The organism is Rahnella sp. CG8 (assembly GCF_023701875.1).
In the GTDB taxonomy this organism is placed as follows: Bacteria; Pseudomonadota; Gammaproteobacteria; order Enterobacterales; family Enterobacteriaceae; genus Rahnella; species Rahnella aceris.
In genome coordinates, this window is the sequence record NZ_JABAED010000001.1 from 356,591 (window position 1) to 414,261 (window position 57,671).

45 protein-coding genes (2 of these 45 running past the window's edge) are annotated in these 57,671 nt (G+C 52.8%); 36 read left to right on the forward strand and 9 right to left on the reverse strand.

What is annotated here, in order from left to right:
* The 4 genes from HGO41_RS01760 to HGO41_RS01775 form a co-directional block, all read left to right on the forward strand.
* Positions 1-199, forward strand: the 3' portion of a protein-coding gene (locus HGO41_RS01760) for a PTS sugar transporter subunit IIB (protein ID WP_013574575.1). It extends 83 nt beyond the left edge of the window; the window shows 199 of its 282 coding nt (coding positions 84-282); its start codon lies off the left edge, out of view; the stop codon is at positions 197-199.
* 50 nt (positions 200-249) lie between these two features.
* Complete coding sequence (locus tag HGO41_RS01765; protein ID WP_013574576.1) at positions 250-1,626, forward strand: PTS ascorbate transporter subunit IIC; 1,377 nt, start codon at positions 250-252, stop codon at positions 1,624-1,626.
* 104 nt (positions 1,627-1,730) lie between these two features.
* The gene (locus HGO41_RS01770; RefSeq protein WP_013574577.1) at positions 1,731-2,564 is read left to right on the forward strand and encodes a transketolase; all 834 of its coding nucleotides are present in this window, start codon (positions 1,731-1,733) and stop codon (positions 2,562-2,564) included.
* Complete coding sequence (locus tag HGO41_RS01775) at positions 2,557-3,510, forward strand: transketolase family protein (protein WP_134705602.1); 954 nt, start codon at positions 2,557-2,559, stop codon at positions 3,508-3,510. The genes HGO41_RS01770 and HGO41_RS01775 overlap by 8 nt, the downstream gene beginning before the upstream one ends.
* A 93-nt stretch (positions 3,511-3,603) precedes the next feature.
* Here the strand turns inward: HGO41_RS01775 and pta are convergent, their stop codons facing one another.
* Complete coding sequence (pta, locus tag HGO41_RS01780) at positions 3,604-5,748, reverse strand: phosphate acetyltransferase (RefSeq protein ID WP_153374992.1); 2,145 nt, start codon at positions 5,746-5,748, stop codon at positions 3,604-3,606.
* A 181-nt stretch (positions 5,749-5,929) separates the two neighbouring features.
* A complete protein-coding gene (ackA, locus tag HGO41_RS01785) occupies positions 5,930-7,132 on the reverse strand; it encodes an acetate kinase (RefSeq protein ID WP_013574580.1) in 1,203 nt (400 codons plus the stop codon).
* A 103-nt stretch (positions 7,133-7,235) separates the two neighbouring features.
* Here ackA and HGO41_RS01790 point away from each other — a divergent pair, with 103 nt between their 5' ends.
* The 5 genes from HGO41_RS01790 to HGO41_RS01810 all read left to right on the forward strand — a co-directional run bounded on the left by HGO41_RS01790 (position 7,236) and on the right by HGO41_RS01810 (position 11,627).
* The gene (locus HGO41_RS01790) at positions 7,236-7,424 is read left to right on the forward strand and encodes a hypothetical protein (RefSeq protein WP_112151348.1); all 189 of its coding nucleotides are present in this window, start codon (positions 7,236-7,238) and stop codon (positions 7,422-7,424) included.
* A 228-nt stretch (positions 7,425-7,652) separates the two neighbouring features.
* Positions 7,653-8,108, forward strand: a complete 456-nt coding sequence (gene yfbV, locus HGO41_RS01795; protein WP_013574582.1) for a terminus macrodomain insulation protein YfbV — start codon at positions 7,653-7,655, stop codon at positions 8,106-8,108.
* 195 nt (positions 8,109-8,303) lie between these two features.
* Positions 8,304-8,798: a YfbU family protein gene (locus tag HGO41_RS01800; protein ID WP_013574583.1), complete on the forward strand. Its 495-nt coding sequence runs from the start codon at positions 8,304-8,306 to the stop codon at positions 8,796-8,798.
* Positions 8,799-8,822: 24 nt separating this feature from the next.
* Positions 8,823-9,476, forward strand: coding sequence for a sugar phosphatase (locus tag HGO41_RS01805; RefSeq protein WP_013574584.1), 654 nt, complete (start codon positions 8,823-8,825; stop codon positions 9,474-9,476).
* A 318-nt stretch (positions 9,477-9,794) separates the two neighbouring features.
* Positions 9,795-11,627 (forward strand): SLC13 family permease, encoded by a 1,833-nt coding sequence (locus HGO41_RS01810; protein WP_013574585.1) that lies wholly within the window; start codon positions 9,795-9,797, stop codon positions 11,625-11,627.
* 8 nt (positions 11,628-11,635) lie between these two features.
* On the opposite strand, the gene yfbR is transcribed toward HGO41_RS01810, so the two are convergent.
* Together yfbR and HGO41_RS01820 are read right to left on the reverse strand one after the other, a co-directional pair.
* Positions 11,636-12,235, reverse strand: coding sequence for a 5'-deoxynucleotidase (gene yfbR, locus HGO41_RS01815; RefSeq protein ID WP_013574586.1), 600 nt, complete (start codon positions 12,233-12,235; stop codon positions 11,636-11,638).
* A gap of 117 nt (positions 12,236-12,352) precedes the next feature.
* Positions 12,353-13,567: a pyridoxal phosphate-dependent aminotransferase gene (locus HGO41_RS01820; RefSeq protein WP_013574587.1), complete on the reverse strand. Its 1,215-nt coding sequence runs from the start codon at positions 13,565-13,567 to the stop codon at positions 12,353-12,355.
* A gap of 987 nt (positions 13,568-14,554) precedes the next feature.
* Between HGO41_RS01820 and lrhA the strand changes: the two genes are divergently transcribed.
* From lrhA to menE, 22 genes are all read left to right on the forward strand, one after another.
* A complete protein-coding gene (lrhA, locus tag HGO41_RS01825; protein WP_013574588.1) occupies positions 14,555-15,499 on the forward strand; it encodes a transcriptional regulator LrhA in 945 nt (314 codons plus the stop codon).
* Positions 15,500-16,203: 704 nt separating this feature from the next.
* Entirely contained in the window at positions 16,204-16,647 is a 444-nt protein-coding gene (locus HGO41_RS01830) for an NADH-quinone oxidoreductase subunit A (RefSeq protein WP_013574589.1), read from the forward strand.
* A gap of 22 nt (positions 16,648-16,669) precedes the next feature.
* On the forward strand, positions 16,670-17,344 hold the full coding sequence (locus HGO41_RS01835) for a NuoB/complex I 20 kDa subunit family protein (protein ID WP_013574590.1): 675 nt from the start codon (positions 16,670-16,672) through the stop codon (positions 17,342-17,344).
* Positions 17,345-17,433: 89 nt separating this feature from the next.
* A complete protein-coding gene (gene nuoC, locus HGO41_RS01840; protein WP_013574591.1) occupies positions 17,434-19,233 on the forward strand; it encodes an NADH-quinone oxidoreductase subunit C/D in 1,800 nt (599 codons plus the stop codon).
* A 2-nt stretch (positions 19,234-19,235) separates the two neighbouring features.
* Positions 19,236-19,772, forward strand: a complete 537-nt coding sequence (gene nuoE, locus HGO41_RS01845) for an NADH-quinone oxidoreductase subunit NuoE (RefSeq protein WP_013574592.1) — start codon at positions 19,236-19,238, stop codon at positions 19,770-19,772.
* A complete protein-coding gene (nuoF, locus tag HGO41_RS01850; RefSeq protein WP_250980710.1) occupies positions 19,769-21,130 on the forward strand; it encodes an NADH-quinone oxidoreductase subunit NuoF in 1,362 nt (453 codons plus the stop codon). Before nuoE ends, nuoF begins: the two co-directional genes overlap by 4 nt.
* Positions 21,131-21,273: 143 nt before the next feature.
* Positions 21,274-24,000 (forward strand): NADH-quinone oxidoreductase subunit NuoG, encoded by a 2,727-nt coding sequence (gene nuoG, locus HGO41_RS01855; protein ID WP_250980711.1) that lies wholly within the window; start codon positions 21,274-21,276, stop codon positions 23,998-24,000.
* Entirely contained in the window at positions 23,997-24,974 is a 978-nt protein-coding gene (gene nuoH, locus HGO41_RS01860; RefSeq protein ID WP_013574595.1) for an NADH-quinone oxidoreductase subunit NuoH, read from the forward strand. Before nuoG ends, nuoH begins: the two co-directional genes overlap by 4 nt.
* A 14-nt stretch (positions 24,975-24,988) precedes the next feature.
* Positions 24,989-25,531 carry an NADH-quinone oxidoreductase subunit NuoI gene (nuoI, locus tag HGO41_RS01865; RefSeq protein ID WP_250980712.1) on the forward strand — a complete coding sequence of 181 codons (543 nt, stop codon included), beginning with the start codon at positions 24,989-24,991 and terminating at the stop codon, positions 25,529-25,531.
* A gap of 12 nt (positions 25,532-25,543) precedes the next feature.
* The gene (gene nuoJ, locus HGO41_RS01870; protein ID WP_013574597.1) at positions 25,544-26,104 is read left to right on the forward strand and encodes an NADH-quinone oxidoreductase subunit J; all 561 of its coding nucleotides are present in this window, start codon (positions 25,544-25,546) and stop codon (positions 26,102-26,104) included.
* Positions 26,101-26,403 (forward strand): NADH-quinone oxidoreductase subunit NuoK, encoded by a 303-nt coding sequence (gene nuoK, locus HGO41_RS01875; RefSeq protein WP_004936014.1) that lies wholly within the window; start codon positions 26,101-26,103, stop codon positions 26,401-26,403. Before nuoJ ends, nuoK begins: the two co-directional genes overlap by 4 nt.
* The gene (nuoL, locus tag HGO41_RS01880; RefSeq protein ID WP_013574598.1) at positions 26,400-28,247 is read left to right on the forward strand and encodes an NADH-quinone oxidoreductase subunit L; all 1,848 of its coding nucleotides are present in this window, start codon (positions 26,400-26,402) and stop codon (positions 28,245-28,247) included. The genes nuoK and nuoL overlap by 4 nt, the downstream gene beginning before the upstream one ends.
* Before the next feature lie 97 nt (positions 28,248-28,344).
* Positions 28,345-29,874: an NADH-quinone oxidoreductase subunit M gene (nuoM, locus tag HGO41_RS01885; RefSeq protein ID WP_013574599.1), complete on the forward strand. Its 1,530-nt coding sequence runs from the start codon at positions 28,345-28,347 to the stop codon at positions 29,872-29,874.
* A gap of 6 nt (positions 29,875-29,880) precedes the next feature.
* Complete coding sequence (gene nuoN, locus HGO41_RS01890) at positions 29,881-31,341, forward strand: NADH-quinone oxidoreductase subunit NuoN (RefSeq protein WP_013574600.1); 1,461 nt, start codon at positions 29,881-29,883, stop codon at positions 31,339-31,341.
* A 204-nt stretch (positions 31,342-31,545) separates the two neighbouring features.
* Complete coding sequence (locus HGO41_RS01895; protein ID WP_013574601.1) at positions 31,546-32,061, forward strand: DUF1097 domain-containing protein; 516 nt, start codon at positions 31,546-31,548, stop codon at positions 32,059-32,061.
* Between the two features lie 112 nt (positions 32,062-32,173).
* Positions 32,174-32,482, forward strand: a complete 309-nt coding sequence (gene elaB / locus HGO41_RS01900) for a stress response protein ElaB (protein ID WP_013574602.1) — start codon at positions 32,174-32,176, stop codon at positions 32,480-32,482.
* A 235-nt stretch (positions 32,483-32,717) separates the two neighbouring features.
* Positions 32,718-34,055, forward strand: coding sequence for an isochorismate synthase MenF (gene menF / locus HGO41_RS01905; protein ID WP_037036193.1), 1,338 nt, complete (start codon positions 32,718-32,720; stop codon positions 34,053-34,055).
* A gap of 23 nt (positions 34,056-34,078) precedes the next feature.
* Positions 34,079-35,752, forward strand: coding sequence for a 2-succinyl-5-enolpyruvyl-6-hydroxy-3-cyclohexene-1-carboxylic-acid synthase (menD, locus tag HGO41_RS01910; RefSeq protein WP_131638734.1), 1,674 nt, complete (start codon positions 34,079-34,081; stop codon positions 35,750-35,752).
* Positions 35,749-36,546 carry a 2-succinyl-6-hydroxy-2,4-cyclohexadiene-1-carboxylate synthase gene (menH, locus tag HGO41_RS01915; RefSeq protein WP_250980718.1) on the forward strand — a complete coding sequence of 266 codons (798 nt, stop codon included), beginning with the start codon at positions 35,749-35,751 and terminating at the stop codon, positions 36,544-36,546. Before menD ends, menH begins: the two co-directional genes overlap by 4 nt.
* Complete coding sequence (gene menB, locus HGO41_RS01920) at positions 36,533-37,390, forward strand: 1,4-dihydroxy-2-naphthoyl-CoA synthase (RefSeq protein WP_013574606.1); 858 nt, start codon at positions 36,533-36,535, stop codon at positions 37,388-37,390. The genes menH and menB overlap by 14 nt, the downstream gene beginning before the upstream one ends.
* Positions 37,390-38,391, forward strand: a complete 1,002-nt coding sequence (menC, locus tag HGO41_RS01925) for an o-succinylbenzoate synthase (RefSeq protein ID WP_013574607.1) — start codon at positions 37,390-37,392, stop codon at positions 38,389-38,391. Before menB ends, menC begins: the two co-directional genes overlap by 1 nt.
* A complete protein-coding gene (gene menE / locus HGO41_RS01930) occupies positions 38,376-39,749 on the forward strand; it encodes an o-succinylbenzoate--CoA ligase (protein ID WP_112151205.1) in 1,374 nt (457 codons plus the stop codon). The genes menC and menE overlap by 16 nt, the downstream gene beginning before the upstream one ends.
* Positions 39,750-39,816: 67 nt before the next feature.
* Here menE and HGO41_RS01935 read toward each other — a convergent pair whose 3' ends face one another.
* Positions 39,817-41,250, reverse strand: coding sequence for a catalase (locus HGO41_RS01935; protein ID WP_013574609.1), 1,434 nt, complete (start codon positions 41,248-41,250; stop codon positions 39,817-39,819).
* A gap of 302 nt (positions 41,251-41,552) precedes the next feature.
* On the opposite strand from HGO41_RS01935, the gene HGO41_RS01940 reads away from it, so the two are divergent.
* Positions 41,553-42,098, forward strand: coding sequence for a YfaZ family outer membrane protein (locus tag HGO41_RS01940; RefSeq protein ID WP_013574610.1), 546 nt, complete (start codon positions 41,553-41,555; stop codon positions 42,096-42,098).
* Between the two features lie 127 nt (positions 42,099-42,225).
* The gene (locus tag HGO41_RS01945; RefSeq protein WP_112151204.1) at positions 42,226-43,431 is read left to right on the forward strand and encodes a nicotinamide mononucleotide deamidase-related protein YfaY; all 1,206 of its coding nucleotides are present in this window, start codon (positions 42,226-42,228) and stop codon (positions 43,429-43,431) included.
* A 139-nt stretch (positions 43,432-43,570) separates the two neighbouring features.
* On the opposite strand, the gene yfaE is transcribed toward HGO41_RS01945, so the two are convergent.
* From yfaE to nrdA, 3 genes are all read right to left on the reverse strand, one after another.
* Entirely contained in the window at positions 43,571-43,831 is a 261-nt protein-coding gene (gene yfaE / locus HGO41_RS01950; protein WP_013574612.1) for a class I ribonucleotide reductase maintenance protein YfaE, read from the reverse strand.
* Positions 43,832-44,962 (reverse strand): class Ia ribonucleoside-diphosphate reductase subunit beta, encoded by a 1,131-nt coding sequence (gene nrdB, locus HGO41_RS01955; protein ID WP_013574613.1) that lies wholly within the window; start codon positions 44,960-44,962, stop codon positions 43,832-43,834.
* Positions 44,963-45,034: 72 nt separating this feature from the next.
* Positions 45,035-47,317: a class 1a ribonucleoside-diphosphate reductase subunit alpha gene (nrdA, locus tag HGO41_RS01960; protein ID WP_013574614.1), complete on the reverse strand. Its 2,283-nt coding sequence runs from the start codon at positions 47,315-47,317 to the stop codon at positions 45,035-45,037.
* A gap of 710 nt (positions 47,318-48,027) precedes the next feature.
* Between nrdA and yfaL the strand changes: the two genes are divergently transcribed.
* Positions 48,028-51,816, forward strand: coding sequence for an AIDA-I family autotransporter adhesin YfaL/EhaC (gene yfaL, locus HGO41_RS01965; protein ID WP_285427117.1), 3,789 nt, complete (start codon positions 48,028-48,030; stop codon positions 51,814-51,816).
* A gap of 67 nt (positions 51,817-51,883) precedes the next feature.
* Here yfaL and ubiG read toward each other — a convergent pair whose 3' ends face one another.
* Complete coding sequence (gene ubiG / locus HGO41_RS01970) at positions 51,884-52,606, reverse strand: bifunctional 2-polyprenyl-6-hydroxyphenol methylase/3-demethylubiquinol 3-O-methyltransferase UbiG (RefSeq protein ID WP_013574617.1); 723 nt, start codon at positions 52,604-52,606, stop codon at positions 51,884-51,886.
* A gap of 259 nt (positions 52,607-52,865) precedes the next feature.
* Here ubiG and gyrA point away from each other — a divergent pair, with 259 nt between their 5' ends.
* Positions 52,866-55,517 carry a DNA topoisomerase (ATP-hydrolyzing) subunit A gene (gene gyrA / locus HGO41_RS01975; protein WP_013574618.1) on the forward strand — a complete coding sequence of 884 codons (2,652 nt, stop codon included), beginning with the start codon at positions 52,866-52,868 and terminating at the stop codon, positions 55,515-55,517.
* A gap of 176 nt (positions 55,518-55,693) precedes the next feature.
* Positions 55,694-57,671 carry the 5' portion of a two-component system sensor histidine kinase RcsC gene (gene rcsC / locus HGO41_RS01980; protein WP_250980714.1) on the forward strand. It continues 884 nt past the right edge of the window, so 1,978 of the gene's 2,862 nt are visible here — the first part of the coding sequence; the start codon lies at positions 55,694-55,696; its stop codon lies beyond the right edge, outside the window.

The following is a 57,671-nucleotide window of genomic DNA, read 5'->3' on the forward strand; positions in this document are numbered from 1 at the left end:
CAATATTCAGGCAGATGTTCAGCACTCCGATTTGTCCTCAGCCATTCCGGGTGAAGCCGACCTGTTCGTGATGGCAAAGGACATCGCTGCCAGTGCCAGCATTCCTGAAAACCAGTTAGTGGTGATTACCAACATCATTGATATTAATGAACTTGAAACAAAACTGATTGCTCACTTTGAAAAACATCCAGTGTCCTGACCGGCACTGAATAACCCTACAAATAAAACAAATAGACAAACGAGGTGGATATGTTTATCCAGGAAACGCTCAAGTTTGTGGTCGATATATTAAAAGTGCCTTCCATACTGGTGGGGCTCATCGCATTAATCGGTCTGGTGGCACAAAAGAAAAACTTTTCTGATGTGGTGAAAGGCACGGTTAAAACAATACTTGGCTTTTTAGTATTGGGCGGTGGTGCAACAGTATTAGTTGGCTCATTAAATCCTTTAGGCGGTATGTTTGAACACGCCTTTAATATCCAGGGTATTATTCCTAATAACGAAGCGATTGTTTCCATCGCGCTGGAGAAATTCGGTGCACCGACAGCGTTAATTATGGCGTTTGGTATGGTGGCAAACCTGATCGTGGCCCGTTTCACCCGTCTTAAATATGTGTTTCTGACCGGTCATCACACGTTTTATATGGCCTGTATGATCAGCGTTATTCTGACGGTGGCCGGTTTTGAAGGTGTTTCACTGGTGTTCACCGGTTCCCTGACGCTGGGCCTTATCATGGCGTTCTTCCCGGCGCTGGCGCAACGTTACATGCGTAAAATTACCGGCAGCGACGACGTGGCATTTGGTCATTTCGGCACCATTGGTTACGTCTTATCGGGCTGGATCGGCAGTAAAGTTGGCAAAGGTTCACGTTCTACGGAAGAAATGAATCTGCCGAAAAACCTCAGTTTCCTGCGCGACAGTTCCATCTCAATCTCACTCACCATGATTATTATTTATCTGATTATGGCGGTGTTCGCGGGTCAGGTCTTTGTTGAGGCGACCTACAGTGCAGGCCAGAACTACCTGGTGTACGCCATCATCATGGCAATTACCTTTGCGGCGGGTGTGTTCATCATTTTGCAGGGTGTGCGTCTGATCCTGGCGGAAATCGTTCCGGCATTCGTCGGCTTCTCCGAGAAACTGGTGCCTAATGCCCGTCCGGCGCTGGATTGTCCGGTGGTGTATCCGTACGCGCCGAATGCGGTGCTGATCGGTTTCCTGTTCAGCTTCCTTGGCGGTCTGGTGGGACTGTTCCTGTTAGGGCAAATGCATCTGGTGCTGATCCTGCCGGGCGTGGTGCCACACTTCTTCACTGGTGCGACGGCAGGTGTGTTCGGTAATGCGACCGGCGGGCGTCGCGGGGCAATGATCGGTGCGTTTGCCAACGGCGTGCTGATTACCTTCCTGCCGGTTCTGCTGTTGCCAGTACTGGGCGCGCTGGGCTTTGCGAATGCCACCTTCTCTGATGCGGACTTCGGCGTTATCGGCATCCTGCTGGGTAATCTGGCTCGCTTTATGTCGAAGGAAGGCATCATGGCGCTGATTGTCGGTATCTTCGCGGTACTGGTTGCCTGGAACTATCTCGGCAAAAAACCGGCGGCTGAGAAAGAAATCACTGAAAAGTAATTCCCTGCACCACTACGTTTTTTAACTCCATCCGGGAAACACTGTCCTGCCTGTTAGAAATAACAGGCCAGGATAAGTGCTCATTAAAATAAGGACCAATGAAGATGAAAGATGTCCAGGAGGTTCGTGATCTGGCCCGCCATATCCGTATCGAGACGCTAAAAATGCTGACCGGTTTAGGATTCGGGCACTATGGCGGCAGCATGTCCGTGGTGGAAACGCTGGCCGTGTTGTATGGCGATGTGATGCGCATCGACCCGAAAAAACCAGACTGGCAGGAGCGGGATTATTTCGTGCTGTCCAAAGGCCATGCTGGTCCGGCGTTGTATGCCACGCTGGCACTGAAAGGTTATTTCCCGGTCAGCGAATTACACACCCTCAACCAGAATGGCACAAAGCTGCCGAGCCATCCGGACCGGCTGCGGACCACCGGCGTGGATGCCACCACCGGCTCGCTGGGACAAGGCGTTTCCATTGCGGCGGGCATGGCACTTTCGCATAAGCTGGCTGGTCGCAGCAACCGCGTCTTCTGCATTCTTGGCGACGGTGAGTTGAACGAGGGCCAGTGCTGGGAAGCCTTCCAGTTTATTGCGCACCACAATCTGCATAACCTGACACTGTTCATCGATTACAACAAACAGCAACTCGATGGCACGCTGGATGAAGTGATTAAGCCATTCGATCTGGCCGGAAAATTCAGTGCGTTCGGGTTTGATGTAGAGACCATTAAAGGCGATGACATTGTGGCTATCAGCGAGGCGGTCACGCCGGTTCGTCACGCCGAGCAGCGTCCTCTGGTGGTGATCCTCGACAGCATCAAAGGGCAGGGCGTGAAGTATCTCGAGCAACTGGCGAACTCACATCACCTGCGTTTAACGCCGGATGTGAAACTGGAAATCGAAAATGCTATCGCTGAGCTGGAGGCCACTCATGTTTGAAGTTTCTCTTGAATTGCAAAAAGACGCAGTAGAAATGCGTAAAGTTTACGCCAATACCGTGCGTGAAAAGATTGTAGAGAATACGCCGATTATCGCGCTGGAAGCCGATCTGATGAGCTCGATGGCGATGGACGGCGTTCATAAAGATCATCCTGAGCATGTGATTAACTGCGGCATTATGGAAGCCAACGTGATCGGCGTTGCGGCAGGTTTGTCGCTGACCGGTCGCGTGCCGTTTGTGCATACTTTTACCGCCTTTGCCAGCCGGCGCTGTTTCGATCAGCTGTTTATGTCTCTGGATTACCAGAAGAATAACGTCAAGATCATTGCGTCAGATGCTGGCGTCAGCGCCTGTCATAACGGCGGCACGCATATGTCGTTCGAAGATATGGGCATTGTGCGCGGGCTGGCGAGTTCGGTGGTGATGGAAGTCACCGACGCCGTGATGTTCCGCAATATTTTGCTGCAACTGATGGATTTAAAAGGTTTCTACTGGGTGCGTACCATTCGCAAACAGGCTACGCAGGTTTACAAGGAAGGCTCGACGTTTACCATCGGCAAGGCCAATGTGCTGCGTGATGGCACAGACGTGACGCTGATTGCTAACGGGATTATGGTGGCGGAAGCGCTGAGAGCGGCGCAAATGCTGGAACGCGAAGGGGTCAGTGCGGCAGTCATCGACATGTTTACCCTCAAGCCGATTGATAAAGATGTCATCATCAAATACGCCACGAAAACCGGCAAAATTGTGACCTGTGAAAACCACAGTATTCATAACGGACTGGGATCGGCGGTGGCGGAAGTGCTGGTGGAAAACCAGCCGGTGCCGATGCGCCGGGTTGGTGTCAAAGAGCGTTACGGACAGGTGGGCACCCAGGAGTTTTTACAGCAGGAATATGGCCTGACGGCTGAACATATTCTGGAAGCAGCAAAAACACTGCTCTGAATCTTTATCGATCAGCCATGAAGCGCTCCGCAAAAAAGACCAAAAAAACGCCGGACTCAAAAAGCCCGGCGTCTTGCGTTCAGAGGGTTTGGCTTATTTGGCCGCAACCGCTGCTTCTGCCTGAGCAGACTGAATCGCAGTCAGTGCAACGGTGTAGACGATATCGTCAACCAGTGCGCCACGCGACAGGTCATTAACCGGTTTACGCATACCCTGCAGCATCGGCCCGATAGAGACCAGATCCGCAGAACGTTGTACCGCTTTGTACGTGGTGTTACCGGTATTCAGGTCAGGGAAGATGAACACGGTCGCTTTACCCGCAACCGGCGAGTTTGGCGCTTTAGATTGTGCAACATCAGCCATGATCGCAGCATCATATTGCAGCGGGCCATCGATGATGAGATCCGGACGTTTTTCCTGGGCCAGACGGGTCGCTTCACGCACTTTCTCAACGTCGCTACCGGCGCCGGAGTTACCGGTTGAGTAGGAGATCATGGCAACGCGGGGTTCGATACCGAAGGCTGCAGCGGAGTCCGCAGACTGGATCGCGATTTCAGACAGCTGTTCAGCAGTAGGATCCGGATTGATCGCACAGTCGCCATAAACCAGAACCTGATCAGGCAGCAGCATGAAGAACACAGAGGAAACCAGTGAGCTGCCCGGCGCGGTTTTGATCAACTGTAATGGCGGGCGGATGGTGTTTGCGGTGGTGTGAACAGCACCGGAAACCAGACCGTCAACGTTACCTTGTTCCAGCATCAGGGTGCCGAGAACCACGTTGTCTTCCAGTTGTTCGCGCGCAACCACTTCGGTCATACCCTTGCTTTTACGCAGTTCAACCAGACGCGCCACGTATTCTTCACGGACAGCCACCGGATCAACGATTTCGATGCCTTTACCCAGCGTCACGCCCTGAGCTGCTGCAACGCGTTTGATCTCGTCAGGGTTACCCAACAGAACACATTCCGCGATACCACGTTCAGCACAAAGCGCTGCCGCTTTCACAGTGCGTGGCTCGTCGCCTTCCGGCAGAACGATACGTTTACCGGCTTTACGGGCCAGTTCGGTCAGCTGATAGCGGAATGCCGGAGGTGACAGACGGCGTGAGCGTTCAGAATGTGCGCTCAGGGAGTTGATCCAGTCAGCATTGATGTGAGAAGCCACGTACTGTTGCAGTTTCTCTACGCGCTGATGGTCATCTGCAGGCACTTCCAGATTGAAGCTTTGCAGGCTCAGGGAAGTCTGCCAGGTATTGGTTTCTACCATGAAGACTGGCAGGCCTGTCTGGAATGCACGTTCGCACAGGCTGTTGATGCGGGCGTCGATTTCGTAGCCACCGGTCAGCAGGATAGCGCCGATTTCCACGCCATTCATGGCTGCCAGACAGGCTGAAACCAGCACGTCAGGACGGTCAGCGGAAGTCACCAGCAGGGAGCCGGGACGGAAATGCTCCAGCATATGCGGAATGCTGCGTGCGCAGAAAGTGACGGATTTCACGCGGCGGGTTTTGACGTCGCCTTCGTTGATGATACGTGCGTTCAGGTGCTTAGCCATGTCGATTGCGCGGGTGGCAATCAGCTCGAAGCTCCACGGAATGCAGCCCAGAACCGGCAGCGGGCTGTTAGCGAACAGCTGAGTCGGGTCGATATTTGCCACGCTGGCTTTGGTGGAATCATCAAAGATTTCAGACAGGTCAGGACGTGTACGCCCCTGCTCGTCAACCGGTGCATTCAGTTTGTTAATGATTACGCCGGTGATATTTTTGTTTTTGCTGCCACCGAAGCTGGAACGGGCCAGTTCGATACGTTCTTTGAGCTGCGCAGGAGAATCATTACCCAGCGCCAGAACGAAGACGATTTCTGCGTTCAGGGTTTTGGCAATTTCGTAGTTCAGCGCATTGGCGAACTGGTGTTTGCGGGTAGGCACTAAACCTTCAACCAGCACCACTTCGGCATCTTTGGTGTTTTCGTGATAACGCGCGATGATTTCTTCCATCAGCACGTCTTGCTGGTTTGAGCTCAGCAAGGTTTCAACGTGGCTCATTTTCAGCGGTTCGGCTGCAGTCACGGTGGAGTTAGCGCGAATAATGGTCGTGGTTTGGTCAGGAGCATCTCCGCCAGTACGCGGCTGGGCGATAGGTTTGAAGATACTCAGGCTGACGCCTTTTTGTTCCATGGCACGGATCACACCCAGGCTGACACTGGTCAGACCGACACTGGTGCCTGTAGGGATCAACATAATTGTACGGGACACGGCTAAACCTCTTTAACGGTTGCCAGGCAGGGACATTCGCAGGTTTGTGCAGAGGGGATAATGATCAGCATAAGCGCGATGATTATCCTGCGCGGTGCGTCCAAACGGGCGGCGTTTGCCTATAAGTGAAAAATTGCCCGCATTACGCGGGCAGTCTTGAATCGAATTATGCAGTCAGACGCGCGGCGTCTTGTGCAATCACCAGCTCTTCGTTGGTTGGGATAACCAGAGCGGCGCGAGTGCCTTCTTTGTTGATCGCCCCGGATTTACCGAAACGGGCAGCCAGGTTACGTTCGTGATCCACTTCAAAGCCCAGCAGGCCTAATTTAGCCAGAGACAATTCGCGAACCATTGCGGCGTTTTCGCCGATACCGCCGGTGAATACGACGGCGTCCAGGCGGCCTTCCATCAGTGAAGTGTACGCACCGATGTATTTCGCCAGGCGGTGGCAGAAGACGTCCATGGCACGTCTGGCATCAGCTTTAGTGGTGTAGTTGTCTTCAACATAACGGCAGTCGCTGGTGACTTCAGTCAGGCCCAGCAGACCCGATTCTTTAGTCAGCATTTTGTTGATTTGATCAACGCTCATGCCCAGAGAATCGTGCAGGTGGAAGATAATTGCCGGGTCGATGTCACCGCTGCGGGTACCCATCACCAGACCTTCCAGCGGGGTCAGCCCCATGGAAGTATCCACACATTTACCGTTACGGATGGCACTGACAGAACCGCCGTTACCCAGGTGGCAAGTGATCAGATTCACTTCTTCCACGGGTTTGTTCAGCATTTTTGCGGCTTCCTGAGTCACGTAGAAGTGACTGGTGCCGTGTGCGCCATAACGACGGACATGGTGATCTTTATACAGGCTGTACGGCAGGGCGTAGAGGTATGATTCTTCTGGCATTGTCTGATGGAAAGCGGTGTCGAAAACGGCAACGTTTTTATCAGCCAGTTTAGGGAAAGATTTCAGTGCTTCATCAATACCGATCAGGTGAGCCGGGTTATGCAGCGGCGCAAACGGGATAGACTCTTTGATACCCTCGATGACAGCGTCGTTGATCAGCATTGATTTGGTCAGCTTCTCGCCGCCATGAACGATGCGGTGGCCGATTGCAACCAGTTCTGCGGACAGCTCAGGTTTTTTGCTCAGAATGTTATTAACGATGAATTTCAACGCTTCACTGTGTGCGGCGCCCGCACCTAAAGCGGCTTCTTCTTTGCCACCGTCCATTTTCCATTTAATGCGCGCTTCTGGCAGATGGAAACATTCGGCTAAACCTGAAATGTGTTCTTCGCCATTTGCAGCATCAATGATGGCAAACTTTAGGGAAGAACTACCACAGTTAAGAACCAGTACAAGCTTACTCGACATGGAAGTACCTATTTATTGTTGGTGCTGTTTAAAAAAAACAATACACGTGGTTAATAAATCGTCAGTCTGACATCAAGCGTAGCGCATAATGGCGGCGACAATTATGATTAACATCATGCCAGAGAGCCAAAACAGGCATGACGATGAAAAAGCTGAAGAATTGCCGGGCTTTGGTTTTTTTAAGCGTCCGGATGACAGAAATAAAGCGGTTTACTGCACCGCATATTTCGGTTTACGTATCTTCAGGGTGTTACTAATCAGCAAAAACACTAACAAAAAATACAATAATTAATTACAAATCCTCTCAGACCGAGGCACTATGGTTATTATGGGGGCGAAAGATTGCAATTCACCGCGTTTGCCCCAAGTTTATATTGATCTCGTTGCCTGAGAGGGTTGCGAGGCTGCGATAGAATACCGACAGGTGCCAGCAAAAACAAAATATATTTTATCGTGATAAACTCCAGTTTGTGTTTTACAACTATTTTTTAAATTTTACACGTGAAGTTGAGGTGCAAAGATGACGAGTAAGCCAACAGGCTCGGTAGGCTGGTTCCAGGTATTCCAGCGCGGGCAGCACTATATGAAGACATGGCCGTCAGATAAGCGCCTGGCTCCGATGTTTCCGGAGAACCGGATTTCTACTGCTACACGCTTCGCGGTACGCATCATGCCACCGGTTGCGGTCTTTACCCTGACGTGGCAAATCGCGCTCGGCGGACAACTCGGGCTGGCCGTCGCCACGGCAATTTTTGCCTGTAGCTTGCCGATGCAGGGACTGTGGTGGCTGGGTCGCCGTTCTCTGACGCCACTGCCGCCGGGATTACTCGGCTGGTTCCACGATGTACGCAATAAACTCACTGAATCCGGACTGGCGCTGGCGCCAGTTGAAGGCACGCCGACGTATCAGTCACTGGCTGACGTCCTTAAGCGCGCGTTCAAACAGCTGGACAAAACCTTTTTAGACGATCTGTAAGCCTGATTTCCCCGCTTACTGCGTCTGTCATCATCTATAGTCTTTCATAAGTCGCATTTCACCGGGGGAAAGTCTCCCCTGGTGATTATTTCAGATGAGATCCCGACCCAAATCAAAGAATGGTGTGCTTGCGATTTCGCAGAACTTTGCGCTATGCCATGCTTTGCTCATTATGCAGACATGAGGATTTTCACGATGGAAATGACGAACGCTCAACGCCTGATTTTGTCCAATCAATACAAGATGATGACCATGCTGGATCCCGATAACGCAGAACGCTATCGCCGGTTACAAACAGTGATCGAACGGGGTTTTGGTTTGCAAATGCGCGAGCTGGACAGAGATTTCGGCGAATTGCCGGAAGAAACCTGTCGCACAGTCATTAACATTATGGAAATGCATCATGCGATGCAGGTGTCGTGGACCAATTTGAAAGACACGCAAGACTTGGATCGCCGCCGAATTGATTTTCTGGGTTTTGATGCCGCAACGGAATCCCGTTATTTAAGCTATGTCCGCTTTATGGTGAACACCGAAGGACGTTACACTGATTTTGATGCAGGCACTCATGGGTTTAACTCGCAGACCAAAATGTGGGATAAATACCAGCGTATGTTGGCGGTCTGGCAGTCGTGCCCGCGTCAGTATCACCTGAGCGCGGTAGAGATCGCGCAAATTATCAATGCCTGATGTAAACACTTAAAGGAGTCGCCTGTGCTTTGTAAGGGTTTTTTGTTCGACCTTGATGGAACGTTAGTTGATTCATTACCTGCCGTTGAGCGTGCCTGGGTGAGCTGGGCGCTTAGCTGGGGTGTCAGCCCGCAGGATGTACTGGCGTTTATTCACGGTAAGCAGGCGATCACTTCTTTGCGTCATTTTATGGCGGGTGAAAGTGAAGAAACGATTCAAAAAGAGTTTCTCAAGCTGGAACAAATTGAAGCCACGGACACCGAGGGTGTCGCCGCTCTCCCGGGCGCACATTTGTTGTTAAGCGAACTCAATCGCCAGAATATTCCCTGGGCGATTGTGACTTCCGGATCAATGCCTGTTGCCAGTGCGCGCCATAAAGCGGCGCATTTGCCTGAACCCGAAGTGTTTATCACTGCTGAACAGGTCAAACACGGCAAGCCACAACCCGATGCCTACTTGCTGGGGGCAGAACGTTTAGGTCTGGCCCCGGAAGATTGTGTGGTGGTTGAAGATGCTGCAGCCGGCGTGATGGCCGGGCTGGCGGCGGGCTGCAAAGTCATTGCCGTCAATGCGCCAGACGATACACCCGGGATTGAAAATGTCGATTTCGATCTGACTACGCTCGAAATTCTGCTGGTCAGCAGTTCCGACGAAGGTGTGAAAGTCAGCCTGCGTTAAGGACAGAAAAAATACAATTTCCCTGTATAAATTGATATAAACCTCGCCTGTGCGGGGTTTTTTTATGCCATTCTCATACCCAGTCATACATCAAACTGTCTCAGCGTTGGCTGCGTTACCCGGCCCATCCATGGGCCTCGCCCCTGAACGAGTCGCTGCAAGCAGCATACCAGTCTGCTCCCGGCAGATTAGTCCCGAACCCCGGTCACTTACTCATGTAAGCCCCGGAGATTCCCGCAGTTGCCGCCTTGATACAATTTGAATTATTTAGGGTATATAGCTATTTATCCTCCTCTCTCAACGCAAATGGAGTGTGTTTTGACCGGTGAATTGCTTTGGGTAGTCACGTTACTGGTTATTGCTATGGTGCTGTTCGCGCGCAATACGCTGCGAATGGATATTGTGGCATTGCTGGTGATTATTTCTTTCGTCCTGAGCGGCACGCTGACCATCAATGAAGCGCTGGCCGGATTCAGTGACCCGAACGTCATTTTGATCGCGGCGCTATTTGTCGTCGGGCACGGGCTGGTCAGAACCGGTGTGGCGTATCAGGTCGGTGACTGGCTGATGAAGGTGGCGGGCAACAGTGAAACGCGGATGCTGGTTTTGCTGATGCTCACGGTTGCCGGTCTCGGTGCTTTTATGAGTTCCACCGGCGTAGTCGCGATCTTCATTCCTGTCGTGATCAGCGTTTCGGCGCGAATGAAAACCTCTCCCGCACGACTGATGATGCCACTGAGTTTCGCCGGGCTTATTAGTGGCATGATGACGCTGGTCGCCACACCGCCGAACATGGTGGTCAACAGCGAACTGTTGCGTGAAGGATTCGACGGTTTTGGTTTCTTCGGCGTCACCCCTGTCGGGCTCGTGGTGCTGATAATGGGTATCGGATACATGTTGATCGCCCGTCGCTGGCTGTCATCAGAAGATGCGTCACGAGGCCAGCAGCGCTGGAAGCGGCGAACGTTCCGGGATTTGATCCGCGATTATCACCTGACCGGCCGGGCGCGTCGCGTCACTATCCGTCCGGGTTCGCCTCTGGTCGGGCGTACACTTGATGATGTGCATCTGCGTTCCCGCTACGGCGCGAACGTGGTGGGCATTGAACGCTGGCGTAAATTTCGCCGCGTGATGGTCAGCGCAACGGGGAATACCGAACTGTTTGCGCGCGATGTGTTACTGCTTGATATGTCAGATCCAGACATCTCCATCAGGCAATTTTGCACTGACGAAATGCTCGAGCCTATGGTGCTACGCGGCGAGTATTTCTCTGAGCAATCGCGGGATGTCGGGATGGCCGAAGTCTCGCTGATCCCGGATTCGGAGCTCCTGGGTAAAACGTTGCGTGCCGTCGCCTTCCGTTCGACCTACGGGCTGAATGTCGTCGGGATCCGCCGTCAGGGTGAAGCACTGGACGGAAAACTGGTGGATGAAGAATTACAGCTCGGCGATATGCTACTGGTCATTGGCGACTGGAAGCTGATCCGCCAGCTTCAGCAACAAATGCATGATTTCATTGTGCTTAATCTTCCTGCCGAAGTGGACGAGGTCGCGCCAGCCCTGAGTCAGGCACCGCATGCATTGTTTTGTCTGGCGCTGATGGTTGCGCTGATGCTGACCGATGATGTGCCTAATGCTATCGCCGCCATTATCGCCTGCATGCTGATGGGTAAATTCCGCTGTATCACGATGGAAGGGGCCTACAAAGCCATTCACTGGCCCAGTTTGCTGCTGATAGTCGGGATGATGCCTTTTGCGCTGGCGCTGCAAAAAACCGGCGGTGTGGCGCTGATTGTGAAGGGGTTAATGGAGGTAAGCGGCGGCTATGGGCCATATATGATGCTGCTGAGTTTATTCATTCTCTGTGCAGGTATCGGGCTGTTTATTTCCAATACGGCGACTGCGGTTTTGATGGCACCGATTGCTATCGCAGCAGCACACCAGATGGGGGTATCGCCATACCCGTTCACCATGATTATCGCTATTGCGGCTTCTGCCGCCTTTATGACACCGGTGTCTTCACCGGTAAACACGCTGGTTATGGTGCCGGGTAACTATAAATTTGGCGATTTCCTGCGCATCGGTGTGCCGTTCACTCTGCTGGTGATGCTGGTCAGCGTTTTTCTGGTGCCGGTGCTGTTCCCGTTTTGACCTTAAGATCAGAGCGGGGAATCCAGGCTGATTTCATCCAATGACAGACTGAAGCTCGGAATGAACACTTCCATAAAGTAGTCCATTTCCGGGCTTTTTCTGTCTGCCAGCGTTTTCTCCAGACGGGCTTTCGCCAGTGTGAATTCGTTATTGCCTGCCGACAATTCCTCCAGACATTTCAGGTAAGCACACAGCGCATCAGCCTGTTTGACGGTCAGTTTTTCTTCTTCAGTGTAATAATGCTCGTCAATCAGCGGTCGGAAATCTTCCTGTAATTCCTTTGGCAGCATTTCAATCAGTTTCTGCTGAGCAATTTTCTCAATCTTTTTGTACTCATGCGCGATTTGCGGATTGTAATACTTGATTGGCGTTGGCATATCACCGGTAATCACTTCGCTGGCATCGTGATACATGGCGAGCAGGGCAACGCGTTCTGCGCTCAGATTGCCGTTAAATTTGCGGTTCTTGATCACGGCTAAAGCATGGGCGACAAAAGCGACTTGCAGACTGTGTTCCGACACGTTTTCGGTGCGGACATTGCGCATCAGCGGCCAGCGGCTGATCAGTTTGAGGCGGGAAAGATGGGCGAAAAAATGGCTCTGGTTCATAGCACTCTCAATAACTACGGTGAATGAGTGACTATTGTGAGCAGTGCGAAACAGTTATGCAAATGCGGAAACTGGCGGGAGAAAGAAAAGGGCGCCATTATCAGCGCCCTTACTGCATTACTGGCGATAGGTTTCGAGGAAACGTCCCAGTTTGTTAACGGCCATTTCCAACTCATCAACGCGTGGCAGCGTCACGATACGCACATGGTCCGGATACGGCCAGTTGAATGCAGAACCCTGAACCAGCAAGACTTTTTGCTGTAACAGCAAATCGAGCACCATTTTCTGATCGTCATGGATGTTAAAACGTTTGGCGTCAATGCGCGGGAACATATACAGCGCCCCTTTAGGTTTCACGCAGGAAACACCCGGGATTTCATTGATCAGTTCCCATGCACGATCACGCTGTTCGACCAGACGTCCGCCCGGCTGAATAAACTCGCTGATACTTTGATAGCCGCCCAGCGCGGTCTGAATGGCATGTTGCATCGGCACGTTGGCACAAAGGCGCATCGAGGCCAGCATTTCCAGACCTTCGATATAACCTTTCGCATGTTTCTTCGGTCCGTTCAGAACCATCCAGCCTTGACGGAAACCCGCCACGCGATAGGTTTTTGACAGACCGTTAAAAGTGACGGTCAGTAAATCCGGTGCCAGTGAAGCGATGGAAATGTGCTGGGCTTCGTCATACAGGATTTTGTCGTAAATTTCGTCGGCAAAAATAATCAGATTATGTTCCCGGGCGATGTCCACAATCTGCATCAGCAATTCTTTGCTGTATACCGCACCGGTCGGGTTGTTCGGGTTGATGATCACAATGCCGCGGGTGCGTGGTGTGATTTTGTCACGAATATCGGCAATGTCCGGGAACCAGTCAGCCCCTTCATCACACAGGTAATGCACCGCATTACCGCCTGATAACGAAACCGCCGCTGTCCACAAGGGGTAATCAGGTGCCGGGACTAACATTTCATCGCCGGTGTTAAGTAATGCCTGCATTGACTGAACAATCAGTTCGGAAACACCGTTGCCGATATAAATATCTTCGACCGTGATGTCGCGCATGTCGCGTGCCTGATAGTGCTGCATGATCGCTTTACGTGCAGAAAACAGACCTTTCGAATCACAATAACCCTGTGCGGTAGGAAGGTTGCGGATAACGTCGACCAGGATTTCATCAGGTGCATCAAAACCGAATGGCGCAGGGTTGCCGATGTTCAGCTTGAGGACTTTATTACCTTCTTCTTCAAGACGTTTTGCTTCTTTGAGCACCGGGCCGCGAATGTCATAACAGACGTTGTCCAGTTTGCGGGATTTTTCAATCGGGGACATGTAAATGAGAGCCTTTTGCAATAAAGCCTGTTCTTCCCTGGTGCGGAGCGACCGTAGAACAGTGCGAAGGGCTCAATTTACTCTCCCGCAGAGGGCATGAAAAGGGCTGTGCACCGTTTTGGTGAAAAACAGCAGTAAAGCGGGCTATGGTGGGTTATTACCTCAAAGTATGAGAAGCTTAATGGTTTATTATGCTGTGTTATTGTTATTTTGTGATTTTATATTTTGCAAATGAGTGCTTTGTGAACAATAAATTCACTGTTTTTGCTGCGTTACCTCTATTCCCGGCGATGTCAGTTTGTTGTCTTTAATGGGGTGAACATCATGAAATCTTACCAAAGCTCGACAAATTCTGAAAAAAGTTCAGGAGGCTTTGTTTTACCGCTGAAAAATTTTAACAGGAATTAGTTTTATTTATCTAATGATTAATAGCGAATGCTGGATGAATGATCATGTTCTAAGTAAAGTCTTAAACGTATTTTCCAGGATTAGATAAATGCTTTCAAAGGATATATTGCAACAGGCGGGCGTAAACAAAATTTGATGAAACAAGAAAAATCTTAATGTTACTTAAACAAAACACCTTGGGCATAAAATGGTTATTAGGGTGACTCAATGAATTTATTGAATTATATTTTTAATAATCACCTTTATTAGTTAATTTAGCTTATGTTTTTCTGACGATGATATTGCCGAAACTTAGCTTTATGGTTGCGGCAAGCGGTACTGTAAGGGATATGGAATGGTTTGCGGGGAAAGGCTATATTAAATAAGAGGTTCTAATCATTCAGCCTTTGTGAGGAATTATTGCGCACAGGTTTAATGACTGAACGCTCACAATGATGAAAACTTTCATGCACAAATATTTCTCAATTTAGGTTATCAAATGAGTGAGTATCCGACATATCTGGTATTCTGCTTTTTGCGGGTACTTTGACGCACCATCAGGGTAGCTTGTTATTAGATTCTATAAAGTGAAGAAAAACTATGACAATTGCAAATCGTCCAATCCTCAATCTCGATCTTGATCTGTTGAGGACATTTGTAGCTGTTGCTGATCTTAATACGTTCGCTGCGGCTGCTGCTGCGGTGTGTCGTACTCAGTCGGCGGTAAGCCAACAAATGCAACGTCTAGAACAACTCGTTGGAAAAGAACTGTTTGCCAGACATGGACGCAATAAATTATTAACTGAACACGGTATTCAGTTATTGGGATACGCACGCAAAATCCTTCGTTTTAATGATGAAGCCTGTACCTCTTTGATGTACAGCAATGTTCAAGGTGGGATAACAATTGGTGCATCAGATGATACTGCTGACACCATTTTACCTTTCCTGCTCAGCCGCGTGACATCCGTATATCCAAAGTTGTCTATTGATGTCCGCGTCAAGCGCAGTCCTTTCATGTTGTCGATGCTCGAAAGTGAAGAAGTGGATTTGGCCATCACTACGATGACAAACACTGATCACCCGCACATCGTATTGCGCACGTCGCCAACACTCTGGTATTGCTCGGCTGATTTTGCATATCCCTCCGGCGACAGTGTTCCGCTGGTGGTGCTCGATGAGCCAAGCCCTTACCGGATGATGGCGATAGAGCACCTCAGTCAGGCAGGTATTCCGTGGCGTATTGCTTATGTCGCGTCGACATTATCGGCAATTCGTGCGGCAGTGCGTGCGGGGCTGGGTGTGACGGCACGTCCCATCGAAATGATGAGTCCGGAGCTGCGTGTTCTGGGTGAACAGGACGGTTTACCACGTTTGCCGGATACGCAGTATGTGTTGTACAAAAATGCCCGTTGTGAAAATGAACTTGCAATGGCGATCTTCAATGCAGTTGAGCAAGGGAATGATCCCTATTCTCTCAGTGCCTATGGTCCTCGTCCGGTAGTGGATGACGATCATGAGTTACTGGCAGACTCTGAAAGTTAAGGTAATCCCCCGGCTTTACCTTCCGCCTCTGTCTAACGAGGCGGGGGTAAAGGCTTCTACCTATTAAGGGGCGGGAAAGTCATTCTTTTAGTGATTTTGTTTAATATCCTTCCTAAAGCCTCTGTTTTTGTTCGTTAGCCTTTCTTCTTCCCAGTAATGACTGCCATCCTTATCACCAATGACTACAGTAAATGGCGTAAAATGCTGACTTTTTTCAGGTTAAAAAAAAGCATCAAATTTTTCCGCAAATCGCTTGTCGTTTTTTGAAAATCAATAAAACTTGTTAAATGTGTGCCTTTTTTTCTATCAAAATTGACAGAACTCTGACATAGATCAAAAAAATAACCCCATTAAGAGAGTGGAAGCGCTGTCTATTCCTGCGACAATAGTAAAGTTTGAAAGATGTCATAACTCCCGTCACAGGCCCATGCTTTATCACAGTATTTAACTGACACGATTTAGCTTAAGTCCCGGCGCATGATATGTTAATTAAATGCTAAGCATGTAAACTAATGTGGAGATACTTTTGTCAAAGTTGACAAAAGGTTATAGAAAAGGGTAAAAAGCCCACAACAAATCACTGGCTTAATCCCTTGTTGAGCCGTGAACTGTGTGGTTTTTAATCCTTCCCTTGAATCGATGTGGTGCGCAAACTGCCGACCTTACAGAGCAGATGCCAAAGTACCACTTTTGATGAGTAAGCAATGAGTATGTCAACAGCCACTGAAGTCATCGCTCAACACTGGGCGTTCGCCGTTTTTCTTGTCGTTGCAGTAGGCCTCTGCTGCCTGATGTTACTGGGCGCCGCGTTCCTTGGCGGGAGAGCCAGAGCACGCTACAAAAACACGCCTTTTGAGTCAGGTATCGCCTCTGTCGGCACTGCCCGGCTACGTCTTTCCGCCAAGTTCTATCTGGTCGCCATGTTCTTCGTCATCTTCGACGTTGAAGCCCTGTATCTCTATGCATGGTCAACGTCTATTCGCGAAAGCGGCTGGACCGGATTCGTGGAAGCTACCATTTTCATTTTGGTACTGCTGGCAGGTTTGTTCTATCTGGTGCGAATTGGCGCACTCGACTGGACACCAACACGTTCGAAAGGACCTGTTAAACCAAGCCCGGCGATTAATACCAACAGTCACCCTCAGTAAGCAGTCAAAGCGAGGCATTAAGATGGACTATACGCTCACCCGCATAGACCCGGACGGTGAGAACGACCGTTACCCCCTGCAGTCTCAGGAGGTCGTCGGCGATCCTCTTCAGGAACAGGTTAAACGCAGCGTCTTCATGGGAAATCTCCAGGAGTCGCTTCACGGAATGGTGAACTGGGGTCGTAAAAACTCCCTTTGGCCCTACAACTTCGGCCTTTCCTGCTGTTATGTCGAAATGGTGACGTCATTCACTGCGGTGCATGACGTTGCGCGTTTTGGTGCAGAAGTTCTGCGTGCTTCACCACGCCAGGCTGACTTTATGGTGGTGGCGGGAACCTGCTTCACCAAAATGGCTCCGGTTATCCAGCGTTTATACGATCAGATGCTGGAACCGAAATGGGTGATTTCGATGGGCGCCTGTGCGAACTCCGGCGGCATGTACGATATTTATTCTGTGGTGCAGGGCGTGGATAAATTCCTGCCTGTCGACGTGTACATCCCGGGATGTCCGCCGCGTCCGGAAGCCTATATGCAGGCTCTGCTGCTGTTGCAGGAGTCCATTGGTAAAGAACGTCGCCCATTGTCATGGGTTGTTGGCGACCAGGGTGTTTACCGCGCGAATATGCAGTCTGAAAAAGAGCGTAAACGTGCTGAGCGTATTGCCGTGACAAATCTGCGTTCGCCGGACGAGATTTAACACTGCGGTCTGAGAGTCAACCCTGAGGGGCGGTGTGTATGAATATCCCCCTTACGGCATAAATGACCATTTAGTGTGGTGAAAAAAATATGACAGATTTGACGACGCAAGATTCCGCCCTGCCAGCATGGCATACCCGTGATCATCTCGATGATCCGGTTATTGGCGAATTGCGTAACCGTTTTGGGCCAGAGGCCTTTACTGTTCAGGCAACCCGCACCGGAATTCCCGTGGTGTGGTTCAAGCGTGAACAGTTACTGGAAGCGATTACCTTTTTACGAAAACAGCCAAAACCTTATGTCATGCTTTTCGATTTGCATGGCTTTGATGAGCGTTTACGTACACACCGCGACGGTTTACCGGCCGCGGATTTTTCCGTTTTCTACCACCTGATCTCCGTCGAGCGTAACCGCGACATCATGATCAAAGTGGCATTGGCAGAAAACGATCTTCATGTTCCGACGATCACCAAAGTGTTCCCGAATGCTAACTGGTACGAGCGCGAAACATGGGAAATGTTCGGTATTACCTTCGACGGTCACCCGCACCTGACGCGCATTATGATGCCGCAGACCTGGGAAGGGCATCCGCTGCGTAAAGACTATCCGGCGCGCGCCACCGAGTTCGATCCTTACGAGCTGACTAAGCAGAAAGAAGAACTCGAGATGGAATCGCTGACCTTCAAGCCTGAAGACTGGGGCATGAAGCGTGGCACCGAAAATGAGGACTTTATGTTCCTCAACCTCGGTCCTAACCATCCGTCTGCGCACGGTGCATTCCGTATCATTTTGCAGCTTGATGGCGAAGAGATTGTCGACTGCGTGCCTGACGTCGGTTACCACCACCGTGGTGCTGAGAAAATGGGCGAGCGCCAGTCCTGGCACAGCTACATTCCTTACACCGACCGTATCGAATACCTCGGCGGTTGTGTAAACGAAATGCCATACGTGCTGGCTGTTGAAAAACTCGCCGGTATCGTAACGCCGGATCGCGTTAACACCATTCGCGTCATGCTGTCCGAATTGTTCCGTATCAACAGCCATCTGCTGTACATCTCTACGTTTATTCAGGACGTGGGCGCGATGACTCCGGTGTTCTTCGCCTTTACCGATCGTCAGAAAATCTACGATCTGGTGGAAGCGATTACCGGTTTCCGTATGCACCCGGCCTGGTTCCGTATTGGTGGCGTAGCGCATGATCTGCCGAAAGGCTGGGATCGTCTCCTGCGTGAGTTCCTTGACTGGATGCCAGCTCGTCTGGATTCCTATGTCAAAGCAGCGCTGAAAAACACCATTCTGATTGGCCGTTCCAAAGGCGTGGCTGCTTACAACGCAGACGACGCACTGGCCTGGGGCACCACCGGTGCTGGCCTGCGCGCAACGGGGATCCCGTTCGATGTGCGTAAATGGCGTCCATACTCTGGCTACGAAAACTTTGACTTTGAAGTGCCGACCGGTGATGGCGTCAGTGACTGTTATTCCCGCGTCATGCTCAAAGTAGAAGAACTGCGTCAGAGCCTGCGTATTCTGGAACAGTGTTACAAAAATATGCCGGAAGGCCCGTTCAAGGCGGATCACCCACTGACCACGCCGCCACCGAAAGAGCGCACACTGCAACACATCGAGACCCTGATCACGCACTTCCTGCAAGTGTCGTGGGGGCCGGTCATGCCTGCGCAAGAATCTTTCCAGATGGTTGAAGCAACGAAAGGGATCAACAGCTACTACCTGACCAGTGACGGCAGCACCATGAGCTACCGTACCCGTGTCCGTACACCAAGCTTCCCGCATTTGCAGCAGATCCCGTCCGTAATCCGTGGCAGCCTGGTATCCGACCTGATCGTGTATCTGGGCAGTATCGACTTTGTAATGTCAGATGTGGACCGCTAACGATGACAGATATCAATAAAGACTCTGAAGTTCAGTACATCAATATCAGCGAGCCTGTTGTGCCGCCGGTGTTTGTGCTGAGTGACGCTGAACGTGAAGCGATTGAGCACGAAAAACATCACTACGAGGATGCCCGTGCGGCCTCTATCGAAGCGTTGAAAATCGTGCAGAAAGCGCGTGGTTGGGTGCCGGACGGTGCTATCTACGCGATCTCCGATGTTCTGGGCATTCCTGCCAGCGACGTCGAAGGTGTGGCGACATTCTACAGCCAGATCTTCCGTCAGCCGGTCGGCCGCCATGTGATCCGTTACTGTGACAGCGTGGTGTGCCACATCACCGGTTATCAGGGGATCCAGGCCGCGCTGGAACAACAGTTGCACATCAAGCCGGGTGAGACGACCGAAGACGGGCGCTTCACCCTGCTGCCGACCTGCTGCCTCGGTAACTGTGACAAAGGCCCGTCAATGATGATTGATGAGGACACGCACAGCCATCTGACGCCGGAAGCGATCGGCTCGCTACTGGAGCGCTACGCATGACATATACCCCAAGACACATTGAACGCACACCGGAGATGCATCCGCTGACCTGGCGTATGCGTGACGACAAACAACCTGTCTGGATCGATGAATACCGTAGCAAAAACGGTTACGTCGGTGCGGAAAAAGCCCTTAAAGGCATGGCCCAGGAAGAAATCGTCAATCTGGTAAAAGACGCTGGCCTGAAAGGGCGCGGTGGCGCAGGTTTCTCCACGGGTCTGAAGTGGAGCCTGATGCCGAAAGACGAAAGCATGAATATCCGCTATCTGCTGTGTAACGCCGATGAGATGGAACCAGGTACGTATAAAGACCGATTGCTGATGGAACAAATGCCGCACCTGCTGGTGGAAGGCATGCTGATCTCCGCATTCGCGCTGAAATCTTACCGTGGTTACATTTTCCTGCGTGGCGAATATATCGAGGCTGCGGTGAACCTGCGCCGTGCGATTGCTGAAGCGACTGAAGCAGGTCTGTTGGGTAAAAATATTCTCGGCACCGGGTTTGATTTCGAACTGATTGTTCACACCGGGGCAGGGCGTTACATCTGTGGTGAAGAAACCGCGCTGATCAACTCCCTTGAAGGCCGCCGTGCTAACCCGCGTTCCAAGCCACCGTTCCCGGCATCTGCCGGTGCATGGGGTAAACCGACGTGTGTCAACAACGTCGAAACCCTGTGCAACGTGCCAGCGATTCTTGAGCATGGTGTGGACTGGTACAAAGGTATTTCTGCGGGAAAAAGCGAAGATGCCGGCACCAAACTGATGGGTTTCTCCGGCCGGGTAAAAAATCCGGGCGTCTGGGAACTGCCGTTTGGGACTACCGCACGTGAAATTCTTGAAGAGTATGCCGGTGGCATGCGCGATGGCCTGAAATTCAACGCCTGGCAGCCGGGCGGGGCGGGGACAGACTTCCTGACCGCCGATCATCTGGATTTGCCGATGGACTTTGCCAGTATTGGTAAAGCTGGTAGTCGTCTTGGGACTGCACTGGCGATGGCCGTTGACAATGAAATTGGCATGGTTCCGCTGGTGCGTAACCTGGAAGAATTCTTCGCCCGTGAGTCTTGTGGCTGGTGTACACCGTGCCGCGATGGTTTGCCGTGGAGTGTGAAGATCCTGCGTGCGCTGGAACGTGGTGAAGGCCAGCCAGGGGATATCGAAACTCTCGAACAGCTTTGCCGCCAGCTTGGCCCGGGCAAAACCTTCTGCGCACATGCGCCGGGTGCTGTGGAGCCATTGCAGAGTGCGATTAAATATTTCCGGGAAGAGTTTGAGGCGGGTATCGCCAAACAGCATTACAACAACGCGCGTGCGATTGCAGGCATTCAGCCAAACAATCTGCTGAAAGAGCGTTGGTAGTGAGGGCAACAGGCAGCGGACGTGAGCCCGCTGTGCGCGAATTCCCGGAACAAGGGACGCGCTGTCGAGTGATATACGCCAACCCGGCAAGAATTTTTGATTAACGCCCGCCGTCAGGCGGGCCACGTGGAAGCATGCTGACTATGGCTACGATTCATGTAGACGGCAAAGAATACGATGTAGACGGAGCGGACAACCTGTTACAGGCTTGCCTCTCTCTCGGCCTCGATATTCCTTATTTTTGCTGGCATCCGGCGCTGGGAAGCGTCGGCGCTTGCCGCCAATGTGCGGTTAAGCAATACCAAAATGCGGAAGACACGCGCGGTCGTCTGGTGATGTCATGTATGACACCAGCGTCTGATGGCACCTTCATTTCCATCGACGACGGAGAAGCGAAAGAATTCCGTGAAAGCGTCGTGGAATGGCTGATGACCAACCACCCGCACGATTGTCCGGTATGTGAGGAAGGCGGTAACTGTCACCTGCAGGATATGACAGTCATGACCGGCCACAGTATGCGCCGTTACCGCTTCACCAAACGTACCCACAACAACCAGGACCTCGGCCCGTTCATTTCACACGAAATGAACCGCTGTATCGCCTGTTATCGCTGTGTCCGTTACTACAAGGATTACGCGGACGGCACCGATCTGGGTGTTTATGGCGCACACGACAACGTCTATTTCGGCCGTCCGGAAGATGGTCCGCTGGAAAGTGAGTTCTCCGGTAACCTGGTCGAAGTGTGTCCGACCGGCGTATTCACCGATAAAACGCACTCTGAACGTTATAACCGTAAATGGGACATGCAGTTTGCGCCAAGCATCTGTCAGCAATGTTCTGTTGGTTGTAACACCAGCCCGGGTGAGCGTTACGGCGAATTGCGTCGTATCGAAAACCGTTATAACGGTACCGTAAACCATTACTTCCTGTGCGACCGCGGTCGTTTCGGTTATGGCTACGTGAACCTGAAAGATCGTCCGAAGAAACTATTGCAGCTGCGTGGTAACGACTGGATCGAACTTAACGCTGAACAGGCGATGCAGGGCGCGGCAGATATTATTCGTCAGGCGAAGAAAACCATCGGTATCGGTTCTCCGCGCGCCAGCCTTGAAAGCAACTTTGCTTTGCGTGAACTGGTCGGCGCCGAAAACTTCTACACCGGTATCAACGCGGCAGAGCAGGGCCGTCTGCAACTGATGCTGAACATTCTGCGCAACAGCGGTGTTCACACACCGGCGCTGCGTGAAATCGAAGAGTACGATGCGGTTCTGGTGCTGGGTGAAGACTTAACCCAGACCGGCGCGCGTATCGCACTGTCTGTGCGTCAGGCCGTTAAAGGCAAAGCCCGCGCGATGGCGGCGGCACAGCGTGTTGCCGACTGGCAGATCGCGGCAGTCCAGAATATCGGTCAGCATGCCAAACATCCGTTGTTTATCACCAACGTGGATAACACCAAACTCGACGACATCGCGGCTTACAATTACCGTGCACCGGTCGATGAGCAGGCTCGTTTCGGCTTTGCTATCGCCCATGCGCTGGATAATTCTGCGCCCGCGGTCAGCGATCTGGCTGATGGCCTGAACAAGAAAATCGACGTGATCGTGCAGGCACTGACCGGTGCGCGCAAGCCGCTGATCATTACCGGCACCAGCGCCGGTTCTGATGCCATTATCGAAGCGGCCGCCAATATCGCCAAAGCGCTGAAAGTAGCAGGCAGCGATGTCGGCATTACGTTCGTGGCCTCTGCGGCCAACAGCATCGGTCTTTCGATGATTGGCGGCGGTTCGCTGGATGAAGCGCTTGAGTTGCTAATCCGTGGTGATGCTGACAGCGCCATCGTGATGGAAAATGACCTTTACCGTCAGGCGCCGGAAGCCAAAGTGGATGCCGCATTAGCCAAGGTGCAGAATCTGCTGGTTGTTGACCATCAGCGTACGCGCATTATGGATAGAGCCAGCCTGATCCTGCCTGCAGCAAGTTTTGCCGAAAGCGACGGTACGCTGGTGAATCAGGAAGGTCGCGCACAGCGCTTCTTCCAGGTTTACGACCCGGCTTACTACGACACAACGGTTGCCATGCTGGAAAGCTGGCGCTGGATGCACTCGCTGCATTCCACCATCAACAGCCGTCATGTTGACTGGACTCAGTTGGATCACGTGATCGAAGCCTGTGTTGAAGCACTGCCACAGCTGAAAGGCATGGTAGAAGCTGCGCCAAACGCCAGCTTCCGTATTCGTGGTCAGAAACTGGCCCGTTCTCCGGCACGTTCAAGTGGTCGTACTGCCATGCGCGCGAACATCAGCGTGCATGAACCGCGTCAGCCACAAGATAAAGACACCATGTTTGCCTTCTCAATGGAAGGGAACAACAGCCCGACAGCTAACCGCAATCAGGTGCCATTCGCCTGGGCGCCGGGCTGGAACTCACCGCAAGCCTGGAACAAATTCCAGAGCGAAGTTGGCGGCAGTTTGCGCCACGGTGATCCGGGTGTGCGTCTGATTGAAGCCGGTGAGGGGACACTCGATTACTTCACCACTATTCCGGCTGCCTTTACTGCACAGCGCGATAACTGGCGTGTCGCGCCTTACTATCACCTGTTCGGCAGCGAAGAAATGACACAGCGCTCGAAGGTTATCCAGCAACGTATGCCGCAGGCATATGTGATGGTTAACCCGGCAGATGCCGCGCAGTTAGGGGTGAACGCAGGTTCTCAGGTGGAATTCACCTGTGCCGGTCAGACACTGAAACTGCCGGTTCGTCTGAGCGAAACATTGAGTCAGGGCCAGGTTGGCCTGCCGCTGGGCTTACCGGGTATTCCTCCGGTGCTGGTTGGCGCAACGGTTGAAAATCTGCGGGAGGCAGCACAATGAGCTGGTTTACACCTGTAGTCATCGATTCGTTGATCGCCATTCTGAAAGCGGTGGTGATCCTGCTGGTTGTGGTGACCTGTGGGGCCTTCATGAGCTTCGGCGAGCGCCGTTTGCTGGGCCTGTTCCAGAACCGTTACGGGCCAAACCGTGTCGGCTGGGGCGGTTCCCTGCAACTGGTCGCTGACATGATCAAGATGTTCTTCAAGGAAGACTGGGTACCTAAATTCACCGACAAAGCCATCTTTACGCTGGCGCCGATGATTGCGTTTACGTCCCTGCTGATTTCCTTTGCGATTGTTCCGGTCAGCCCGACCTGGTTCGCCGCCGATCTGAACATCGGTATTTTGTTCTTCCTGATGATGGCCGGTCTGACCGTCTATGCGGTGTTGTTCGCTGGCTGGTCCAGTAACAACAAATACTCGCTGTTGGGGGCGATGCGTGCATCCGCTCAGACGCTGAGCTACGAAGTATTCCTGGGTTTATCGCTGATGGGGGTCGTGGCGCAGGCGGGTTCTTTCAATCTGCAAGACATCGTCAATTCTCAGGCGCATGTGTGGAACATCATTCCGCAGTTCTTTGGCTTCGTGACCTTTGCGATTGCCGGCGTTGCTGTTTGCCACCGTCACCCGTTTGACCAGCCGGAAGCCGAGCAGGAACTGGCCGATGGTTACCACATTGAATATTCCGGTATGAAATTCGGTCTGTTCTTCGTGGGGGAATACATCGGTATCGTGACGGTCTCTGCGCTGATCGTCACCTTGTTCTTCGGTGGCTGGCAGGGGCCGTTCCTGCCGCCGTTTATCTGGTTTGCGTTGAAAACTGCTTTCTTCATGGTGATGTTCATTTTGATCCGTGCTGCTTTGCCGCGTCCCCGCTACGACCAGGTGATGTCATTTGGCTGGAAAGTTTGCCTGCCACTGACATTACTTAATCTGCTGGCGACCGCTGCGGTCATTTTGTACAACGCGCAATAAGGGGTGATGTAACCATGACATTGAAAGACATAGTGGTCGGGTTCGGTACCCAGGTTCGCAGCTTGTGGATGATAGGCATGCACGCCTTCGCCAAGCGCGAAACCCAGATGTACCCTGAAGTTCCGGTCAATCCACCTCCGCGTTACCGTGGCCGTATCGTGCTGACGCGCGATCCGGATGGTGAAGAGCGCTGCGTTGCTTGTAACCTATGTGCAGTAGCTTGTCCGGTAGGCTGTATTTCTCTGCAAAAAGCAGAAATGAAAGATGGCCGCTGGTATCCGGAATTCTTCCGCATCAACTTCTCACGCTGCATTTTCTGCGGTCTGTGTGAAGAAGCTTGCCCGACAACAGCCATTCAGCTGACGCCGGACTTTGAGCTGGGCGAATTTAAACGCCAGGATCTGGTGTATGAAAAAGAAGATCTGTTGATGTCGGGTCCGGGTAAATATCCGGAATACAATTTCTACCGGATGGCCGGTATGGCGATTGACGGCAAGTCGAAAGGCGAAGCTGAAAACGAAGCCAAACCGATCAACGTCAAAGGTCTGATGCCTTAAGGAGCCGCAAGCATGGAATTTGCATTTTATATTGCAGCCCTGGTGGCCGTGTTGGCGACATTGCGTGTGATCACGCATACCAACCCGGTACACGCACTGCTGTATTTGATCGTCTCTTTACTGGCGATCGCTGCGGTCTTCTTCTCGCTCGGTGCGTATTTCGCCGGTGCCCTGGAGATCATCGTATACGCCGGTGCCATTATGGTGCTGTTCGTGTTCGTGGTGATGATGCTCAACCTTGGCAACGTCCAGGAGCAGGAACGCGCATGGCTCAAACCTGCCACCTGGATCGGGCCTTCGGTTCTGTCTGTCATCCTGCTGGTGGTGATGATCATGTCAATCCTCGGGTTACACGATCACGGCATCAAAGGTGACATGGTTGATGCGAAAGCCGTCGGTATCGCACTGTTCGGACCTTACGTTCTGGCGGTTGAACTGGCATCAATGTTGCTGCTGGCCGGTCTGGTCGTGGCATTCCATATTGGTCGTGAGCACAAACCCGGTGAAGTCTTTGGTGACGCACCGGTGACGACCGAAATGGCAACAAAAAGAAAAACGGAGGAGAGAGCATGATCCCTCTACAACATGGTCTTATTCTGGCCGCGATCCTCTTTGTGTTGGGGCTTACCGGGCTGCTGGTTCGTCGTAACCTGTTGTTTATGCTGATCAGCCTCGAAGTGATGATCAACGCGGCAGCGCTGGCGTTCATCGTGGCGGGAAGCTACTGGGGTCAGGCGGACGGTCAGGTGATGTATATTCTGGCTATCAGCCTGGCTGCGGCGGAGGCCAGTATTGGTCTGGCGTTGTTGCTGCAACTGTATCGCCGTCGCCACACTCTCAATATTGATACTGTCAGTGAGATGCGCGGATGAACTTACTCTATTTAACAATTCTGTTCCCACTGATTGGCTTCCTGTTACTGGCCTTTTCACGCGGTCGCTGGTCTGAAAATACCTCCGCTACCATTGGTGTCGGGTCGATTGGTCTGGCAGCGCTGACCACTATTTATGTGGGTATCAATTTCCTCAGCCAGAAAGCGGCGGGTGTTGAAGTCTTTAACCAGCATTTGTGGAACTGGATGCAGGTCGGGGATTTCAATATTCCCGTCACACTCACGCTCGACGGTTTGTCGATGACCATGTTGTCTGTGGTCACCGGTGTCGGTTTCTTCATCCACATGTTCGCTTCCTGGTACATGCGCGGTGAAGAAGGCTATTCACGCTTCTTCGCGTACACCAACCTGTTTATCGCCAGCATGGTGATTCTGGTACTGGCAGACAACCTGTTGCTGATGTACCTCGGTTGGGAAGGTGTGGGCCTGTGCAGTTACCTGTTGATCGGTTTCTACTACACCCATCCGGCGAACGGTGCGGCTGCGATGAAAGCGTTCATCGTGACCCGTGTTGGTGATGTGTTCCTGGCTTTCGCGCTGTTCATCTTGTACCGCGAGCTGGGTACGCTGAACTTCCGTGAACTGATGATCCTGGCACCGCAGAAACTGGCAGTAGGCGATACGGCGATCACCTGGGCGACCCTGATGTTACTGGGTGGCGCAGTGGGTAAATCCGCACAGCTTCCGCTTCAGACCTGGCTGGCAGACGCCATGGCCGGTCCGACGCCGGTTTCTGCGCTAATCCACGCCGCGACCATGGTTACCGCCGGTGTTTATCTGATTGCCCGCACGCACGGCCTGTTCCTGATGGCGCCGGAAATTCTGCATCTGGTGGGTATTATTGGTGCGGTCACGCTGGTGCTGGCGGGCTTTGCCGCGCTGGTGCAAACTGATATCAAACGTGTTCTCGCGTACTCGACCATGAGCCAGATTGGTTACATGTTCCTGGCGCTGGGTGTTCAGGCGTGGGATGCCGCTATCTTCCACCTGATGACGCATGCGTTCTTCAAAGCACTGTTGTTCCTTTCTTCCGGTTCGGTCATTTTGGCCTGCCACCACGAGCAGAACATCTTCAAAATGGGTGGATTACGTAAATCCATTCCTCTTGTCTATCTCTGCTTCCTGGTCGGTGGCGCGGCGCTGTCCGCCTTGCCAATCATCACTGCGGGCTTCTTCAGTAAAGACGAAATCCTCGCGGGTGCGCTGGCTAACGGCCACCTGAATCTGATGGTTGCCGGTCTGGTCGGTGCGTTTATGACCTCGCTGTACACCTTCCGCATGATCTTCATCGTCTTCCACGGCGAAGAAAAAATTAAAGCCCATGCGGGTAAAGGCATCACTCACCACCTGCCGCTGCTGGTGTTACTGGTTCTGTCCACCTTCATTGGCGCAATGATTGTTCCGCCACTGAAAGGCGTACTGCCGGATACCACTGAGCTGGCGCACGGCAGCGTGCTGACGCTGGAAATCACATCAGGCGTGATTGCAATTGCTGGCATTCTGCTGGCGGCAGCCCTGTATCTGGGTAAACGCTCGCTGGTCAACAGCATTGCGAAAAGCGCACCGGGACGTTTCTTCACGACCTGGTGGTTCCATGCCTGGGGCTTCGACTGGCTGTACGACATGATTTTCGTCAAACCTTATCTGCTGGTTGCGAAACTCCTGCAACGTGATCCGCTGAACTCAATGATGAATCTGCCTGCGCTGTTTGCCCGTCTGGGTAACCGTGGTCTGACTCTCAGCGAAAACGGTCAGGTACGTTGGTACGTCGCGTCAATGGGGCTCGGTGCAGTCGTTGTTCTGACGCTGCTGCTGGTGATTTAAGCCTGCATTACAGGTGTAGTTATCAATGCTGGCCTGTTCCCGTAACGGGCCGGCAAGTGAAATAGCCTTCGGGCATAAAAGAAGGGAACGACACGCCATGCTATTACCTTGGCTAATATTTATCCCCTTTATCGGCGGGCTGCTGTGCTGGCAGACTGAGCGCTTTGGGAGCAAAGTACCGCGCTGGATCGCGTTGATTGCGATGGGGCTGACGCTGGCTCTTTCCGTGCAATTGTGGTTGCAGGGAGGATATTCATTAACGACGCCTGCGGGTATTCCACAGTGGCAATCCGAGTTTTCATTGCCATGGATCCCACGTTTTGGCATCAGCTTCCATCTGGCACTGGACGGTTTGTCCCTGCTGATGGTGGTGCTGACCGGTCTGCTGGGTGTTCTGGCGATCCTCTGTTCCTGGCGTGAAATCCAGAAGTATCAGGGATTCTTCCATCTGAACTTGCTGTGGATCCTCGGCGGTGTCATCGGTGTGTTCCTTGCCATCGACATGTTCCTGTTCTTCTTCTTCTGGGAAATGATGCTGGTGCCGATGTACTTCCTGATTGCCTTGTGGGGTCACAAAGCGTCAGACGGTAAAACGCGTATCAGCGCAGCAACCAAATTCTTCATCTATACACAGTCCAGCGGACTGGTGATGTTGATTGCTATCCTCGGCCTGGTGTTTGTGCACTACAATGCCACCGGCGTATGGACATTCAACTATGCCGACCTGCTGAAAACGCCAATGTCGCACGGTGTTGAATATCTGCTGATGCTTGGCTTCTTCATCGCCTTTGCGGTGAAAATGCCGGTTGTGCCATTGCATGGCTGGTTGCCGGATGCACACAGTCAGGCACCGACCGCAGGTTCCGTTGACTTAGCCGGTATCTTGCTGAAAACCGCGGCCTACGGGATGTTGCGTTTCTGTCTGCCTCTGTTCCCGGAAGCGTCTCACCAGTTCGCACCGATTGCCATGTGGCTGGGTGTCATTGGTATCTTCTACGGTGCGTGGATGGCGTTCTGCCAGACCGATATTAAACGTCTGATTGCGTACACCTCCGTTTCGCACATGGGCTTCGTACTGATTGCCATCTACACCGGCAGCCAGCTGGCGTACCAGGGCGCGGTTATCCAGATGATTGCACACGGTCTTTCCGCAGCCGGTATGTTCATCATCTGTGGTCAGCTATACGAACGTCTGCATACCCGTGATATGCGCCAGATGGGCGGATTGTGGGGCCGGATTAAATACCTGCCAGCGTTGTCGCTGTTCTTCGCCGTCGCTACTTTGGGGATGCCGGGTACAGGTAATTTCGTCGGTGAATTCCAGATCCTGTTCGGCAGCTACCCGGTTGTGCCGGTGATCACTGTCATCTCAACCTTTGGTCTGGTGTTCGCTTCGGTTTACTCACTGGTGATGATGCAGCGCGCTTACTATGGCAAAGCAAAATCTGACGAACCGCTGCCGGGCATGACCTCACGCGAACTGTCGATCATCTTGTTACTTGTTGTATTGCTGGTGGCGCTGGGCTTCTACCCGCAGCCAATTCTGGATACTTCAAGTGCTGCGATGAGCAACATTCAGCACTGGTTCGGGTCTTCAGTTTCCACTATTTCAACGACAAGGCCGTAACTCGCCATGACATTTACACTTCAAAATCTGATCGCACTATTACCGCTGATGATCGTCGGATTGACGGTGGTGGTGGTGATGCTGTCCATTGCGTGGCGACGCGACCATTTTCTTAATGCCACACTGACAGTCATCGGGCTGAACGTTGCCTTACTTTCCCTTTACTACGTCGGGCAGGTCGGCCCGCAGGACGTCACACCGCTGCTGCGCGTTGACGGCTACTCGATGTTCTACATCGGGCTGGTGCTGCTGGCGAGCCTGGCTACCAGCACGTTTGCTTACCCTTGGCTGGCCGGTTATCCGGACAACCGCGAAGAGTTCTACCTGTTAGTTCTCATTGCGGCGATGGGCGGTATTCTGCTGGCATGCTCTAACCATCTGGCGTCAATGTTCCTCGGAATCGAACTGATTTCCCTGCCATTGTTCGGCCTGATTGGTTACGCCTACCGCCAGAAACGCTCGCTGGAAGCTGCCATCAAATACATGCTGCTGTCGGCTGCCGCATCATCCTTCCTGCTGTTTGGTATGGCGCTGCTGTACGCACAGTCCGGTGATTTGTCCTTTGCGTCACTGGGCAAAAACCTGGGCGACGGCGTGATGCTGCACCAGCCGCTGCTGATGGCCGGTCTGGGCATGATGATTGTGGGGCTGGGCTTCAAGCTGTCGCTGGTTCCGTTCCACCTGTGGACGCCAGATGTGTATCAGGGCGCACCTGCACCGGTCTCGACTTTCCTGGCAACCGCCAGCAAGATCGCGATCTTTGCTGTGGTCATGCGTTTGTTCCTGTATGCGCCGGTAGCTGACAGCGAATCCATCCGCATCGTGCTGGGCATTATTGCCTTCTGCTCGATTCTGGTGGGTAACCTGATGGCCATCAGTCAGAGCAACATCAAACGTCTGCTCGGTTATTCCTCCATCGCGCACCTGGGGTATCTGCTGGTGGCACTGATTGCGGTACAAACGCACCAGTTGTCGATGGAAACTGTGGGCGTATATCTGGCGGGTTATCTGTTCAGTAGCCTCGGCGCTTTCGGTGTGGTCAGTCTGATGTCCAGCCCGTACAAAGGGCCGGATGCTGAATCACTGTTCTCTTATCGTGGTCTGTTCTGGCATAAGCCAATTCTGTCTGCGGTGATGACCGTGATGATGCTGTCACTGGCCGGTATTCCGATGACGCTCGGCTTTATCGGTAAGTTCTACGTGATTGCGACCGGTGTGACCGCGCATCTGTGGTGGCTGACCGGTGCTGTGGTTGTCGGTTCTGCGATTGGTCTTTACTACTACCTGCGCGTAACGGTGAGCTTGTATCTGAGCGCGCCTGAAACGCTGGTTCGTGATACGCCAAACAACTGGGCGCTCACGGCGGGTGGGGTAGTCGTACTGATTTCCGCGATTCTGGTGCTGCTGCTGGGTATCTTCCCGCAACCGTTGATTTCGCTGGTACAGATGGCGCAACCGCTGCTCTGATAAAGTCTGCAAACGCAGTCTGAAAGCTGACGAAGCCGCTCGCATGAGCGGCTTTTTTAATCGTATTGGTTAGATATTGTGATGCAAATCACATTTATATGTACGTTCAATAAATTATTACATTGGTTTTGTGATCTCTCCCATTTCATTATTCCTGCCAATGCGTACACTGCGCGCTTGTTCAGATTCGTACAGGTTCACACCATGAATGTTTTAGTGATGATCGCCATTACCACCGGTATCCTCTCCGGTATCTGGGGCTGGGTTGCGATTAGCTTTGGCCTGATAAGCTGGGCGGGTTTTCTTGGATGCACGGCATATTTTGCGTGTCCGCAGGGCGGATTACGCGGATTGCTGATCAGCACGCTGACCTGTCTCAGCGGTGTATTCTGGGCTGTCGTGATCATCGCGGGAAGCGCAATGCGTCCGGAATGGAGCATTCTTGGTTATCTGCTGACTGGCGTAGTGGCGTTTCTGATGTGTATTCAGGCACGGCAGCAGTGGCTGGCCTTTGTACCGGGTACCTTTATTGGTGCCTGCGCGACCTTCGCCGCACAAGGTGACTGGCGTCAGGTGGTGGTATCTTTGCTGGTCGGGCTGGTATTCGGTTATGCAATGAAAAACAGCGGATTATGGCTGGCAAAACAGCGTGAAAAGCAGCAAAGCGACGCCAGGAAAGGGGCGGTTTTCACTGAAACGAAAGGGTCAGAAGGTTCTTAATTCCTCGGTTTTTCTGCAGTTTAGGGCGGATCCTTCAGGCAATTACTCCTGATATACGCTAGGGTTAAAAGCAGTCTATGCTTTTACACGAACACATCATAAGGAGATAACCATGGCTGACCAATTTGAGACACAGCAAAATTCGCTGGACGACGATTTACGCATGCTGACTGAAACGCTGGAAGAAGTACTGAAGTCCTCTGGTGACAAAGCGGATGAGAAGTACATTCAGGTCAAAGCACGCGCAGAAAATGCGCTGAAAGACATCAAATCACGTATTGACCCGGCTGCACGCTCTTACTGCAAGAAAGCCCGTCTGGTAGCGGAAAGAACTGACGACTATGTGCATGAAAACCCATGGCATGGTGTGGGTGTCGGTGCTGCCGTAGGTCTGGTTGTCGGCCTGCTGCTGCGTCGTTAATCTGACTGAACAGGGGCAGCGCGTGCTGCTCCTGTTTTGTTTCTCCCGGTTTGCTTACTCCTTTCTCCCTGCCTATACTCCTTCTTAGCTAATGGCACTCACTTCAGCTTGATCTGTCGCATATTTTCATTTTTCGTATCGCCGCATAATTCATCCGTAATTGATCCAACCCGTTTTTTGATCCAGAAGGGTATTTCTGCCCGTCACTAAACATCCGGTATGGCCTGAGGTAGCGGTGAAACAAATATCAGCAATCATTGAGCAGCTTGATACGACGCTGGCAGGCGAATGGCCTGATGCAGCGGGGATCCGGCAGTTCAGTTATTCCCTGCAAAAACAGCCTGACACCGGCCTGCTGGAATGGTTGTCTGCGCAACCCTGCTACCCGAAATTCTACTGGCAACATCGTGATGGCAATGAAGAAGCCGCTGTTTGTGGTGATGCCTACTCATTTTGCGATACCGCCCGGGCACAGGCGTTCATCCGCGAGCACCAGGATGAACCCGATTTGCATATCTGGGGGTTGAATGCGTTTAACGGGGCTGACGGGGCTGCAATAGCTGCCAACGCACTGTTTCTTCCGCGCATCGAACTTTGCCGTCAGGGAAACAGTTACTGGCTGCGGTGTACCGTTTTCAGCCCACATTCTTTACGCGATGAGGCACGTCGCACCCGCTTATTTTTACGTTCACTGGTCGTCAGTCGCGCCTTACCGTCGATCGCTTCCCGTGTATTGCAACATCATCATTTACCGGACGAGCCTCAGTGGAAACAGTTGATAGACCGCGCGCTGTCGGGTATTGAGCAGCATCAGTTCGACAAAGTGGTGCTGGCGCGAAAAACCACCTTAACGCTCAGCCAGCCGCTGAATGCCTGCGCATTTCTTGCCGCCAGCCGCGACGTTAATCATCACTGTTACCATTTCATGCTGGCTTTTACCCCGCAACAGGCGTTTCTGGGCTCCAGCCCGGAACGTTTATTCTTGCGTGATCACACCGAACTCTATACCGAAGCGCTGGCGGGAACCGTGGCCAATCATCCCGATGACCGGGAAGCACGGGCGCTGGGGGACTGGCTGCTCAGCGATGGCAAAAACCAACGCGAAAATTTACTGGTCGTCGACGATATCTGCCAGCGCTTACAGGGCGGGGCGCATTCGCTGGATGTGACGCCAGCGGAGATTTTACGTCTGCGCAAGGTGCAGCATTTACGCCGCAATATTCACGGTGAGCTGACCGACCCCGATGACGCTGCTTGTCTGCAACGTCTGCAACCGACCGCAGCAGTGGCCGGATTACCCCGTCAGGCCGCGCGTGAATTTATCGCCGAATTTGAGCCTTTTGACCGCGAGTGGTATGCCGGTTCCGCCGGGTATCTCAGTGCTGAACAAAGTGAATTTACCGTCGCGTTACGTTCGGCGACGGTGAAAGGACATCATCTTGAACTCTACGCAGGCGCGGGGATTGTCGCCGGTTCTGACGCTGCACAGGAATGGCAGGAAATCGAAAACAAAGCCGCTGGTTTACGCACTTTGTTGGAAGAGCATTATACGCCTGCCGTTCAGGCCGGATAACCCCTTGCCGGAGTGAATTGAACATGTCTGTTGCCGTCTTTAACCGCCGCTGGGCGACGCTTATCCTCGAAGCGTTAACCCGACATCAGGTGCAGCATGTGTGCATCGCGCCCGGTTCCCGCTCTACACCGCTAACCCTTGCCGCCGCCGCGCATCCGCACCTTATCTGCCACACCCATTTTGATGAACGCGGCCTTGGCCATCTGGCTCTCGGGCTGGCAAAAGCCAGCGGGCAGCGGGTGGCGATCATCGTCACCTCCGGCACGGCGGTGGCAAATTTATATCCGGCGCTGATCGAAGCCGGGCTGACCGGCGAAAAGCTGGTGTTGCTCACGGCTGATCGTCCGCCGGAACTCATCGATTGCGGTGCGAATCAGGCTATCCGCCAGACCGGCATGTTTGCCAGTCACCCCGTCGGGACGCTGGATTTACCGCGTCCGACGCTTGAAATCAGTGCGCGCTGGCTGGTTTCTGCGCTGGATAATACGCTGGCGCAGCAGACGCACGGCGCCGTGCACATTAACTGTCCGTTCGCCGAACCGTTGTATGGCGAGGACAACGGCGAGCATCAGGACTGGTTGCTGGCGCTGGGCGACTGGTGGCAGGGCCATGAACCGTGGCTGAATTATTCTCAGGTTTTGCCTGCAATCGCGCAGCCGGACTGGTTTTCCTGGCGGCAAAAGCGCGGCGTCATTATCGCTGGCCGTCTTTCTGCCTGCGAAAGTGAACAGGTGGCGCAGTGGGCGGCGCAACTGGGCTGGCCGTTGATCAGTGATGTGCAGGCATCAACCGGCAATCCGCTTCCCTGCGCAGATTTGTGGCTGGCATCGCCGCAGGCGCAGGCGATACTGGCGCACGTCCAGTTGGTTATCCAGTTCGGTGGCGGTCTGACCGGTAAGCGCCTGCTGCAATGGCAGGCGACCTGTCAACCCGATGAATACTGGCTGGTTGACCCGCTGTCAGGCCGTCAGGATCCGGCGCAGCATCGCGGTCGTCGTCTACAGGCCCGCGTCAGTGAATGGTTACAGTCTCACCCGGCACAGCCTCAGCCTGACTGGGCAGAAGCCCTTGAGCATTGCTCGCAGCGGGCGTTACATGCGGTTGAAACCCGTCTCGACGGTGTATTTGGCGAGGCCGCCGCAGCGTGGCAGCTTCCGGCTTTATTACCTGAGCACGGCCAGTTATTTCTTGGCAACAGTCTGATTGTTCGTCTGGTGGATGCCTTTGCCCAACTCCCCGCCGGTTATCCTGTTTTCGCCAATCGCGGGGCAAGCGGTATTGACGGGCTGCTGTCCACCGCCGCAGGTGTGCAGCGCGCGACCTGCAAACCGACGCTGGTGCTGCTGGGTGATATCTCTGCACTTTATGATTTAAACGCGCTGGCGCTGATGCGTCAGTGTTCCGCGCCGACGGTGATTATTGTGGTGAATAACAATGGTGGACAAATTTTCTCGTTGTTGCCAACGCCCGAAGCCGAGCGGCAGCGTTTTTACTGCATGCCGCAGAACGTCAGCTTCAGCCATGCGGCAGCGATGTTTGGTCTGGATTATGCCTGTCCGGCATCGATGTCTGAGCTTCATCATGCCGTCAGACAATGCTGGCAGCATGGTGGCGTGAAACTGATCGAGTTGAAAGTCAGTGAGACAGAAGGGGCAGAATGCCTGCGTTCGCTGGTGAAGGAGATGAGCGCATCATGACGCTGGCCTGTCACACACTCAACCCAGAGGTTAAAGATCGTCCGTGGCTGGTGTTTCTCCACGGCCTGCTGGGCAGTGCAGATGACTGGCAACCCTTACTTCCTGCGCTTGAAGGCTGGCCTTGTCTGTTTGTGGATTTACCGGGACATGGTCGTTCCGCGTCGCTGACAGCTGCCGGATTTGCGGATGTCAGCCAGCTGTTAACCGATACCCTGCACGAAAATAACGTCACTGCGTACTGGCTGATCGGCTACTCGCTGGGGGGGCGCATCAGTCTGTATCACGCCTGTCAGGGTGATCGCAGCGGATTGCAGGGGCTGCTGGTGGAAGGCGCACATCCGGGGCTGACCTGTCAGGCTGAACGCGCACAACGCCGCCATCATGATCAGCAATGGGCGGCTCGCTTTTTGCAAGTACCGTGGAAACAGGCGCTGGAAAGCTGGTATCGCCAGCCGGTGTTTTCCAGCCTGACCGATGCGCAACGCCAGCAAATGATCGTGCTGCGTGAGAACAACAACCCGCACACTGTCTCTGCCATGCTGGCGGCCACGTCGCTTTCGGTACAGCCTGATTTACGCGCACAATTGCTGCGGCTTTCCCTGCCGGTTGTGTGGTTGTGTGGCAGTCAGGACGCCAAGTTTATTCATCTTGCGCAGCAATCCGGTTTCGGGCTACGCACTGTCGCTAATGCCGGGCATAACGCCCACAGTGATAACCCGGCGGAGTTTGCCCGTCAGGCGCTGGCATTTATTACTTCACCTGTCTTAAAGGAAGTTGAACATGATTTATCCTGATGAAAAAGAACTGTACGCGCCAGTCGAATGGCGTGATTGTACCGGCGAGTTTGAAGATATTCGTTACCACAAATCTACCGACGGCATCGCTAAAATCACCATCAACCGTCCGCAGGTTCGCAATGCATTTCGTCCGCTGACCGTCAAAGAAATGATCCGCGCACTCGACGATGCCCGTAACGACGAAGGCATCGGCGTGATCGTGCTGACCGGTGAAGGCGAAAAAGCCTTCTGTGCGGGCGGCGATCAGAAAGTGCGTGGCGATTACGGTGGTTATCAGGATGCCAGCGGTGTGCATCATCTCAACGTGCTGGATTTCCAGCGCCAGATCCGCACCTGTCCGAAACCAGTCGTGGCGATGGTTGCTGGTTATTCCATTGGCGGCGGCCATGTTCTGCATATGATGTGTGACCTGACCATTGCGGCAGATAACGCCATCTTCGGGCAGACCGGCCCGAAAGTTGGTTCTTTCGACGGCGGCTGGGGCGCATCCTATATGGCGCGTATCGTCGGTCAGAAAAAGGCCCGTGAAATCTGGTTCCTGTGCCGTCAGTACGATGCTAAAGCGGCGCTGGATATGGGGCTGGTCAACACCGTAGTTCCTCTGGCCGATCTGGAAAAAGAAACGGTGCGCTGGTGTCGTGAAATGCTGGAAAACAGTCCGATGGCACTGCGTTGCCTGAAAGCCGCACTGAACGCCGATTGCGACGGTCAGGCAGGGCTTCAGGAACTGGCAGGGAACGCCACAATGTTGTTCTACATGACCGATGAAGGTCAGGAAGGTCGCAACGCGTTTAATGAAAAACGCCAGCCGGACTTCAGCAAATTTAAGCGTAATCCATAATGCGTCGCGCCACGGTGTATCGGTACAGCGTGCCGATGGAGGCTGGGGTGGTGCTGCGCAATCAGCGCCTGAAAACCCGCGACGGTTTTTTGGTGTCACTGTGGCAGGACGAAGCAACGGGTTGGGGCGAAGTTGCGCCGCTGCCCGGTTTTAGTGTGGAAGATGTGTCTCAGGCGCAGGATGCCGTTCAGCATGGCCTGAGCCAGTGGGTGCAGGGGGCCTCGCTGGCTGCCGTTGCCTCTGCGTTCAGTGCTTTACCTTCGGTGGCTTTCGGGCTGAGTTGTGCGGACGCCGAATTACGCGGCGAATTGCCCGAAGTGCTGAGCACGCGCTGTGCGCCGTTGTGTCATGGCGATCCGAATGAGCTTTATGCGCGTCTGGGTGCGCTGCCGGGCGATTTTCGCGGCAGGAAAGTGGCTAAGGTGAAAGTGGGATTGTACGAATCCGTCGGCGATGGTCTGAATGTCAGTATGTTGCTGGAAGCCTTGCCGGAACTGCATTTGCGCCTTGATGCCAACCGCAGCTGGACGCCGGTCAAAGCCGAAGGGTTTGCCCGTCATGTGGCGCCCGAACTGCGTTCACGCATCGCGTTTATCGAAGAACCGTGCCTGACCCGCGAGCAGTCCCGCGATTTCGCCCGTCTGACCGGTATTGCGATCGCCTGGGATGAAAGCGTGCGCGAAACCGGTTTTACCGTGAAGGCCGAACCCGGGCTGGCGGCGATCATCATCAAACCCACGCTGACCGGCAGTCTGATGCGTTGCCGTCAGCTGATCGCGCAGGCGCATGCCGCAGGGCTGGAAGCTGTGATCAGTTCCTCCATCGAGTCGAGTCTCGGGCTGACACAACTGGCGCGCATTGCCCAATGGCTGACGCCGGACGCCATTCCGGGGCTGGATACGCTGGATCTCATGCGGACGCAGTTGATCCGTCGCTGGCCGGGCTCTGAATTACCGCTAACGGATGTATCTGATCTGGAGATTGTGTGGCAGAGCAAATGATCAACGACTGGCCATGGCGTGAAAGGGCAAACCTTTCACCTTTTGCCGTAGCGCTGAAAGCGGGAGATATCACCTGGTGCTGGCGTGATTTACAGCACCGCATCGACACGCTGGCAGCCGGTTTTATTGCGCAGGGTGTGGGCGAAGGCGCGGGTGTGGTTTTGCGCAGTAAAAACACCCTTGATGCCGTACTCAGCTATCTGGCGTTATTACAAACCGGCGCGCGCCTGTTACCGCTTAATCCGCAACTGCCTTGGGCATTATGTGATGAACTGCTTTCGCAACTCGATATCGCTTTTGTACTGGATCTGGCGGAGCCGGAACTGCCGCTGAATATTCCCGCGCTGACCATGCAGAATGCCTGTTGGCTCAGTTCTGCCGGATGGCAACCGCAGCGTATTGCCACACTGACGCTGACATCGGGTTCCAGCGGTTTACCGAAAGCCGCAGCACATACGGTTGCCGCCCATCTCGCCAGTGCGGCGGGTGTGCTGAACCTGATCCCTTTCACCCGTAACGATAGCTGGTTACTTTCTCTGCCACTGTTTCATGTTTCCGGGCAAGGCATCGTCTGGCGCTGGCTGCTGGCCGGCGCTACGCTGATGCTGTCCGAAGACCAACCGCTCGATGCAGCGCTGGCAGAATGCAGCCACGCTTCGCTGGTACCGACGCAACTCTGGCGTCTGCTGCAAGGCACGCCGGTGCCTGAAAAGCTGACAGACGTTTTGCTTGGTGGGGCGCAAATTCCTCTGGCGCTGACTGAACAGGCAGAAAAAGCAGGAATACGCTGCTGGTGCGGATATGGGCTGACGGAAACTGCGTCCACAGTGACGGCGAAACGAGCCGATGGCAGCGCCGGTATCGGTCAGGTATTGGCGGGGAAGGAAGTCAAAATCGTTGACCAGGAGATCCTGATCCGTACCGCCAGTATGGCTAGTGGTTACTGGAAAAACGGTCAGCTATCACCGGTGACTGATGCGCAAGGGTGGTTGCATACCCGCGACCGTGGCACGTGGATTGACGATGAACTGCAGGTGGCCGGGCGGATGGATAATTTGTTTTTCAGCGGCGGAGAAGGGATCCAACCTGAAGATATCGAGAAAGTGCTGGTCAGCCACCCGCAGGTTTCGCAGGCATTTGTGGTTCCGGTGGAAGATGAGCAATTTGGTCAGCGACCGGTCGCCGTGCTCGAAGCACAAGCCGGGCTGGTGTATGAGGAACTCAATCGCTGGCTGAGCGATAAGATCCCGCGTTTCCAGTTGCCGGTGGCCTATCATCCGCTGCCCGGGGCTTTGTCGCAGGGGGGGATTAAAATCTCGCGGGCGAGCGTCCGGCAATGGGTAGAAATGCTTTCGTAAAACAATAGCCCGGAATAAACAATAAAGGCCGCATAATGCGGCCTTTATGATTTCTGATGGTAAAAAGTCAGTCTTTCAGTGCTTTCTCAACCCCTGCGCCATAAGCCGGATCGACTTTATAGAACAGTGCCAGTTGGCGTGCCTGCGTTTCCGGCGAAGCATGTTTCAGCTCACCGGCAATGCGTGCAAACATACGCTGATGTTCAGCCTCAGACAGCAGGTTGAATAGCAAACGTGGCTGAGTGAAGTAATCATCATCTTCCCGGTGATTCCAGTGGTCTGCCGCGCCTTCAATGCTCAGTGGCGGTTCGCTGAAATCGGGCTGTTGCTGGAACAAGCCCGCGCTGTTGGGTTCGTAAGTCACGCCGTTGCCGCTGTTACCGTCCACACGCATTGCGCCGTCACGGTGATAATTATGGAACGGGCATTTTGGCGCGTTGACCGGGATCTGATGATGATTTACGCCCAGACGGTAACGGTGCGCATCGCCGTAAGAGAACAGACGCCCCTGCAGCATACGGTCAGGTGAGAAACCGATGCCAGGTACTACATTGGCCGGGCTCATGGCGACTTGTTCTACTTCGGCAAAGTAGTTTTCCGGATTGCGGTTCAGTTCGAATTCACCCACTTCAATCAGCGGATAATCGCTGTGCAGCCAGACTTTGGTCAGGTCAAACGGGTTGTACGGCAGTTTTGCAGCGTCCGCTTCCGGCATGATTTGCACAAACAGTTTCCAGCGCGGGAAATCGCCGCGTTCAATCGCTTCATACAAATCACGCTGCGAACTCTCGCGGTCGGTGCCCACCAGTTTTTCGGCTTCATCGTCCATCAGGTTTTCAATACCCTGCTGGCAGCGGAAGTGGAATTTCACCCAGAAGCGTTCATTTTCAGTATTGATAAAGCTGAAGGTATGGCTGCCGAAACCGTGGATATGACGGTAAGACGTTGGCAGGCCACGGTCGCTGACATCAATGGTCAGCTGATGCAGGGCTTCCGGAAGATGAGAGAAGAAGTCCCATTTGTATGCCGGATTACGCAGGTTAGTGCGCGGGTCACGTTTGACGACGTGGTTCAGATCCGGGAATTTCAGCGGGTCACGCAGATAAAACACCGGCGTATTATTGCCGACTAAATCCCAGTTTCCTTCTTCGGTGTAGAACTTCATCGAGAAACCGCGAATATCACGTTCGGCATCCGCTGCACCGCGTTCACCGGCAACCGTCGAGAAACGGATAAACATGTCAGTTTGTTTGCCGATTGCGGAGAAGATCTTCGCGCGGGTGAAAGCGGTAATATCGTGCGTCACGGTGAAAGTACCATAAGCGCCGGAGCCTTTAGCGTGCATACGACGCTCCGGGATCACTTCGCGGTCGAAATGCGCTAATTTCTCAAGAAACCAGACATCCTGCAAAAGCAACGGGCCACGGCGGCCAGCGGTAATCACGTTGTTATTATCGACGACTGGCGCGCCAGCGGCGGTGGTTAAACCTTTCTTGGTCATAAAAATTCCTTCCGGTAATTGCGTGTGTATGTAAGTAAAAACGTTGGGGGGGTCCTTTAACCTCACTTAAGTCAAATTAACTCTACCGATTAGAAATAAACCCTATATTGATCAGAGGCAAATAGGTGGGAGTTATCATTTCGATGGGAAACGTTCATTTCATCAATGAAAACGATGTTTCTTACAATTTTCACAACCCCGGTGAATGCATTCACGTTCCAAAAAGTTGTTACGACTGAGTGAATTGCTTTAGACTTCCCTTGGAAGATTTATTGTCGTTTGACTGTTATTTAGGATAAATAATGAAAAAGTTACTTGTCGCTGGTGCCGCTGCCAGTCTGATGTTTGTCGCGGCATCTGCCAGCGCAATCAGTGTCAATGGTGAAGTCGGTGAGCATTACACGCATCTGGGTGTGGGCTTCGGCACCACATCTCCGGGTCTGGCATTGAGCGGTGATTACACCCATAACGATGACGACGGTGATGTGGCAGGCTTGGGTTTGGGATACAACATTCCTTTGGGTCCGTTCATCGCGACCGTCGGCGGTAAGGGCCTGTACACCAATCCTAAAGACGGTGACGAAGGGTACGCTGCGGCCGTCGGCGGTGGTCTGCAACTGCCAATCGCGAAAATGTTCACCCTGTACGGCGACTATTATTATTCCCCGGATTCCCTGTCCAGCGGCATTGCTAACTATGAAGAAGCGAACGCAGGTATTCGTCTGACGGCCATCCCGTTGGTTACCGTGAGCGTGGGTTACCGCTACATGGCGATGGATGGCAAAGATGGCAACCGCGATAACGTGGTGGCAGACGGTGCTTATTTAGGTGGCGCTGTTAATTTCTGATTTTGTCTGAAGCAAAATCTGAAGGCTCGCATTCGTGCGGGCCTTTTTGTTTTCTGGCGAACGGAGATTGTTTTTCTGTCCCAGCCTTTCTACAGTGGAGTAACAAAAAAGACAGAAGGAGAACGGGATGCTTAGGGTTGAGATGCTGAGTACGGGTGATGAAGTGCTGCACGGCCAGATTGTGGATACCAATTCGGCATGGCTGGCGAATTATCTGTTTGAGCAAGGTTTACCGATGACCAGTCGTGAAACCGTGGGCGACAGTCTGGACGCGCTGGTGGCTGTTCTCAAAGAACGCAGCCACATCGCTGATGTGCTTATCGTGAACGGCGGCCTGGGGCCAACGACCGATGATTTAAGCGCGCTGGCGGCGGCTAAAGCCTGTGATGTGGAACTGGTGGAAGATGCTGGCTGGATTGAAACCATGCAGGCGTTCTTCAATGAACGTGGCCGTCCGATGGCCGAATCCAACCGCAAACAGGCACAAATCCCGGCCAATGCCGAGCTGCTGGATAATCCGGTGGGCACCGCCTGCGGCTTCAGCGTGAAGCTCAACCGCTGTCAGATTTTCTTCACGCCCGGCGTACCGTCCGAATTTAAAGTGATGGTGGAACAACAAATCGTTCCACGTCTGCACAAACAATTTCCGGCGCTGGAAGCGCCGTTATGTTTGCGTCTGACCACGTTCGGACGTGGCGAAAGTGACCTTGCCACCGAGTTGGATCAACTTGAGCTGCCGGAAGGCGTGGTGATGGGTTACCGTTCGTCATCGCCGATTATTGAGCTGAAAGTCACCGGCCCGCGCTCTCAGGAGGCTGCAATGCACAAAGCGTTTGAACGCGTGCGTGAAGTCGCAGGGGAGAGCACGATTTTTGAAGGGCTGGGTAGCCTGCCGGATCGTCTGGCAGAACGCCTGCTGGCGCAGGATTTACGTCTGGCGGTCAGTGAAAGTTTCACCGGCGGCCTGCTGAACTGGCGTCTGCAAAGCGCCGGCGTTCCGCTGGTCAACGGCGAGTTATTGCCCCAGGGTGACGAAGCCTCACCAGAGAAATCCCTCGAATGCTTACTGGCGCGTGCGCAGACGTTGGCCGAAACCACCGGCGCACAACTGGCGCTGGCTGTGGGCGCGCTGTCAGGTGCAGAATTAAGTCTGGCACTGCATACCCCAACCGGCACCAGCGGCCTGACAATCCGCTATACCGCCACGCGTCACGGACTGGCATTACGTCAGGAGACCATGGCGATGGTGGCGATGGATATGCTGCGGCGTTACCTGAACGGGTGGGAGCCGGTGGCGGATTACCCGTGGTTGGATCGGGTTGCTAAGGTTTAGCTTTAGCTCCCTCCCCTGCGAAGGGGAGGGCTGGGGTGGGGTATTAAAGCGAAATCAAAGAGTTGAGGTTGGCTTTGATGAGATGTTAGCCCTTAAAACCCCCTCCCGTCCTCCCCCTTCGCAGGGGGAGGAGTAAAGTCTAAAACGCGATCTCAATATCCCCAACCGGCATGCAACAACACGGCAAAATCTCGCCGTCTGAGATAAAGGCCAGGGGTTTCTCGCTGTAGGCGACCTCACCGTTAATCAACCGCATCCGGCACGATCCGCAATAACCTTCGCGACACTGGTATTCCACTTCAACCTGATGATGTTCAAACACCTCCAGCAAATTCCGGTGCTCTGACTTACACGCCAGTTGCTGTCCGTTTGCTGAAAGTGTGATGGTTCTGTCGGCCATTTAAAGCTCGAAATCACTCAGGTCATCGGCGTGAACTTCAGAATCAATCTGACCTACCAGATAGGAGCTGACTTCCACTTCCTGTGGCGCAACCTGCACGTTATCAGACACCAGCCAGGCGTTGATCCACGGGATCGGGTTCGAGCGGGTTTTGAACGGAGCATCCAGCCCGACAGCCTGCATACGGATATTGGTGATGTATTCGACGTACTGACACAGAATGTCTTTGTTCAGGCCGATCATCGAACCGTCTTTGAACAGGTATTCTGCCCAGTCCTTTTCCTGCTGTGCCGCCAGCACGAACAGGTCATGGCACTCCTGCTGACATTCCAGCGCGATTTCTGCCATTTCAGGGTCGTCCTGACCTGAGCGCAGCAGGTTCAGCGCGTGCTGAGTGCCGGTCAGATGCAGCGCTTCATCACGGGCGATCATCTTGATGATTTTCGCGTTGCCTTCCATCAGTTCACGTTCAGCGAAGGCAAATGAACAGGCAAAGCTGACGTAGAAACGTACGGCTTCCAGCGCGTTGACGCTCATCAGACAGATGTAGAGTTTCTTCTTAAGTTCACGCAGGTTAACTACAACGGTTTTGCCGTTGACCTGATGCGTGCCCTCGCCCAGCAGATGGTAGTAGCTGGTCATCTCGATCAGCGTGTCGTAGTAACCGGAGATGTCTTTCGCGCGCTTGAGGATTTCTTCATTGGTCACGATATCGTCAAACACAATCGCCGGATCATTCACGATGTTGCGGATAATATGTGTGTAAGAGCGCGAGTGAATAGTTTCCGAAAACGCCCAGGTTTCGACCCAGGTTTCCAGCTCAGGAATAGAAATCAGCGGTAACAGCGCGACGTTCGGGCTGCGGCCCTGAATGGAATCCAGCAGCGTCTGGTATTTCAGGTTGCTCAGGAAAATGTGTTTCTCGTGATCCGGCAACGCCTGAAAATCGATACGGTCACGGGATACATCAATCTCTTCCGGACGCCAGAAGAAGGACAGTTGCTTTTCGATCAGTTTTTCAAAGATTTCATGCTTCTGCTGGTCGAAACGGGCAACGTTAACCGACTGACCAAAGAACATTGGCTCAAGAAGCTGATCGTTTTTATTCTGGGAAAAAGTACTGTAGGCCATAACTTCCTCGAAATTCTCGGCAAAAACCCCCTGACGGGGGTTTTGAATAATATTCTTAGTTAAAACAAAAGATTAGATTTTGCAGGCGCCGCTTTCACAGTCATCAGCCACATCGGCTTTCATGTCTTCCTGTACATCATCAGCACCGTCACGGGTGTTCTGATAGTACAGCGTTTTCACGCCAAATTTGTAGGCGGTCAGCAAGTCTTTCAACAACTGTTTCATTGGCACTTTGCTGTTCGGGAAGCGCGACGGGTCGTAGTTGGTGTTTGACGAAATCGCCTGGTCGATGAATTTCTGCATTACGCCAACCAGTTGCAGGTAGCCGTCGTTGTTCGGCATATCCCACAGCAGTTCGTACTGATCTTTCAGACGCTCGTACTCCGGCACAACCTGACGCAGAATCCCGTCTTTCGACGCTTTGATACTGATGTGGCCGCGAGGTGGCTCGATACCGTTGGTGGCGTTGGAGATCTGCGAAGAGGTCTCGGACGGCATCAGCGCGGACAGCGTGGAGTTACGCAGGCCGTATGTTTTGATGTTTTCACGCAGCGTATCCCAGTCCAGATGCAGCGGTTCATCGCAGATGGCATCCAGATCTTTCTTATAGGTATCCACCGGCATGATGCCTTGTGAATAGGTGGTTTCGTTGAACCACTGGCACGCGCCTTGTTCTTTCGCCAGTTCGTTGGAGGCTTTCAGCAGGTAATACTGAATGGCTTCGAACGTTTTGTGGGTCAGGTTGTTAGCGCTGCCATCGGAATAACGCACACCGTTTTTCGCCAGATAATACGCGTAGTTAATAACGCCGATACCCAGCGTACGTCGGCCCATCGCACCGCGTTTTGCGGCTTTGATCGGGTAATCCTGATAATCGAGCAGGGCGTCCAGAGCGCGAACTGCCAGAACAGCCAGTTCTTCCAGATCGTCGAGGCTTTCGATCGCACCGAGGTTGAAAGCAGACAGCGTACACAGCGCGATTTCGCCGTTTTCGTCATTAACGTCATCCAGCGGTTTGGTTGGCAGCGCAATTTCCAGACACAGGTTGGACTGGCGAACAGGCGCGATAGCCGGATCAAACGGGCTGTGGGTGTTGCAGTGGTCAACATGCTGAATGTAGATACGGCCTGTAGAGGCGCGTTCCTGCATCATCAGGGAGAACAGTTCCACCGCTTTCACTTTCTGCTTACGGATGCTGGCATCCTGCTCGTACTTCTCGTACAGACGCTCGAACTCGTCCTGATCGGCAAAGAATGCATCGTACAGGCCAGGTACGTCAGACGGGCTGAACAGGGTAATGTCGCCGCCTTTCACCAGACGCTGATACATCAGTTTGTTGATCTGCACGCCGTAGTCCATATGACGGACGCGGTTGCCTTCAACACCACGGTTGTTTTTCAGTACCAGCAGGCTTTCGACTTCCAGATGCCACATCGGGTAGAAGAGTGTCGCTGCGCCGCCACGAACACCGCCCTGAGAACAGGATTTCACCGCAGTCTGGAAATGTTTGTAGAACGGGATACAACCGGTGTGGAATGCTTCACCGCCACGGATCGGGCTGCCCAGCGCACGAATGCGACCGGCGTTGATGCCGATACCGGCGCGTTGTGAAACGTATTTCACGATGGCGCTGGAGGTCGCGTTAATGGAATCCAGACTGTCGCCACATTCGATCAGCACGCATGAGCTGAACTGACGGGTCGGAGTGCGCACGCCGGACATAATTGGCGTAGGCAGGGAAATTTTGAAGGTTGAAATCGCGTCGTAGAAACGTTTGATGTAATCCAGACGGGTTTCGCGCGGGTAGCCGGAGAACAGGCAGGCCGCGACCAGAATGTAGAGGAACTGAGCACTTTCGTAGATATCGCCGGTCACACGGTTCTGTGCCAGATATTTCCCTTCCAGTTGCTTAACCGCAGCGTAAGAGAAATTCATGTCGCGCCAGTGGTCAATAAAACTGTCCATCTGCTCGAACTCTTCAGCCGTGTAGTCTTCCAGCAGATGTTTGTCGTATTTACCCATTTCAACCATGCGGGTCACCTGGTCGATCAGTTTTGGTGGTTCAAACTGGCCGTAGGCTTTTTTACGCAGGTGGAAGATCGCCAGACGCGCGGCCAGATATTGGTAATCCGGTGCATCTTTAGAGATCAGATCAGCCGCCGCTTTGATGATGGTTTCGTGAATATCAGCGGTTTTGATGCCGTCATAGAACTGGATGTGTGAACGGAGTTCTACTTGAGAAACTGATACGTTTTGAAGACCTTCCGCTGCCCAGTCAATGACACGGTGGATTTTATCAAGGTTGATGCGTTCTGTGCGGCCATCACGTTTAGTAACAAGCAGACTTTGGTTCATTGGGTGCGATACCTTAAAGGTTTATAAAGGGTCTGACCTGACCGCGTAAAACATGCGCGGCAGCACAAGAGGTTCCTAGTGTGCTGGTCAGGATATAAACACAATATATTGTGGGTTTGTTATTTTCTGATGACAAGATAGTGATTGAATGTCCCTTTTGCAAGTGAACAAAACGGGCAGATTTGTGGATAAGTTGGGGAGAAATTTTGACGTCAAGCCTGAGAAGTCCGTCATTGCTGGCGCGACAAACCTGTCAATATCTCAGATACGATTTTCTTATATTTTTATGAAAGGTGATCAACTGCCGGTTTATTAAACGTTAGAAAAAAACGCTATATTGATCTGGATAACTATTCTAAAAAATCATGTTGCGGTGTTCACGCCAACCAACGTCCTAAAAACTAAGGTTTTAACCCCGGCATACCCCGTCTCTTAACGTAAATTCTACTGGATTAGCGGAAAAAATGACTTGCAACCGATGACGATTTGGCGTCGCCGTACAGCCGTTAAGCCGCTTCGGAGCAACCTTGCTACCAGGTTTTTGTTCACTTTCTGAAAAGTGCGTTTTTGAGAAAAATGAGCCTTATTATAAATACATATGATGAATGAATGATGTTGTTTATATATTCTAAATTTATCATTAAGTGGTCTCCCGGCACTGTGCATATTACTTTCGCTCCTCTTTCATCAGGTGCGGGATTAGAACTTCAATGGTCTTCAATAAAATCACGGCGTGTTTATTTTTAGTCTTTAATTTATTGCCTTTTTCAGAGGCGGCTTTTGCAGAAACTCTCCCGACCTGTTCAGGGTTGCAAATTACTGAAAGTTGCAACGCCACGGCCACCACGCTTGAAAATAAAACCCTCAATACCTATACCGTGGCTGATGGCGCTGAGATGCAGTTCTCCGGCCTGAACGGTTCAGGTTCCTCGGGCGGTGCCTTCCACCTGGGAAACAGCACCACACTGGAGATTATTCCTGAGAGCACCACCGGTTACAGCGTATTTACCGGAAACAGCAGTTCGGGAAACGGTGGCGCGATCTTTGCGAAAGAAAACTCGACGGTATATTTAGAAAATACCCTGTTCATTGATAACGTCGCCCATGATTACGGCGGTGCAATATATATGAATGGCACCAATGATGAAGGTGATACTGATCTTGCCATTACTAATGCCGTGTTTTCAGGGAATATTTCCAGTGAGGGGAAAGGCGGCGCTATTTATTCTCTTAATAATAAAGTCCAGCTGACAAATGTTTTATTTGAGGATAATCAGGCAAAAACCAACAAAAGTGCCAGTTCAGGTAATGGTAGCGGTGGTGCGATTGATGCCACGGACAATACGTCTGACTCCCACGGCAGCATGTTTATCACTAACAGCGAATTCACCGGCAATCAGGCCGAAGGACAGGGAGGCGCAATCTACACCAGCAGCGCGTCTACGCCATTCCTGATCAACATCAACATTGATGAAAACTATCAAGAAAATGATGGTGTTGCCTATTACCACGATAACGTCGCTGGCAATTATGGCGATGCTCCCGATGCCGCTGGCGGCGGGTTCATGTATCTCGGCCACAGCGAAGCCGATTTTGATATTGCTGCAGATAAAACGCTGATCATCGGTAATACCGCCAACGACGGCGCTTATGACTCGATCGCCGGTTATGGCGCGATTTTCAAACGCGGTGCTGGTGAACTGGTACTTAATGCTGATAACAGCGGTTTTACCGGCGTATTCGACATTTTAGAGGGCACGGTCACTCTGGGACGTGATGACACGCTGATCAATGTCGGCGACACCAACTGTCAGGCTGCGGCAGATACCTGTCACGGTATTGTGTTAGGTAACGATAATTATGTGAATGACACGGCAATACTGAATGTTGGCAGCACGCAGCAAACCTTTAAAAATGCCTTTATGGGGCATGAGAACAGCACATTGAATATTGATGCTGGCGGTAATGTCATTGTTAACAGCGGCTATATGGCGGGCACCACAACAGGTGCGGGCGATCTGACCGTGGCAGAAAACGGCAGTTTCACCCTGACCGGCGCGCAGTCTATGGGGCTGGATGGCGACATTGTGGTGGAACAAAACGCTGTACTCAGCGTTCAGGGCGATGCTGAAGATTTAGCGATATTGCAGGCCGATCCGCAGTCTGTTGTGCTCGACGGCGGTGTGCTGGATTTGTCGGACATGACCACCTTCAACGGTGAAGCGAATCAGACTAACGACGGCCTGACGATTACAGGGTCCGGCGGTACGGTAATCGGTAATGCTGATCTGGTGACGCTGGGGACGGGCAGCGACTATCACGTTGATGGCGGCGTGTATGCGGTGATTGATGCCGGTGCCGGACGCGTCACGCTGGCGGATAACAATACTTATCTGGGCACGACGCAGATCGCTTCCGGGACATTGCAGGTCACCGGTAACTCTCAGTTGGGCGATGAAGCCTATAATCGTCAGGTCATTTTTACTGATCCGGCACAGGCCAGTACGCTGGAGATTTCTGCGCCGGGCGATACCAGCGGGCAGGTCGATACCACATCAGCACAAACCGGTAAGGCACGAGATATTGAAATGCGGGCCTCAGGGACGATGCAGGTGGACGACGGCGTGACCACGCAATGGGGCGGCTTAACCGCTGACAGTACCGGCGGGCAGGCAGACGTTGACAGCACGTTCACCAAAACCGGTAACGGTACGTTGATTCTGAAAGATTCGGGCAACAGCCATTCCGCTGTCCGGGTCGAACAGGGTACTTTGCAGGGAGGCGCGGAAAACATCATCGCAGACGCCTCTTCATTGTACGTCGGCGAAAATGCCACGTTTGCCACCGGCATGGATCAGCAGGTGCGCAGCATCGATGCGGATTCCACCGGTACACTGTTGATTTCCGACAACACTCAGCTGGTCCTGACAAATCAGGACACTTCCTCGGCGCTGGATGCCAGCCTGTTTACCGGCACGGGGGGCACGCTGGTGAATGCTACGTCCGGTATGGCGCTTAAAGGCACGCTGAACACGAATCTTTCCCTGGATGCATTGACCTATTTAGCCGGTGTGACGGTCAACGGCAGCCTTGATAACAGCGCAGGAACCGCCAGTCTGGAGAATGGCAAGGCCGGGGATACGCTGACGGTCAACGGTGATTACACCGGCGGCGGCACGCTGGTGCTGGAAACTGAAATGAATGGTGATACCTCGGCGACCGACCAGCTGATTCTTAACGGCAATACTTCCGGTGATACCGCGCTGGCGGTTGTGCCGGTCAGCGGCATCGGGCAGGCGACACAAACCGGCATCAAAGTTGTCGATTTTGTTGCCGACCCGCAAAGCTTCCAGAACGCGGCAGATTTCCATCTGGCCGGTGGTCAGCAATATATCAATATGGGCGCCTACGACTATTCTCTGGTGCAGGATAATCAGGACTGGTATCTGCGCTCGCAGGTGGTGACGCCGGAGCCTCAACCGGAACCTCAGCCCGATCCTGACGTCCAGCCGCAACCTGATCCCGATGTTCAACCGCAGCCGCAACCTGTGCCAGCCTCTGGCGGGGAAGATTTTACACCGGTGCTGAACCCTAAAATGGGCGGCTATATGAGCAACCTGCGCATCGCCAATAATGCCTTCAGTATGACGGCGCAGGATCATGCCGGTGCCGGTCATGACAATATTAAGCTGCGGGTGGATTCATCGCGCGACAGCTCAACCTTTGCCAGCCAGATTGACAGTCACAATGACACGTCAGTGGTTCAGATCAGCGGCAATTTCCTGCGCAATAATGCAGGTGACGGGGAAATCCTGGCGGGTGTGGTGGGCGGTTACAGTAACAGCCACGGCGATAGCACCAGTGTACTGACCGGGCGCAAATCAGATAATGACAGCCAGGGATACGCCGTCGGACTGACCGCTTCCTGGTATCAGAACGCACAGGATCATCAGGGCGCGTATCTCGACAGCTGGATGCAATATGCCTGGTTTGATAACAGCGTCAGCGAAGACGGTACAGGTGATGATAATTATCACTCTTCCGGCCTTTCCGCCTCACTGGAAGGTGGTTACCGTTTTACCCTGATGCAGGGAAACCAGTGGAACTGGACCGTGCAACCCCAGGCGCAGGTGATTTATCAGGGCGTGAAGCAGAAAGATTTTACCGCGTCGAATCAGTCGAAAGTGGCACAACAGGGGGATAATAACGTTCAGACGCGCTTAGGCTTGCGCAGTGAATGGGATATTCATCCGTCGCCGACGCTGCATCTCAGACCTTTTGTAGAGGCGAATTACCGCCATAACAGTGCGGAAACTTCCCTGAATGTGGATGGCGTGAATTTCACCGATAACACCGCCAAAGACAGTGCGGAACTGAGTACCGGGATCAGTGGCAATTTGGGCGAAAATACCACGCTCTGGGGCAAGGTTGGACAGCAAGAAGGGTCAGATGATTTTTCGCAAACCGAAGCGTCAGTTGGGGTGGGTATTCGCTGGTAAGTCAGTCAGTTAGCCGTGAAATTAAAAGGGTGCAGCGCAGGCTGTACCCTTTTTTGCGGTCAGAATATTACAGCGCCTGGGTGTGGATCATGTAGTTCACATCAACATTTGGCCCGAGTTTGAAATGGTCGGTCAGCGGGTTGTAGTGCAGTCCCATAATGTGACGCTCAAACAGCGATGTGCGGTCAATCATGCCCAGCAATTCAGACGGCTTGATGAATTTTTTGATGTCGTGCGTGCCTTTCGGCACCATTTTCAGCACATATTCAGCGCCGAAAATGGCCATCAGCCAGGCTTTATTGTTGCGGTTGATGGTGGAAAAGAACACATGGCCGCCAGGTTTCACCAGACGCGCGCAGGCGGCAACGACAGAAGCCGGATCCGGTACGTGTTCCAGCATTTCCATGCAAGTCACCACGTCATATTGCTGCGGATGCGCGTCGGCGTGCGCTTCCACGGTTTCCTGCACGTACTCCACCTTCACGCCGCTTTCCAGTGCATGCAAACGTGCTACCTGCAAGGGTTCGCCGCCCATGTCCAGTCCGGTGACTGTCGCCCCCGCCACTGCCATGCTTTCACTCAAAATGCCGCCACCGCAGCCGACATCGAGAACATTTTTTCCAAACAGGCCATCAGCGCGTTCGAGAATGTAGTTCAGACGCAGCGGATTGATGCGATGCAGCGGTTTGAATTCGCCTTCCAGATCCCACCAGCGCGAGGCGACGGCTTCAAATTTGGCGATTTCTTCATGGTCGATGTTTTGCGGTGTTGCGGAGGGTGTGGTTGTCATGAGCGTGATGAACTCCTTATAACTTGATTAGCGGATTATACATATTCCATCTGCTTTGGCTCAGTTTTGTGGTTTTGGTTAATGTTTATACGAAATGAAGCCCTGCGTGCAAAGGTTTGAAACGCGTTGGATAATAGTCGGCAAAAGGGGGCGGTTGTTTTCCACGTTTGGCTGGTTTGTGGTATAGTTTTACACCTTTGCGCTATATATGCCTACGTGGGCAGCGGCCATGAATAATCAGTAGAGGGATAGCAGCTCCATGAGCGACCTTGCCAGAGAAATCACACCGATTAACATCGAAGAAGAGCTTAAAAACTCTTATTTGGATTATGCGATGTCCGTTATTGTCGGACGTGCGTTACCAGATGTGCGCGATGGTTTGAAACCGGTGCACCGCCGCGTACTTTTCGCAATGAATGTCCTCGGTAACGACTGGAATAAAGCCTATAAAAAATCGGCCCGTGTGGTCGGTGACGTTATCGGTAAATATCACCCACACGGTGATACCGCGGTTTATGACACCATCGTTCGTATGGCTCAGCCTTTCTCACTTCGCTATATGCTGGTGGACGGGCAGGGTAACTTCGGGTCAGTGGATGGCGACTCCGCAGCAGCCATGCGTTATACCGAAATCCGCATGTCAAAAATTGCACACGAATTGCTGGCAGATTTAGAAAAAGAAACTGTCGATTTCGTGCCAAACTATGACGGCACAGAACAAATTCCTTCTGTTATGCCAACGCGCATTCCCAACCTGCTGGTTAACGGCTCGTCGGGTATCGCTGTCGGTATGGCAACCAACATTCCGCCGCATAACCTCACCGAGGTGATCAACGGCTGTCTGGCGTATATTGAAGATGAAAACATCAGCATTGAAGGGCTGATGGAACACATCCCGGGGCCAGACTTCCCGACGGCTGCGATCATCAACGGTCGCCGTGGTATCGAAGAAGCTTACCGTACCGGCCGTGGCAAAATTTATATCCGTGCCCGTGCTGAAGTAGAAGCCGATGCGAAAACTGGTCGCGAAACCATCATTGTTCACGAGATCCCGTATCAGGTGAACAAAGCCCGTCTGATCGAAAAGATCGCCGAGCTGGTGAAAGAAAAACGCGTCGAAGGTATCAGTGCGCTGCGCGATGAGTCTGATAAAGACGGCATGCGTATCGTGATTGAAATTAAACGCGATGCTGTCGGTGAAGTGGTTCTGAACAACCTGTATTCCCTGACGCAACTGCAGACGTCTTTCGGCATCAACATGGTGGCACTGCACCAGGGTCAGCCGAAGATTCTCGGTCTGAAAGAAATTTTGTCAGCGTTCGTCCGCCACCGCCGTGAAGTGGTGACGCGTCGTACCATTTTCGAACTGCGTAAAGCCCGCGACCGTGCTCATATCCTCGAAGCACTGGCTATCGCGCTGGCGAACATCGACCCGATCATTGAACTGATCCGTGCGGCACCGACGCCGGCTGAAGCGAAAGCTGGCCTGGTCGCGCGTTCATGGGATCTGGGCAACGTGTCAGCAATGCTGGCAAGTGCGGGTGACGATGCAGCCCGTCCTGAATGGCTGGAGCCGCAGTTTGGTATTCATGATGGAAAATACTTCCTGACTGAGCAACAGGCACAGGCCATTCTGGATCTGCGTCTGCAGAAACTGACCGGTCTTGAGCACGAAAAACTGCTGGATGAATACAAAGAGCTGCTGGTGCAAATCGCTGAGCTGCTGTTCATCCTGTCCAACCCTGACCGTCTGATGGAAGTCATTCGTGAAGAACTGGAAGCGATCCGTGATCAATACAACGATCCGCGTCGTACCGAAATTACGGCAAATACCTCTGACATCAACATCGAAGACCTGATCAATCAGGAAGACGTTGTGGTGACCTTGTCGCATCAGGGCTACGTGAAATATCAGCCTCTGACTGATTACGAAGCGCAGCGTCGCGGCGGTAAAGGGAAGTCAGCAGCACGCATTAAAGAAGAAGACTTTATCGATCGTCTGCTGGTGGCCAACACCCACGACACTATTCTGATGTTCTCAAGTCGCGGGCGTCTGTACTGGATGAAAGTCTATCAGTTGCCGGAAGCCAGCCGCGGTGCCCGTGGCCGTCCTATCGTCAACCTGTTGCCGCTTGAGCCGAACGAACGTATTACCGCCATTCTGCCAGTACGCGAGTACGAAGAAGGTCGTCATGTGTTCATGGCAACCGCCAGCGGTACCGTGAAGAAAACCGCGCTGACCGATTTCAGCCGTCCACGCAGCGCCGGCATTATCGCCATCAACCTCAACGAGGGTGATGAGCTGATTGGTGTTGACCTGACTGACGGTAAAGACGAAGTCATGCTGTTCTCTGCAGCAGGTAAAGTCGTGCGCTTCTCTGAAGAAGCCGTCCGCTCAATGGGCCGTACGGCGACGGGGGTTCGCGGTATCCGTCTGGGCGAAGGCGACAGCGTTGTATCGCTTATCATCCCACGCGGTGACGGTTGTATCCTGACTGTGACGCAGAACGGTTTCGGTAAACGTACTGAATCGACCGAGTACCCAACTAAATCCCGTGCAACGCAGGGCGTTATCTCAATCAAAGTGAGTGAGCGTAACGGACCGGTTATTGGTGCGATTCAGGTTGATGAAGCGGATCAAATCATGATGATCACCGATGCCGGTACGCTGGTGCGTACCCGTGTTTCCGAAGTGAGTACTGTTGGTCGTAACACTCAGGGTGTGACGCTTATCCGTACCGCAGACGATGAGAATGTGGTTGGCTTGCAACGTGTTGCAGAACCGGTTGAAGACGAAGAACTGGATGGCGTAGCCACCGAAGCGGGCGAACTGGAAGCGGCACAAGCAGCCGATCTGCCAGACGACGCGGAAAGTGAAGACGATCAGCCAGCTGATGACGAAGAAGAATAAGTTTTCTTAGTCAGCAGACAAAAGGGCATAACAATAGTTATGCCCTTTTTTATTGGATTCGTCTTAAAACAAATCTTTCACCTACACTGCATTATGCGGCGCTTTTTAGAAAGTCTGGCAATAGTGTATCCTGATCCCCATTCCGCTCGCTGAGCCGTTTTGCTAATGGTTAATCCTTGAAATATCTTGCTTCGTTTCGCACAACGCTAAAAATCTCCCGTTATCTTTTCCGGGTGCTGGCGCTTATGTTGTGGACACTGGGTGTGCTGCTGACCACCTTTTATGTGCTGAATATTTTCCATAACAAAGAATCCGAGATCCGCGATGAGGACAATCTCAATTACGATCTGGCGCAGAGTTACATCAAAAATTCCAATGATGTGATGCACAGCATTAAGTTTATGGCTGAGAATCGCCTGAGCGCTTCAGTGAACGGGCTGGATATCATCAACGGCATAATCAGCACTAAAAACACGGCGCCGTCTTATCTCTCATTGTTCCCTGAGTCCGACTGCTCGCAGATTAATGATAGCTACCGTAATTCGCTGGCTTCGCTGGGTAACATGATCCATTACTGGAAAGACAACTTTTCCGATGCCTACGATCTCAATCGCGTGTTCCTCATCAGTGGCGAGAGTTTGTGTCTGGTTGATTTTGGTATCAGCAGCGAACCGTTCGAGCGCGAAAGCCAGGAACAGTTGAAATCATTGCATGAAAAAATTATGCAATATCGCAACAGTAAGAGCACAGATAAAGAAAACAGCCTGTACTGGGTGTCGCAGTCCGGCAGTAAAGACTCCGGAAATTTGTATGTGCTGACCCCGATTTATGTCGGCAATAAACTCGAAGCGCTGATGGGTATTCAGCAAAATCTGCGCGCCGAAGATTTGTTGAATCCGAATTCACAGCACACCGCCGTGACGTTGCTGGATGAAGACGATCAGCCGCTGCTGGGGATTTCCGAGGACGGGCACTACAGCGCCGCGCCGGGCGATTATCCGCAGGCCAGTTCATTCTTCGGGTATGTAAATGGTTATAAAGATTTGGTCTACAAAAAGCCGCTGACACCGTCCTCGCTGAGTGTGGTGTATTCCATGCCGTTTAATACGGTGATCGAGCGATTTAAGATCCTGATTTTTAATGCGGTTTTACTGAATATATTCTCCGGCCTGTTATTGTTTATTCTGGCCTGGGTTTTTGAGCGCAAAATGTTTTTACCGGCCGAGGAAAACGCATTCCGGCTTGAAGAACATGAACAGTTCAACCATAAAATCGTGGCCTCAGCGCCGGTCGGCATTTCCATTTTGCGTATCAGCGATGGCGTTAACATCCTGAGTAATGAACTGGCGCATAATTATATCAGCATGCTGACGCAGGAAGACCGGCAGCGTATTACGCGGATCATCTGCGATCAGCAGACCAATTTCGTCGATGTCATCACCAAGAACAATAACAACATCCAGCTAAGTTTCGTGCATTCACGCTACCGTAATGAAGACGTGGCGATTTGTGTGCTGATCGACGTCAGTGCGCGCGTGAAAATGGAAGAGTCTTTGCAGGAAATGGCTAATGCGGCCGAGCAGGCCAGCCAGTCGAAATCAATGTTCCTGGCAACCGTCAGCCATGAATTGCGCACGCCGCTTTACGGTATCATCGGCAACCTGGATTTACTGCAAACGCAAGGGTTGCCTCAGGGCGTTGACCGTCTGGTGACGGCAATGAATAACTCGTCGGCACTGCTGTTGAAAATCATCAGCGACATTCTCGACTTCTCCAAAATTGAATCCGAGCAGCTGAAAATCGAGCCGCAGGAATTCTCCTGTCGCGAAGTGATCACTCACATTGCCGGTAACTATTTGCCGCTGGTGGTGAAAAAGCGTCTGGGACTTTACTGCTTTATCGAACACAACGTGCCGTTGTCATTCAATGGCGATCCGGTGCGTCTGCAACAGGTCATCTCCAACATCCTGAACAATGCGATTAAATTTACCGACACCGGCTGCATTGTTCTGAATGTCAGAACCTGCGGAAACTATCTTGAGTTTCAGGTGCGCGATACCGGCGTCGGGATCCCTGAGCGCGAAATCACCCGCCTGTTTGATCCGTTCTTCCAGGGCGGAACCGGCGTGCAGCGCCATTTCCAGGGCACCGGTC

Bases quoted from the DNA above. Each gene is read 5' to 3' on its own strand.
- HGO41_RS01765 (WP_013574576.1), top strand. From the start codon at position 250: ATGTTTATCCAGGAAACGCTCAAGTTTGTGGTCGATATATTAAAAGTG.
- HGO41_RS01770 (WP_013574577.1), top strand. From the start codon at position 1,731: ATGAAAGATGTCCAGGAGGTTCGTGATCTGGCCCGCCATATCCGTATC.
- HGO41_RS01775 (WP_134705602.1), top strand. From the start codon at position 2,557: ATGTTTGAAGTTTCTCTTGAATTGCAAAAAGACGCAGTAGAAATGCGT.
- pta (WP_153374992.1), bottom strand. From the start codon at position 5,748: ATGTTGATCCCTACAGGCACCAGTGTCGGTCTGACCAGTGTCAGCCTG.
- ackA (WP_013574580.1), bottom strand. From the start codon at position 7,132: ATGTCGAGTAAGCTTGTACTGGTTCTTAACTGTGGTAGTTCTTCCCTA.
- HGO41_RS01790 (WP_112151348.1), top strand. From the start codon at position 7,236: ATGATTAACATCATGCCAGAGAGCCAAAACAGGCATGACGATGAAAAA.
- yfbV (WP_013574582.1), top strand. From the start codon at position 7,653: ATGACGAGTAAGCCAACAGGCTCGGTAGGCTGGTTCCAGGTATTCCAG.
- HGO41_RS01800 (WP_013574583.1), top strand. From the start codon at position 8,304: ATGGAAATGACGAACGCTCAACGCCTGATTTTGTCCAATCAATACAAG.
- yfbR (WP_013574586.1), bottom strand. From the start codon at position 12,235: ATGAACCAGAGCCATTTTTTCGCCCATCTTTCCCGCCTCAAACTGATC.
- HGO41_RS01820 (WP_013574587.1), bottom strand. From the start codon at position 13,567: ATGTCCCCGATTGAAAAATCCCGCAAACTGGACAACGTCTGTTATGAC.
- lrhA (WP_013574588.1), top strand. From the start codon at position 14,555: ATGACAATTGCAAATCGTCCAATCCTCAATCTCGATCTTGATCTGTTG.
- HGO41_RS01830 (WP_013574589.1), top strand. From the start codon at position 16,204: ATGAGTATGTCAACAGCCACTGAAGTCATCGCTCAACACTGGGCGTTC.
- HGO41_RS01835 (WP_013574590.1), top strand. From the start codon at position 16,670: ATGGACTATACGCTCACCCGCATAGACCCGGACGGTGAGAACGACCGT.
- nuoC (WP_013574591.1), top strand. From the start codon at position 17,434: ATGACAGATTTGACGACGCAAGATTCCGCCCTGCCAGCATGGCATACC.
- nuoE (WP_013574592.1), top strand. From the start codon at position 19,236: ATGACAGATATCAATAAAGACTCTGAAGTTCAGTACATCAATATCAGC.
- nuoF (WP_250980710.1), top strand. From the start codon at position 19,769: ATGACATATACCCCAAGACACATTGAACGCACACCGGAGATGCATCCG.
- nuoG (WP_250980711.1), top strand. From the start codon at position 21,274: ATGGCTACGATTCATGTAGACGGCAAAGAATACGATGTAGACGGAGCG.
- nuoH (WP_013574595.1), top strand. From the start codon at position 23,997: ATGAGCTGGTTTACACCTGTAGTCATCGATTCGTTGATCGCCATTCTG.
- nuoI (WP_250980712.1), top strand. From the start codon at position 24,989: ATGACATTGAAAGACATAGTGGTCGGGTTCGGTACCCAGGTTCGCAGC.
- nuoJ (WP_013574597.1), top strand. From the start codon at position 25,544: ATGGAATTTGCATTTTATATTGCAGCCCTGGTGGCCGTGTTGGCGACA.
- nuoK (WP_004936014.1), top strand. From the start codon at position 26,101: ATGATCCCTCTACAACATGGTCTTATTCTGGCCGCGATCCTCTTTGTG.
- nuoL (WP_013574598.1), top strand. From the start codon at position 26,400: ATGAACTTACTCTATTTAACAATTCTGTTCCCACTGATTGGCTTCCTG.
- nuoM (WP_013574599.1), top strand. From the start codon at position 28,345: ATGCTATTACCTTGGCTAATATTTATCCCCTTTATCGGCGGGCTGCTG.
- nuoN (WP_013574600.1), top strand. From the start codon at position 29,881: ATGACATTTACACTTCAAAATCTGATCGCACTATTACCGCTGATGATC.
- HGO41_RS01895 (WP_013574601.1), top strand. From the start codon at position 31,546: ATGAATGTTTTAGTGATGATCGCCATTACCACCGGTATCCTCTCCGGT.
- elaB (WP_013574602.1), top strand. From the start codon at position 32,174: ATGGCTGACCAATTTGAGACACAGCAAAATTCGCTGGACGACGATTTA.
- menD (WP_131638734.1), top strand. From the start codon at position 34,079: ATGTCTGTTGCCGTCTTTAACCGCCGCTGGGCGACGCTTATCCTCGAA.
- menH (WP_250980718.1), top strand. From the start codon at position 35,749: ATGACGCTGGCCTGTCACACACTCAACCCAGAGGTTAAAGATCGTCCG.
- menB (WP_013574606.1), top strand. From the start codon at position 36,533: ATGATTTATCCTGATGAAAAAGAACTGTACGCGCCAGTCGAATGGCGT.
- menC (WP_013574607.1), top strand. From the start codon at position 37,390: ATGCGTCGCGCCACGGTGTATCGGTACAGCGTGCCGATGGAGGCTGGG.
- HGO41_RS01935 (WP_013574609.1), bottom strand. From the start codon at position 41,250: ATGACCAAGAAAGGTTTAACCACCGCCGCTGGCGCGCCAGTCGTCGAT.
- HGO41_RS01940 (WP_013574610.1), top strand. From the start codon at position 41,553: ATGAAAAAGTTACTTGTCGCTGGTGCCGCTGCCAGTCTGATGTTTGTC.
- HGO41_RS01945 (WP_112151204.1), top strand. From the start codon at position 42,226: ATGCTTAGGGTTGAGATGCTGAGTACGGGTGATGAAGTGCTGCACGGC.
- yfaE (WP_013574612.1), bottom strand. From the start codon at position 43,831: ATGGCCGACAGAACCATCACACTTTCAGCAAACGGACAGCAACTGGCG.
- nrdB (WP_013574613.1), bottom strand. From the start codon at position 44,962: ATGGCCTACAGTACTTTTTCCCAGAATAAAAACGATCAGCTTCTTGAG.
- nrdA (WP_013574614.1), bottom strand. From the start codon at position 47,317: ATGAACCAAAGTCTGCTTGTTACTAAACGTGATGGCCGCACAGAACGC.
- yfaL (WP_285427117.1), top strand. From the start codon at position 48,028: ATGGTCTTCAATAAAATCACGGCGTGTTTATTTTTAGTCTTTAATTTA.
- ubiG (WP_013574617.1), bottom strand. From the start codon at position 52,606: ATGACAACCACACCCTCCGCAACACCGCAAAACATCGACCATGAAGAA.
- gyrA (WP_013574618.1), top strand. From the start codon at position 52,866: ATGAGCGACCTTGCCAGAGAAATCACACCGATTAACATCGAAGAAGAG.